This window comes from Nafulsella turpanensis ZLM-10 (genome assembly GCF_000346615.1).
Classification (GTDB): Bacteria; Bacteroidota; Bacteroidia; order Cytophagales; family Cyclobacteriaceae; genus Nafulsella; species Nafulsella turpanensis.
Genome location: NZ_ANNU01000005.1, coordinates 55,825 through 113,495 on the forward strand (window position 1 = coordinate 55,825; position 57,671 = coordinate 113,495).

53 protein-coding genes (2 of these 53 only partly in view) are annotated in these 57,671 nt (G+C 44.6%); 24 read left to right on the forward strand and 29 right to left on the reverse strand.

Annotation, left to right across the window (positions count from 1 at the left end; all coding sequences use genetic code 11):
• Positions 1-174: the 3' end of a hypothetical protein gene (locus F752_RS0101880; protein WP_017730026.1), read on the forward strand. 657 nt of this gene lie to the left of the window's left edge; 174 of the gene's 831 nt are visible here — the last part of the coding sequence; its start codon lies beyond the left edge, outside the window; the stop codon is at positions 172-174.
• Between the two features lie 373 nt (positions 175-547).
• Here F752_RS0101880 and F752_RS0101885 read toward each other — a convergent pair whose 3' ends face one another.
• From F752_RS0101885 to F752_RS0101905, 5 genes are all read right to left on the reverse strand, one after another.
• Positions 548-1,570, reverse strand: a complete 1,023-nt coding sequence (locus tag F752_RS0101885) for a hypothetical protein (protein WP_026135447.1) — start codon at positions 1,568-1,570, stop codon at positions 548-550.
• 694 nt (positions 1,571-2,264) lie between these two features.
• On the reverse strand, positions 2,265-2,954 hold the full coding sequence (recO, locus tag F752_RS0101890) for a DNA repair protein RecO (RefSeq protein ID WP_017730028.1): 690 nt from the start codon (positions 2,952-2,954) through the stop codon (positions 2,265-2,267).
• A gap of 76 nt (positions 2,955-3,030) precedes the next feature.
• Positions 3,031-5,292, reverse strand: a complete 2,262-nt coding sequence (gene porZ / locus F752_RS0101895) for a type IX secretion system anionic LPS delivery protein PorZ (protein WP_017730029.1) — start codon at positions 5,290-5,292, stop codon at positions 3,031-3,033.
• 48 nt (positions 5,293-5,340) lie between these two features.
• Entirely contained in the window at positions 5,341-5,946 is a 606-nt protein-coding gene (locus F752_RS0101900; protein WP_017730030.1) for a thymidine kinase, read from the reverse strand.
• 11 nt (positions 5,947-5,957) lie between these two features.
• Positions 5,958-6,281 (reverse strand): 2Fe-2S iron-sulfur cluster-binding protein, encoded by a 324-nt coding sequence (locus F752_RS0101905; protein ID WP_017730031.1) that lies wholly within the window; start codon positions 6,279-6,281, stop codon positions 5,958-5,960.
• Between the two features lie 34 nt (positions 6,282-6,315).
• Between F752_RS0101905 and F752_RS0101910 the strand changes: the two genes are divergently transcribed.
• Together F752_RS0101910 and F752_RS0101915 are read left to right on the forward strand one after the other, a co-directional pair.
• Complete coding sequence (locus tag F752_RS0101910; protein WP_017730032.1) at positions 6,316-7,554, forward strand: hypothetical protein; 1,239 nt, start codon at positions 6,316-6,318, stop codon at positions 7,552-7,554.
• A gap of 14 nt (positions 7,555-7,568) precedes the next feature.
• Positions 7,569-8,720: a glycoside hydrolase family 3 N-terminal domain-containing protein gene (locus F752_RS0101915; RefSeq protein ID WP_017730033.1), complete on the forward strand. Its 1,152-nt coding sequence runs from the start codon at positions 7,569-7,571 to the stop codon at positions 8,718-8,720.
• 167 nt (positions 8,721-8,887) lie between these two features.
• On the opposite strand, the gene rodA is transcribed toward F752_RS0101915, so the two are convergent.
• The 15 genes from rodA to F752_RS0101995 all read right to left on the reverse strand — a co-directional run bounded on the left by rodA (position 8,888) and on the right by F752_RS0101995 (position 24,729).
• Positions 8,888-10,156, reverse strand: coding sequence for a rod shape-determining protein RodA (gene rodA, locus F752_RS0101920; protein WP_017730034.1), 1,269 nt, complete (start codon positions 10,154-10,156; stop codon positions 8,888-8,890).
• Positions 10,153-11,955, reverse strand: a complete 1,803-nt coding sequence (gene mrdA / locus F752_RS0101925; protein ID WP_017730035.1) for a penicillin-binding protein 2 — start codon at positions 11,953-11,955, stop codon at positions 10,153-10,155. Before mrdA ends, rodA begins: the two co-directional genes overlap by 4 nt.
• Positions 11,952-12,473, reverse strand: coding sequence for a hypothetical protein (locus F752_RS0101930; RefSeq protein WP_017730036.1), 522 nt, complete (start codon positions 12,471-12,473; stop codon positions 11,952-11,954). Before F752_RS0101930 ends, mrdA begins: the two co-directional genes overlap by 4 nt.
• A 3-nt stretch (positions 12,474-12,476) precedes the next feature.
• A complete protein-coding gene (mreC, locus tag F752_RS0101935; RefSeq protein WP_017730037.1) occupies positions 12,477-13,304 on the reverse strand; it encodes a rod shape-determining protein MreC in 828 nt (275 codons plus the stop codon).
• Between the two features lie 9 nt (positions 13,305-13,313).
• Positions 13,314-14,345 carry a rod shape-determining protein gene (locus tag F752_RS0101940; protein WP_017730038.1) on the reverse strand — a complete coding sequence of 344 codons (1,032 nt, stop codon included), beginning with the start codon at positions 14,343-14,345 and terminating at the stop codon, positions 13,314-13,316.
• Between the two features lie 86 nt (positions 14,346-14,431).
• Positions 14,432-15,958 carry a bifunctional phosphoribosylaminoimidazolecarboxamide formyltransferase/IMP cyclohydrolase gene (gene purH / locus F752_RS0101945; protein ID WP_017730039.1) on the reverse strand — a complete coding sequence of 509 codons (1,527 nt, stop codon included), beginning with the start codon at positions 15,956-15,958 and terminating at the stop codon, positions 14,432-14,434.
• 73 nt (positions 15,959-16,031) lie between these two features.
• Complete coding sequence (gene purN / locus F752_RS0101950; RefSeq protein ID WP_017730040.1) at positions 16,032-16,631, reverse strand: phosphoribosylglycinamide formyltransferase; 600 nt, start codon at positions 16,629-16,631, stop codon at positions 16,032-16,034.
• Positions 16,632-16,651: 20 nt separating this feature from the next.
• The gene (locus F752_RS0101955; RefSeq protein WP_017730041.1) at positions 16,652-17,533 is read right to left on the reverse strand and encodes a geranylgeranylglycerol-phosphate geranylgeranyltransferase; all 882 of its coding nucleotides are present in this window, start codon (positions 17,531-17,533) and stop codon (positions 16,652-16,654) included.
• 98 nt (positions 17,534-17,631) lie between these two features.
• The gene (locus F752_RS0101960; RefSeq protein WP_017730042.1) at positions 17,632-18,411 is read right to left on the reverse strand and encodes a Rossmann-like and DUF2520 domain-containing protein; all 780 of its coding nucleotides are present in this window, start codon (positions 18,409-18,411) and stop codon (positions 17,632-17,634) included.
• 169 nt (positions 18,412-18,580) lie between these two features.
• A complete protein-coding gene (ccsA, locus tag F752_RS0101965; protein WP_017730043.1) occupies positions 18,581-21,124 on the reverse strand; it encodes a cytochrome c biogenesis protein CcsA in 2,544 nt (847 codons plus the stop codon).
• 105 nt (positions 21,125-21,229) lie between these two features.
• Positions 21,230-21,634, reverse strand: coding sequence for a cytochrome c maturation protein CcmE domain-containing protein (locus F752_RS0101970; protein ID WP_017730044.1), 405 nt, complete (start codon positions 21,632-21,634; stop codon positions 21,230-21,232).
• 74 nt (positions 21,635-21,708) lie between these two features.
• Positions 21,709-21,978 carry a CcmD family protein gene (locus F752_RS0101975; RefSeq protein WP_040664012.1) on the reverse strand — a complete coding sequence of 90 codons (270 nt, stop codon included), beginning with the start codon at positions 21,976-21,978 and terminating at the stop codon, positions 21,709-21,711.
• A 182-nt stretch (positions 21,979-22,160) separates the two neighbouring features.
• Complete coding sequence (gene ccsA, locus F752_RS0101985) at positions 22,161-22,844, reverse strand: cytochrome c biogenesis protein CcsA (protein ID WP_040663986.1); 684 nt, start codon at positions 22,842-22,844, stop codon at positions 22,161-22,163.
• Positions 22,832-23,509 (reverse strand): heme exporter protein CcmB, encoded by a 678-nt coding sequence (locus tag F752_RS0101990; RefSeq protein ID WP_017730048.1) that lies wholly within the window; start codon positions 23,507-23,509, stop codon positions 22,832-22,834. Before F752_RS0101990 ends, ccsA (F752_RS0101985) begins: the two co-directional genes overlap by 13 nt.
• Positions 23,510-23,673: 164 nt before the next feature.
• Positions 23,674-24,729 (reverse strand): hypothetical protein, encoded by a 1,056-nt coding sequence (locus F752_RS0101995; protein WP_017730049.1) that lies wholly within the window; start codon positions 24,727-24,729, stop codon positions 23,674-23,676.
• A 188-nt stretch (positions 24,730-24,917) separates the two neighbouring features.
• Here F752_RS0101995 and F752_RS0102000 point away from each other — a divergent pair, with 188 nt between their 5' ends.
• The 18 genes from F752_RS0102000 to F752_RS0102085 all read left to right on the forward strand — a co-directional run bounded on the left by F752_RS0102000 (position 24,918) and on the right by F752_RS0102085 (position 44,407).
• Positions 24,918-25,952 carry an SDR family oxidoreductase gene (locus F752_RS0102000; protein ID WP_017730050.1) on the forward strand — a complete coding sequence of 345 codons (1,035 nt, stop codon included), beginning with the start codon at positions 24,918-24,920 and terminating at the stop codon, positions 25,950-25,952.
• A gap of 119 nt (positions 25,953-26,071) precedes the next feature.
• Entirely contained in the window at positions 26,072-27,199 is a 1,128-nt protein-coding gene (locus F752_RS0102005) for a DegT/DnrJ/EryC1/StrS family aminotransferase (RefSeq protein ID WP_152424995.1), read from the forward strand.
• A 1-nt stretch (position 27,200) separates the two neighbouring features.
• On the forward strand, positions 27,201-27,788 hold the full coding sequence (locus F752_RS0102010; RefSeq protein WP_017730052.1) for an acyltransferase: 588 nt from the start codon (positions 27,201-27,203) through the stop codon (positions 27,786-27,788).
• A gap of 129 nt (positions 27,789-27,917) precedes the next feature.
• The gene (locus F752_RS0102015; RefSeq protein ID WP_017730053.1) at positions 27,918-28,856 is read left to right on the forward strand and encodes a Gfo/Idh/MocA family protein; all 939 of its coding nucleotides are present in this window, start codon (positions 27,918-27,920) and stop codon (positions 28,854-28,856) included.
• A 103-nt stretch (positions 28,857-28,959) separates the two neighbouring features.
• On the forward strand, positions 28,960-30,198 hold the full coding sequence (locus tag F752_RS0102020) for an oligosaccharide flippase family protein (protein ID WP_026135451.1): 1,239 nt from the start codon (positions 28,960-28,962) through the stop codon (positions 30,196-30,198).
• Positions 30,185-31,252 (forward strand): D-glucuronyl C5-epimerase family protein, encoded by a 1,068-nt coding sequence (locus F752_RS0102025; protein WP_017730055.1) that lies wholly within the window; start codon positions 30,185-30,187, stop codon positions 31,250-31,252. Before F752_RS0102020 ends, F752_RS0102025 begins: the two co-directional genes overlap by 14 nt.
• Positions 31,249-32,541, forward strand: coding sequence for a hypothetical protein (locus F752_RS0102030; RefSeq protein WP_017730056.1), 1,293 nt, complete (start codon positions 31,249-31,251; stop codon positions 32,539-32,541). Before F752_RS0102025 ends, F752_RS0102030 begins: the two co-directional genes overlap by 4 nt.
• A gap of 10 nt (positions 32,542-32,551) precedes the next feature.
• A complete protein-coding gene (locus F752_RS0102035; protein WP_017730057.1) occupies positions 32,552-33,862 on the forward strand; it encodes an O-antigen ligase family protein in 1,311 nt (436 codons plus the stop codon).
• Positions 33,819-34,904: a non-hydrolyzing UDP-N-acetylglucosamine 2-epimerase gene (gene wecB / locus F752_RS0102040; protein WP_017730058.1), complete on the forward strand. Its 1,086-nt coding sequence runs from the start codon at positions 33,819-33,821 to the stop codon at positions 34,902-34,904. Before F752_RS0102035 ends, wecB begins: the two co-directional genes overlap by 44 nt.
• Positions 34,905-34,915: 11 nt before the next feature.
• Complete coding sequence (locus F752_RS0102045; RefSeq protein ID WP_017730059.1) at positions 34,916-36,085, forward strand: glycosyltransferase; 1,170 nt, start codon at positions 34,916-34,918, stop codon at positions 36,083-36,085.
• 61 nt (positions 36,086-36,146) lie between these two features.
• Positions 36,147-37,337, forward strand: coding sequence for a glycosyltransferase family 4 protein (locus tag F752_RS0102050; protein ID WP_201766045.1), 1,191 nt, complete (start codon positions 36,147-36,149; stop codon positions 37,335-37,337).
• On the forward strand, positions 37,334-38,542 hold the full coding sequence (locus tag F752_RS0102055; protein ID WP_017730061.1) for a DegT/DnrJ/EryC1/StrS family aminotransferase: 1,209 nt from the start codon (positions 37,334-37,336) through the stop codon (positions 38,540-38,542). The genes F752_RS0102050 and F752_RS0102055 overlap by 4 nt, the downstream gene beginning before the upstream one ends.
• Position 38,543: 1 nt before the next feature.
• A complete protein-coding gene (locus F752_RS0102060; RefSeq protein ID WP_026135452.1) occupies positions 38,544-39,134 on the forward strand; it encodes a sugar transferase in 591 nt (196 codons plus the stop codon).
• 363 nt (positions 39,135-39,497) lie between these two features.
• The gene (locus tag F752_RS0102065; protein ID WP_017730063.1) at positions 39,498-41,384 is read left to right on the forward strand and encodes a polysaccharide biosynthesis protein; all 1,887 of its coding nucleotides are present in this window, start codon (positions 39,498-39,500) and stop codon (positions 41,382-41,384) included.
• A gap of 252 nt (positions 41,385-41,636) precedes the next feature.
• Entirely contained in the window at positions 41,637-42,662 is a 1,026-nt protein-coding gene (gene pheS, locus F752_RS0102070) for a phenylalanine--tRNA ligase subunit alpha (RefSeq protein ID WP_017730064.1), read from the forward strand.
• Positions 42,663-42,794: 132 nt separating this feature from the next.
• Positions 42,795-43,652 carry a 3-hydroxyacyl-CoA dehydrogenase NAD-binding domain-containing protein gene (locus tag F752_RS0102075; RefSeq protein WP_017730065.1) on the forward strand — a complete coding sequence of 286 codons (858 nt, stop codon included), beginning with the start codon at positions 42,795-42,797 and terminating at the stop codon, positions 43,650-43,652.
• The gene (locus tag F752_RS0102080; RefSeq protein WP_017730066.1) at positions 43,645-44,082 is read left to right on the forward strand and encodes a Rieske (2Fe-2S) protein; all 438 of its coding nucleotides are present in this window, start codon (positions 43,645-43,647) and stop codon (positions 44,080-44,082) included. Before F752_RS0102075 ends, F752_RS0102080 begins: the two co-directional genes overlap by 8 nt.
• Positions 44,083-44,152: 70 nt before the next feature.
• Positions 44,153-44,407, forward strand: coding sequence for a DUF7218 family protein (locus F752_RS0102085; RefSeq protein WP_017730067.1), 255 nt, complete (start codon positions 44,153-44,155; stop codon positions 44,405-44,407).
• 219 nt (positions 44,408-44,626) lie between these two features.
• Here F752_RS0102085 and F752_RS0102090 read toward each other — a convergent pair whose 3' ends face one another.
• From F752_RS0102090 to F752_RS0102130, 9 genes are all read right to left on the reverse strand, one after another.
• Positions 44,627-45,592, reverse strand: a complete 966-nt coding sequence (locus F752_RS0102090; protein WP_026135454.1) for an AAA family ATPase — start codon at positions 45,590-45,592, stop codon at positions 44,627-44,629.
• 123 nt (positions 45,593-45,715) lie between these two features.
• The gene (locus F752_RS0102095) at positions 45,716-47,068 is read right to left on the reverse strand and encodes a peptidylprolyl isomerase (protein WP_017730069.1); all 1,353 of its coding nucleotides are present in this window, start codon (positions 47,066-47,068) and stop codon (positions 45,716-45,718) included.
• On the reverse strand, positions 47,043-47,939 hold the full coding sequence (locus F752_RS0102100) for a peptidylprolyl isomerase (protein WP_236613964.1): 897 nt from the start codon (positions 47,937-47,939) through the stop codon (positions 47,043-47,045). Before F752_RS0102100 ends, F752_RS0102095 begins: the two co-directional genes overlap by 26 nt.
• Complete coding sequence (locus F752_RS0102105) at positions 47,926-50,181, reverse strand: peptidylprolyl isomerase (protein ID WP_017730071.1); 2,256 nt, start codon at positions 50,179-50,181, stop codon at positions 47,926-47,928. Before F752_RS0102105 ends, F752_RS0102100 begins: the two co-directional genes overlap by 14 nt.
• 171 nt (positions 50,182-50,352) lie before the next feature.
• A complete protein-coding gene (locus tag F752_RS0102110) occupies positions 50,353-50,787 on the reverse strand; it encodes an ATP-binding protein (protein WP_236613965.1) in 435 nt (144 codons plus the stop codon).
• Entirely contained in the window at positions 50,774-51,121 is a 348-nt protein-coding gene (locus F752_RS0102115) for an STAS domain-containing protein (protein WP_017730073.1), read from the reverse strand. The genes F752_RS0102110 and F752_RS0102115 overlap by 14 nt, the downstream gene beginning before the upstream one ends.
• A 95-nt stretch (positions 51,122-51,216) precedes the next feature.
• Entirely contained in the window at positions 51,217-53,286 is a 2,070-nt protein-coding gene (locus tag F752_RS0102120) for a SpoIIE family protein phosphatase (RefSeq protein WP_017730074.1), read from the reverse strand.
• A 115-nt stretch (positions 53,287-53,401) separates the two neighbouring features.
• Positions 53,402-54,871 carry an IMP dehydrogenase gene (gene guaB, locus F752_RS0102125; RefSeq protein ID WP_017730075.1) on the reverse strand — a complete coding sequence of 490 codons (1,470 nt, stop codon included), beginning with the start codon at positions 54,869-54,871 and terminating at the stop codon, positions 53,402-53,404.
• Positions 54,872-55,068: 197 nt separating this feature from the next.
• Complete coding sequence (locus F752_RS0102130; RefSeq protein ID WP_026135457.1) at positions 55,069-55,395, reverse strand: rhodanese-like domain-containing protein; 327 nt, start codon at positions 55,393-55,395, stop codon at positions 55,069-55,071.
• 253 nt (positions 55,396-55,648) lie between these two features.
• Between F752_RS0102130 and pnuC the strand changes: the two genes are divergently transcribed.
• From pnuC to F752_RS0102145, 3 genes are all read left to right on the forward strand, one after another.
• Complete coding sequence (gene pnuC / locus F752_RS0102135) at positions 55,649-56,278, forward strand: nicotinamide riboside transporter PnuC (protein ID WP_017730077.1); 630 nt, start codon at positions 55,649-55,651, stop codon at positions 56,276-56,278.
• Positions 56,242-56,802 carry an AAA family ATPase gene (locus F752_RS0102140; RefSeq protein ID WP_236613966.1) on the forward strand — a complete coding sequence of 187 codons (561 nt, stop codon included), beginning with the start codon at positions 56,242-56,244 and terminating at the stop codon, positions 56,800-56,802. The genes pnuC and F752_RS0102140 overlap by 37 nt, the downstream gene beginning before the upstream one ends.
• Before the next feature lie 277 nt (positions 56,803-57,079).
• Positions 57,080-57,671: the 5' portion of a TonB-dependent receptor gene (locus F752_RS0102145; protein ID WP_017730079.1), read on the forward strand. Its footprint extends 1,805 nt past the window's final position; the window shows 592 of its 2,397 coding nt (coding positions 1-592); its start codon is at positions 57,080-57,082; its stop codon lies off the right edge, out of view.

Consider the following 57,671-nt stretch of genomic DNA (forward strand, 5'->3'; position numbering starts at 1 on the left):
CAGGAGTTTATGATTACAGAGTGGCAGCCTTACTTCCTCGAGGGCTTACCCATGGGCGAAAATACTATTAAACTGGAGTTGCTCGATGCAGAGGGCAACCTGGTCGAAAGCCCCTTTAACCCTGTTACCCGAACCATTACACTGGAAGAGGGTGAAGAAGTACCCGCTTCCTAAAAAGTTTAACCTGATCAACTTGCCAATTTCAAAGGCTGCCTGAACCGGCAGCCTTTTTTTATCCTGAGAGTTGGCTAAAGCATTTATACTTCCTATTTGTACAGCCCTCCTAATCTACAACCTACTTTTTTCCTCCTGCTTCACCTGATGAATGGAGCCTGCCTTTAGAAGCAAACCATTCATACTCTTTCCGTAAACCGGAGCCAGGTTTTTCCCTACAATCTTTTAAATTTCATTTCAACTCTTCCCATCTGGTGCTACCTCTTCGATTCCATGTTGCCTTACCTACTGCATTAAACACAGAAAAGGCTGCCCAAAAGGGCAGCCTTAATCTTTTAGGACAGACGATCGCTTTGTCTGTTACAGGTAATAATTAGTACTGAATTACAGCAGCCATGTTGCCTGTACCAGTCTGGATAATGTGAGCATTATCGCCGGAACCCAGCTGCAGAACACCTGCTACGTTTGCATCTCCATACTGCTCAATCAGGGCTAAATTATCTTCGCCCCATTGCGCAACACCTGCAATGTTATTATCACCCTCCTGATGAATGGTAGCACCATTGGACTCACCGCCCTGTAAAATACCGGCAAGATTATCTGTACCATCCTGGGTGATGAAAGCTCCGTTGTACGCACCAAACTGCAGCGTAGCCGCCAGGTTACCTACCCCATACTGCGTAACTTCAGAGTTGGCATAATCCGCATACTGGTACTGGTAAGACTCATTGTAGTCACCTTTCTGATCATACACATATGCTCTGTTCTGGAAGCCCGTCTGCTCTTGCAGAACATCTCCCTGAAAGCCTCTTTGTCTTACAAAGGCGGTGTTATCATCCCCATCCTGAGTTTGTCGGGTACGGTTACCATCGCCAAACTGGATAACGGTAGCAGCATGGGACTCTCCACTAATCTGCTTCTGGTAAACAATACCATTATCTCCGGATTGCGTTGACATCAATCGATTAAACCGTCCTGCCTGCTGCTGGTCAATGAAATTACCATCACCACCACCTACTTGTTTGGCTGTAGCGTTGTTCCGGTCATCGAGTTGGTACTGAAACACCTTATTATTCGTACCTTCCTGCACGACGGTAGCATTTTGTCCATTACCAAACTGCTTTGTAAAAGAGGTGTTGCTGGTTCCTTCCTGATAAGTGTTAGCTACATGTTTGGTACCATTCTGCTTGATTTCACCGTAATTCCAGTCACCTGACTGGATAACAGTGGCATCAGAACCGCTGCCAAGCTGCTCGATAAGTACTTCATTGGAAGTGCCTGTCTGTACAGCGAAAGCTACATGGACTGTGCCAGTCTGATAAACTTCTGATGAGGACTGTGCCATCATCATACCTGGAATTAAGAGTGCTGAGAAAAAGAGATTAAATTTTTTCACGATAAAAATGTTAATGGGTTGATAAAAAATAATTGTAATGATGATTACTGATACAATCAGTCAGGCATTGCTAAAAGCAGACCCTCGGGCACACGTTTACATAGCATTATTCCCTCTACTGAGGAAATACATTTGGACTCAATTCTGAAACGCCTGTTTTTATTGCAGGAGAAGAAGGGCTTATTGCCCTATATTTATTACACAATAATAAGCAAAATTGTTTTAAAATAATTTAACTATATCTATATATTTTATTATAATAGCCCTTAAGCCAGTATGATACCCTTGCTGCCAACATTTATATTTTATCTACATTTTAGCAATAAAAGCCATTTCAAAGCTGGTAAATATGACAACTGAAAATATTACCCGCTCATTAGCAAAAATGAATTCAACAGACTTTGTGTCTTTTCACAAAGGGACGCAAGGATAATAGCTCGCTGCGCTACCCTGGCAATAAAGTTTTGTACACTACTATTAGTCTACATAATCAGCTTACTCTCAGGACACAAGTTATGGTTATCAGGATAAAATGAATTTGCTCCTTCTTCGCTTTTACTGACAAAAAGGCTTACCACCTTCTTACCTTCAAAAAGTTTTCCTGTAGTAATGGAAAAGTCAAAAACTTGCCACCAGAGCAGGGGCCTGGCAGGAAATAATAGAAACTGAAAGAAACTGAAACTACGGGAAAATTCTAACTCATTACCTCCTGCAAAACCGAAAGCGATTTAAGCTCACCGAAATTATCGACATGGAGGCGATAGAACTGCAGGATATTTCGGAGGATGTGCTTACGTTGTTCAGCGCCCAGGCGGATGCTGGTATTAAAGCCCTGCTGCAATATAGCCTCAAGAGCCTCTTTCTCATCTGCCGCAAAACCAGAAATGTTCCCGCCAGGATGCACCTGTTCATACAACTCCTCGGCTGTACCCGGTGCAAAGCCTAAAAAACTACTAAGCTGCAGCAGAAACTGTAAATGAAAATTGCTGTAGTTTTCCTGGAGGCGATCCAGTAGCAACACCGACTCCTGCAGAAATTCAAATAATGGCAGGCTCTGCTCTTCGCCCTTCACTGTTTTAAGTAGTACCTCGGTCATAAACAAAGCAATGCCTGACTTTCTGAACTCGAAGGGAATGGAGGTAAAGGGCACTATGCATTTCATTTCCTTTATCCGGTGGAGGCTCGTCTGTTCCCGGTAATAAACCACCATGTCGAGCAGTGTGAGGGGCTGGAAAAGAGCAATCCTGCTTTTTGCCTTGGACGAACGGACACTGTTAACAATATAGGACTGCATGCCGAACTCTTCAGTAAACACCTTTACAATAATGGAGCTCTCCCCATATTTCAGGTAATTTAAAACTATACCCTTGGTTTTGTGCAGCATATTTCCTGTAACGTTCTCTCCGGAGGTTTAGTTAACTATCCTGGTTGGGAAGTTAGGACAAAGAGTAAGATGATTGCTAATTTATGATAGCCAGCTTGCCTACAAGGGCTTCCTCTCCATCTTCCGAGGCGGTGAAAATCATATAAATACCGGAGCCGGGTCGCCTCCCCCGCCAGTCGGTCATATTCCAGCTGGCAGTGCCTCCTTCGGCCTGCAGTTCTTTTACCAGTCTTCCGGAAGCATCGGTGATTTTTACAATGGCATCGCGAGGCAGACCGGTAATCCCCACCATGCCTTCGTAAGATGGGTATACAGGATTCGGAAATACCTTTACACTGGCTGCAGGTGCAACTTCCGCAACAGTGGCAGCACTTCGGTAGGAGACAATTCCCTGTTGTGTGGCAATAAAGGCCTCACCATTTTGTGGCCGCACACTAATGTCAACAATATAATTACCGGGCAGGGGGCTATTAGCTGAAGTAAAATGGTGGTAGAGGGTATCGCCGTAATCGCCGAATACCCAAAGGCCGTTAGGGGTTCCTATCCACTTCCGGTTACCTCCGTCTACAGCCAGGGCCGTAATCCTTTCTGCACTTAGTAATGCTCTTCTGTCATATACCGGCAGGGCAGCATTTACATTTGCATCCGTTAAAACGGTGTAGGGGTTGGGAATATAGTTAATGCCCTCTGCCAGCCCGAGCCATATTTGCCCTTCCAGGTCTTCGGCCAGTGTAGTAACAGAGGCTTCCGAGAGATCACCTTCATTATTTTCTTCTCCTAAAATCCGGTACACATCCTTTTCTTCGTTGAAAACCAGCACACCTCCCTCTCCTGGAAGGCGCAGCCATTTATCGTTGTTGGGCAGCGCCAACAGCTGAAGTGCTGCTCCGGCCCTGCCTGTATTCCGGAGGTACCCCAGCCACCTTCCATCCGCAGGCTTATAGCTCACCAGGGGAACATCTACCTGAGGCTGCACCATCCACACCACACCTGCCGCATCAACGGCCAGGGCAGTTACCGGTGTTTTACCATCAGCCGTAGCAGCTAAAGCCATCCCGGGTAAACCGGCTGCAAACTGCACAAATTCACCCGTTGCCGGGCTCCACTCCAGCAGTCCATCGCTTGCCGAGCTAAAATAGTAACGTTTATTAACCGGGTTGTATACTACATCAGTAAAGTCAACAAAAGCAGGCATGCCGGCCTGCCCGGCAATATAGTTTTGCCAGCTACCTTCTGAGAAGACAGAAAAACCACTCAATCCATTTCCTTCTGCTCCGGCAGCATTAAAAAGGGCTATTACCTGCTCGTTGGCAGTATAAAGTTTTACCGGCACATCGGCCAGGGGCCCGGAAGGAACAAAGGCATTAAAGGAACCACCGGGCTTACCGCCCAGCAACCCATTGGAGCCATCGGCAATCCAGAGGGTACCGCTTCGGTCGAGTAAAGCTTCATGCGGAGCATCAACAAGACGGCTTTCCACTTCCATGCTCTCCGCCTGTTCCGGCTGAAAAATATGCACCTCCTCCTCTAGGGTAATCAGCAGGCCAGTCTCAGAAGCTTCGAGTGCGCGAAATTCCTGATCTGTCTGGAAAGTGGTGGGACTCCACTGCCCGCTCTCATATACAAATAAGCCTTCTCCATCGACACCGGCATAGAGTTTTCCTTCTGCCACCGCCAGAGTATTTCCTCTTCCTGCCACCTGTCCTACTACAGGGTAGCGCCGCCAGTTGTTAAAGTCGGCAAGGTTAGCCCCCTGCAGGGCATTTGCAAGGAGGCCGGCTTCAGTAGCGGCGAAAAGGCTGTCGTTCCAGATGGCCAGCTGATACACTTCCGTAGTTTCTCCTGCCGAACCAAGATTTAAATAAGACTCCTCTATTTCGTGAAGCGCCAGGTCGAGCTTGCTAATGCCATAGTCCATGGCGAGGTAAGCATACCTCCCTTCAAAAACAGCATCATTGCTGCTTCTTTCACCAGGTATCGCCGCCTCATGAATGGTTTTTATACTAAAGATCTCTCCCTCCTGCACCACATCTACATTACCATTCCGGTACACTAGCAGCAAGCTCTGTGTCGGTTCATCGTAAGCCAGTATGCCTACACCCGCATCGCTGAGCCCGTCGCTGGTTGTAAGCCGGGTAAGGCTGTTATCCTCTGTATCGAAATAAAACAGGCCATTGTCGCTGGCCGCATATATCCGCTCCTCTGCCACTGCCAGTTCCTGCACTTCCAGATAAGAAAAGTGGGTACGCCAGGTATCGAGCGGTATATTGGCCTGCGCCAGCACCACAGAGGGGAAGAGCACTGCTAGCAGGAGTGAAAAAGAAAGTATTTTCTTCATGTACAGAGAGCATCGGGCTACACTAATAACCGCTTTTTGAAGAAGTTATTATATTTTTTGTGGTGCCTCCGCCCCTTTAATAAAGCAGCGGCGACAACGGGCTTCGTAGGTTTCCTTCTCGCCCAGCATCACCTTACTTTGAGCAGCAGATTTGCGGTAGGAGTAATGGGCAATATCTCCGCATTTTACGCAAATTGCATGGACTTTGGTTACATATTCGGCAATGGCCATGAGCTGCGGCATAGGACCAAAAGGTTTACCGCTAAAATCCATATCCAGTCCGGCCGCCAATACCCGCTTACCGGAGTTCGCCAGCGTTTGGCACACCTCCACCAGCTGCTCATCGAAAAACTGGGCTTCGTCTATGCCTACCACATCGCAATCGCCGGCCAGCAGAATAATATCGTTGGCAAACTGCACTGGTGTAGAGCGGATAGAATTTGCATTATGCGATACAACATTTTGCTCGTGATAGCGTGTATCTATAGCGGGTTTAAAAATCTCGACATTCTGGCGGGCAATAAAAGCCCGGTTGAGGCGGCGCAGCAGTTCTTCGGTTTTTCCGCTGAACATAGAGCCACATATCACCTCAATCCAGCCGGCCTTTTGCTCCTGGCCAGCCCGGCTTTTTCCCATTTTTGGTTCAATAAACATAACAACAGCACTTAATCCGTATAGGTAATATGAGGCAGTTTATTTTGGTCTGGCACCCGTACCAACAGCGGGCCCGCAGGTTTACACTGGCAGGCAAGCCTTTCTCCCTCCTGCAGGCGACCGGCTTTTTGCATTTTCTGCTCGAAGGCAGAAGGAGCACTTAGCTGCTCGGCGCCAGACAGCACCTGCATTTTACAACTGGTGCAACGCCCTTTCCCCCCGCAGGCATGCATCCAGTCAATAAAATTTTCCTGAAAAATTTTCAGGACCGATTTTGAGGAATCCTTAAATTCAACTGTTTTATTACTAATATTTTGTATCGTGATGCGGGGCATATAATTTTAGCTTACAAAAAAACGAAATATAAGCATGGAGAGCAAATTAAATACACTGGCTATAGAAACATATACCAAGGCCTTTGCCGACCGCGTGGCCAACGATTTCTTTGCCCGGCATGATAAAATAAACGGAGAACAGATTTTAAAGCTGTCGCCTGTCCAGCAAATTAACCTGTTTATTATCAGGAATTTATTTGAAACCTGGCAGCAGGAGGCTTCCCGTTTGCGAAGCCCTTACTTTAACTATAGCCATCCGAAGGTAGAGGAGGCCCAGCGGCTTTATATGAACACCCTCTCCCGCCACATAGCCATAGACGAAAGCCACCTCAAGCCCCTGCTCCACAAGGCTATTCAGGATACGCTTGTCCTGCTCTTTTTGCCACGCCTTTACCTAAAAAATACACTGGAAGGCAGTAGCGGAAGCGCCCAGGAAATAGAGGATATCCTGAAGTACACAAAAATTAACCAGGCTTATGCCAGGCAGGCAAGAAATATCCTTAACCAGCAGGAAGTAAACGATCCGCAATGGCTGCAAAATCTTTTACAGGCCCTGCGCGAGCAGGAGGTATCAGGTCAGTTGCAGCCCGAAAATCCCGGTCCTTATCTGCAACAGCTGGCGCAGGTACTTCCGCTCCATCCTTCTGAAATTTTTCAGGAAGATGAGTGGGAAAAAGAAGAGGATGACACCGACTTTTTCAGCAGCATTGCAGGGAGCCTGAATTCCGAACCGGAAGAAGAAAAGAAAGCTGCACCTGCGAGAAAAGAAACTCCCCCTGACCGGCCACAGGAAACTCCGGAACCCGATATACCACAGGCTAGTGAAGCCGCACACCGGCATGCTCAATTCAAAAGAACAGAGCCTCAATCATCGCTACCATCCGGCCCGGAAATAAGTATTTCCCGCCCTGCGCCTGATAACCGGGAGGTAAAGGTGCTGAATGATGCTTTTGGCAGAGAGCGGGCGCCCTTGAACAGCCGCCTCTCCTCCACGCCGGAAAAGCCCTCAGTGCAGTCTGGCCTCAATGCCCGAAGGAAGCCGGGAAGTATGCGCTCAGGCATCAATCTTAACCAGCGCTTTATGTTTACCAATGAACTATTCGGTGGCGACAATAATGCCTTTAACCAGGCACTGGATGCACTCGACCGCTTTGATAATTACGAGGCAGCCCGCCAGCATGCCCTTCAGCAGTATGCCAGCCGCTACGACTGGGATGAAGAATCGGAGGCTTACCTTGAATTCTTCGATGTTCTGCAAGCCCGTTACAGCTAAAAAATTAACCCTTTATGATGAATAGAAAATTCCTGTTTACCGCTCTTGCCAGTTGCTCGCTTTTTGCCTGTAGCGCCCAAACCCCCGAAAATATTAAAGAAGTTGTTAAGAGCCCGGCTTCCGATGCTGTAAACCAGTATACCCTCAGCGACTATTATCGCGATAATCAGACACTGGAGGTGCGCGTTAATGAAATTTTCAATAACATGCGCGATGAGCAAAGGGTAGGACAAATGATTGTTCCTGCTGTCGGCCGCCTCGGAAAGCCCGATGCCGAAGTAGAAGAATTAATTAAAAAGAACTGGATAGGCGGTGTATTGCTATTGAATGGCTCTAAAGAATCATTCAAAAACTATATTGCCCGCTTCGACAGCCTCAGCAAGTCCAATGGCGGACTTCCACTCATTTACAGCGCAGATGCCGAGCCTAGCCTGATAAACCGTAAAATTGAAGGTACTCCGACTATTGTTAAAACCAGCCAGATTCAGGATTCGGCCTCAGCTGCCCAGGTGGCCCGCCAAATTAATCAGGAGCTAAAGGATATTGGCATTCTTTACAATTATGCACCTGTAGTAGACCTCAGCCTGCAAAACCAGGCCATTGGAAATCGTAGCTTTGGCAGCGATCCGGAAAAAGTAACAGCGCTGGCAAACGCCTTTATTCAGGCTACGCAGGAAGAAGGCATTGTGGCGACGGCCAAGCACTTTCCCGGCCACGGCTTAGTAAAGGGCGACTCGCACCACAAGCTGGTATTTATAGACGGAGAAATGAAAGAAGCCCCGCTTTACCAGGATTTGATTGAGCAGGGGGTACTCAGCATTATGGTAGGCCATATTGCCGTGGAAAATAACCCTGCCTACAACACCAATGGACAGCCCGCCACCCTTAGCCGCAAAATTGTTACGGAGCTCCTGAAGGAACAGATGGGCTTTGAAGGGATTATTACCACTGACGCTATGAATATGGGTGCCGTGGCCAGTATTCCTAATGCAGGACTGGAGGCAGTAAAGGCAGGTAATGACATGATTTTAATGCCACTTGATGAGAAGAAACTGGTCTATGGTATTCTCGAAGAAATGAATAATAATGAAGCCTTTAGAGAGCAGGTATACGACTCCGTAAAAAAGATTATTCGAATGAAGCTTACTGCCGGGGTGATGGAATAATAGCCACCTACCAACCGAGGTGGAACGACAGAGCTTAAGCAACATTAGTGATTGTCCAGCAGGCAGTGCTACAGGAAAATAAGCACTGCTGAAACTTAAAAAGAAGAGCCCGCACCAAAATGCGGGCTCTTCTCTTATATCATATTATTTACTTTCTCCTCCGGCTACTATCCTCTGGTGAGGATTTGCATTCGGTGGGCATCGAGCTTAATAAAAATAAAGAGCAGGATGGTAAAGGAAAGCAGCGAAGATCCGCCATAGCTAAAGAATGGCAGCGGTATACCAATTACCGGGAACAGACCGATGGTCATACCGACATTAATCATAAAGTGGAAGAACAGGATGCCAGCCACACAATAGCCATATATCCTTGCCAGGCGATACTTCTGCCGCTCGGCTACATAAATAATGCGGAGGAGCAGAACCATAAAGAGAACAATAAGCAGCAGACTTCCCAGCCAGCCATGCTCTTCGCCTATGGTGCAAAAGATAAAGTCGGTACTTTGCTCCGGCACGAAGTCGAATTTGGTTTGGGTTCCTTCCAGAAAGCCCTTACCGAACAAGCCTCCTGAGCCAATGGCAATTTTCGACTGGGTAACATTCCACCCATCGCCCAGTGGGTCGATATTAGGGTTGATAAGGACCTGAATACGCTTTTGCTGGTGAGGCATCAGCACATTATTAATAATCAGGTCTACGCTATAGATAACACCCACAATAAGTCCCATGCCAGCCACTACCGTAAGGGCTTTTTTGAGCGTTCGGGCAGCAATACCAATAATGAGCAAACCACATACTACTGTACCAATAATTAAGTAAAGCTGGTTGATAAGAAGCGTAAGCACGAAAATGGCAATGGCAATGAGCCCTAATACAATGATGGTAGGGTTCATACCCTCGCGGTAAAAAGCAATGAAGAAGGAGCAGAACACGAGGAAAGTACCTGCATCGGGCTGCAGCATAATCACGGCCATCGGGAGCAGAATGATACCAAATACAACGGCATAATCTTTAAGGCTGGTGAATTTTATGTTGTAGTCATTCATGTATTTGGCTACCACCAGGGCTGTCGTAAACTTGGCAAACTCAGCGGGCTGTATCTTTACCGCCCCTATCTGGAACCATGCCTTCGCACCATTTACCTCCGGCATAAACAATACTCCTATCAGCATAAGAAAGGTTATCCCATAAAAGATATAGGAGAAGGTGGTAAAGAAGTTAAGATCAAGCAAAAAGATCAGGAGAATGACCACCATTGTGATGCCAATCCACATCAGCTGTTTACCGGAGTTAAGCTCCATATTAAAGATGCTCAAACCTAGTCCCGCATCATACACCGAGGCGTAGATATTAAGCCAGCCCAGTATTACCAGTACAGCATATAAGATAACCAGTAACCAGTCGACCCGGATTGTAAAGTTGTTTAGCCTTTTCAATATACAAATTTGCCTTTAAGTACGTAATCTTCAATATTCTTCCGCTCAATCTCCCCTTTCAGGTACTTCTCTATTACCAGGCTGGCAATAGCCGCTGCTGCCCGGGCGCCCTGCCCTGCATTTTCCACATACACTGCCACGGCAATCTGCGGATTATCCTTTGGCGCAAAAGCGATAAAGCCGGAGTGGTCTTCGCCATGCGGGTTCTGTACCGTACTGGTTTTCCCGCAAACAGCAATATCTTTTATTTTTGCGCGGTACTGGCCCGTACCATTTTGCACCACCTCTTCCATGGCATCCACTACAATTGAATAGTGCTCCGGGGCTACACCTGTTTCATGCTTTACCTGGTACTCTTTCAGCTTTTCTCCATCGCCAATCTTCTTAACAAGGTGAGGCGTATAGAAATGTCCCCTGTTAGCGATTATTGCTGCCAGATTAGCCATTTGCAGTGGGGTAACTCCCAGCTCCCCCTGGCCGATAGCCAGAGAGAAGATATTGGAAAACTTCCAGCGCCCTTCACCATACACCCTGTCGTAATACGATGCCTTGGGTACATTGCCTGCTTTCTCACCTGGTAAATCTATTTTCAGCTGATGACCCAGCCCAAAGCGCTCAATATAGTCGGCCCATAACTGCATCCCTGCTTTAGAATCGGCAAAGGTATTGCTGCTTACTTCCTGGTTAATAATCCGCCTGAAGGTGTTATAAAAATAAGGGTTGCAGGACACTTTAATAGCTCCTTTTAAATCTTCGTTCGAGTGAGGGCCGTGGCAGGCAATAAGGGCGCGGTTACACTGGAAGCGTGAATGAGGCTCAATGACCCCTTCCTGCAAACCTACCAGCCCCTGCACCAGCTTAAACATGGAACCGGGAGGGTACTGCGCCATAATCGGGCGGTTAAAGAGCGGAATAAGCGTATCGGCCTGCAGAGCAGCAAAGTTTTTGCCCAGCTCCCTCCCGCTCAAAAGGTTGGGGTCATAAGTAGGACCTGAAATGATGGAAAGCACCTCTCCGGTAGCCGGCTGTATGGCCACTATACTACCAGATTTGCCTTTCATCAGGTATTCGCCATACTCCTGCAGCCGTATATCTACAGTAGATACCAGGTTTTTACCGGGCACCGAAAGTGTATCGTACTCCCCGTCCTTATAATCTCCTTTTACTATTCCTCTTACGTTTACTGTTTTCAGGCGTACCCCACGTTTTCCCTGTAAATAAGGTTCATACATTGCCTCTATGCCGCTGATACCAATATAGTCTCCGGCCTTATAGTAGCGGGTTGTGTCGCGTGCCAGTTTCTGATCGTTAATTTCAGCCACATAGCCTAAGGCACTGGCCATAACAGGGCTTGGGTAAGCCCTCACTGTTCGGGGAGTAATAAAGAAGCCTGGAAAGTCGACAAGGTGATCCTGTACAGAGGCAAATTCCTCGGCCGACATTTGTTTTAAAAAGGCAGATGGCTTAGCGTAAGAATAACTGCGGGCCTTCTGCATTTTAGCAGCAAACTCTTCTTCGGTTATTTTAAATAGCTGCACAAACCGGCTTGTATCGGTATTCTGCGCCTCTTTAGGCACCACCATCAGGTCGTAGACCGGCTTATTATATACAATAAGATTACCGTTACGGTCGTAAATGAGACCGCGATAAGGATATTCCTCAATCTTCTTGGTGATATTACTTTCTGCCGCCGACTTATAATTCCCATCCAGTACCTGAATGGCAAATAATTTCGCCAGGAAAATTCCGCCGACCAGCAAAAACACTATCCCTATTACAAACTTTCTGCTATCATTCATAAACTTCTTTTAGAAGAATAGAATAAGTATTGAATTATTAAAATAACCACAAAGGTAAATACGGTACTTGCCGCCACTTTAAGCAGCGTAAATCCAAACATTTCAAACCCACCAGCCTCAACAAAAAAAAGTACCAAATGATGCAGAAAAATAAGTATTAAAGCATAAACTGAGAACCACTCCAGTCCCATTACCTTCAACTTGGGTGTCATGCCGGTTTCATAACCGCCACGGGGAGCCAGCACACTTACAATGTGCGGCCGCAGGTACATGATGAACACAGAGGCCGCCGCATGAATTCCAAAGCTGTTGTAAAAGATGTCCACACACAAGCCAATGGCCAGCCCCATGAACATAAGCCTTACCGGCCCTGACTCAAAAGGCAAAAGGAGCAGAAAGCCAATGTACAGGAAACAGAAAGCCACATCAAATAACACCACATTCTGCATGAGTACCACCTGCAGTACCAGGTAAATAACAAAGTAAAATACCTGCGCGATAATGCTTGTTCCTTGCATGAATCAGTAGCTAACTTGCTCCAGAGAGTCTTTCTCGTTTAATAATTTATTCTTGATGACATACACATAGGGCAGGCTGGAGAAATCAGTCGCCAGATCCATCTTTATGTCGTAGTAGGTCGCATTATCCGGCAGCTGCACCTCTGTTATCCTGCCAACAGGTATTCCGTAAGGAAATACTGCATTATAGCTGGAGGTAACTACTGTATCGCCCACCTCTATTTTGTGGTGCCTTGCAATAAATTCCAGGTTTGCCTGCTGGGCATCGCCGCCATTCCAGTGTGCCGAGCCAAAAGCATTGGAACCTTCGATAATGGCCGAAACATACAGGTTCGTATGCAGGAGTGAAGTAACCACGGAATAATGATCGGAAACTGACTTCACCTTTCCTACCACTCCATTATTACCAATTACCCCCATACCTGGCAGCACACCATCTGCCCGCCCCTTATTGAGGGTAAGGTAGTTTTTAAAGCGGTTGGTGCTATTGTTTATAACCCGGGCAGGTTCGTAATTATACTGCTGGGCCACTTCGCGTGCCACACTTGCTCTATTGTAAGGGATGGCCATTCTCTGCTCCATTTCCTGCACCCGCTGGCGGAGCATGGCATTTTCGGAAGCAAGGCTTGCATTATTTTCTCTCAGGAACAGGTAGCTCTCCACCTCATTTGTCCACTCTATAATAGAAGCGGCCAAATAATTGGCGGAGTTAAAGAAAGCTGCGCTCTGGTAGCGGTTATTCTGAATAACCAGCCAGGTGCACAGCAATTCCAGGGCTAAGAACAAGGCAAATGCTCTGTACTTGTAAAGAAACAGAAAAAGGGTTTGCATCGATTAGGCTCAGGTCATTAAGACTGTTTTGAACGAATCGAGGTTTTTCATGGCAATACCGGTACCCCGCACCACCGCCCTAAGCGGATCGTCCGCCACATGGATAGGCAGCTTTGTTTTAAGCGCCAGGCGCTTGTCGAGCCCGCGAAGCAAAGCCCCTCCGCCTGTCAGGTGGATACCATTGTCGTAAATATCGGCTGAAAGTTCTGGCGGCGAAATCTCCAGAGCCTTCAGTACGGCTTCTTCGATTTTCGATACCGACTTGTCAAGGGCAAAAGCAATTTCGGAATAGGACACCTTAATAATTTTAGGAATCCCCGTCATCAGGTCACGGCCGCGGATTTCATAATCTTCCGGTGCGTCGTCGAGCTCGGTAAGTGCGGAGCCAACCGCAATTTTTACTTTCTCGGCCGAGCGCTCACCAATCAGCAGGTTGTGCTGGCGGCGCATATAATCAAGAATATCTTTGTTGAAGGTATCGCCCGCCACTCTCAGGGACTGGTCGGCCACAATACCGGAAAGTGCAATAACGGCAATTTCGGTAGTACCCCCGCCAATATCCACAATCATGGAACCCACCGGCTGTTCAATATCAATTCCAATACCAATGGCGGCAGCTAAAGGCTCATGAATCATGTATACCTCCTTGGCATGTGCATGCTCACAGGAGTCGCGTACGGCGCGTTTCTCTACTTCAGTAATGCCCGAAGGAATACACACCACCATGCGGTGCGATGAAGGAAAGAATTTCCCTCCCTTTCCACCGTCAATCATCCGGATCATCCCGCGAATCATCTCTTCAGCTGCGTGAAAATCGGCAATAACCCCGTCCTTTAGCGGACGTATGGTTTTGATGTTTTCGTGCGTCTTTTCGTGCATCTGCATGGCCTGTCGACCAATGGCAAGTACTTTATTAGTATTCCGATCAATGGCAATGATCGATGGCTCGTCAACTACTATCTTATCCTTATGAATAATAAGGGTATTCGCTGTACCGAGGTCTATGGCAATATCGCTTGAAAATAGGTCAAAAATTCCCATACAATGTTTTTATACAATACCTGTCTAACTGTTTAAATTCACGGAAATTTACAAATTTAAACAGAATTCTAAATCCTTAAGTAATATTAATGTTTAAAATGTCTGACACCCGTCAATACCATGCTTATCCCGTGCTCATTACAATAGCCAACAGAGTCCTTATCTCTAATAGAACCACCGGGTTGCACCACTGCTTTGATGCCTGCCTTACCGGCTATTTCCACACAATCGGCAAAGGGGAAGAAGGCATCTGAGGCCATAACAGCCCCTTCCAGCGAAAGTGCAAAACTCTCGGCTTTATGAATGGCCTGCTTCAGCGCATCTACTCTTGAGGTTTGCCCCACGCCGCTGGCAATTAGCTGGCCATCTTTGGCAAGCACAATAGTGTTTGATTTGGTATGCTTCGCTAGCAGGCTGGCAAACTCCAGTGCACGCATTTCGGCCGCGTCAGGCGCTTTTTCAGTTACTACCTGAAAGTCGGCTGCTTGGTCTGTTATTAAATCTTTATCCTGCTCGATAAAGCCATTCAGGAGGGTTTTAATCTGCTTCTGCTGCGGGAGACTTTGACGCTGCTTTAAGAGGATACGATTTTTCTTTTCCTTTAAAAGCGCCAGGGCCTTATCTTCGTAATCGGGTGCTACCAGTATTTCAAAGAATAATTTATTCAGCTCTTCTGCCGCAGCCATATCAACTTTGGCATTTGTTACCAGCACTCCACCAAAGGCCGAAACAGGGTCCGCTTCCAGCGCTTTTTGGTAAGCTTCCAGTACAGTTTCGCCGGTGGCGCAACCGCAGGCATTGGTATGTTTGATAATGGCAAAGGCGGTGCGTCCTTTCAGATCTTCTACCAGCGAAACGGCAGCGTCTATATCAACGAGGTTGTTGTAAGAAAGTTCCTTCCCGTTTAGCTGGGCAAACAGCTCCGGAAGGTTACCATAGTAAGTCCCCTGCTGATGCGGGTTTTCGCCATAGCGTAACACCTGCGCACTTCTTTCGCTCAGCTTCAGCCGCCGAATTTCGCCCTCCTTATTAAAGTAGTTAAAGATGGCGGTATCGTAATGCGAAGAGATGTCGAAAGCATAGGCCGCAAATAACTTACGGTCGGTAAGAGTCGTTTCACCTCCATTCTCACGTAAAATAAACTCCAGCTGGCTGTACTGCTCGCGCGAAGAAACAATCAGCACATCCTTATAATTTTTGGCCGCCGCCCTTATGAGCGAAATGCCACCTATATCAATCTTCTCAATAATTTCCGCCTCTTCCGCACCCGATGCGACTGTTTCTTCAAAAGGATACAGGTCCACAATTACCAGGTCAATGGAAGGGATATCATAATTCCCTATCTCCTGCTGGTCCTGCCTGTGTTCCCGCCTGTGCAAAATGCCACCAAAAATTTTGGGGTGAAGCGTTTTTACTCTGCCGCCTAAAATAGCCGGATACTGGGTAAGCTCTTCGACCGGCACCACAGAAGCCCCCTGCTTCTCAATAAACTGCTGGGTACCACCTGTAGAATAAATGGTAACGCCCTGTTCTTTCAGCAGCCGGATGATTGGCTCCAGCTGGTCTTTATAATAGACAGAAATTAAAGCTGATTGGATTTTACGCGGATTCATGAGTCGGTTTTGGTTTGCGTAAAACTAAGAATATATACACAAGTATAAAAGCCTCAGGCAGGGGCAATTTCATCTAAATTTCATCTTTATCAGCCAGTTGCCTCAACAGTTTCTCTACCACCCGGGGGTAGTGAGCATATTCGAGCCGGTGCACTTTTTGGGCTATCTCTGCAGGACCATCCTCCGGCTCCACCGGGCAGCTGGCCTGGAAAATAATGTCGCCCTCATCGTACGCTTCATTTACATAATGAATGGAAATGCCTGCCTCCTTTTCGCCTGCTGCTCTTACCGCCTCATGCACCCGCATGCCATACATCCCCTTTCCTCCCCACTTCGGGAGCAGAGCCGGATGGATGTTAACGATGCGCTGAGGATATTCGGCCACCAGTTCCGCAGGAATCAGGCGCAGGAAACCCGCCAGCACAATAAAGTCAATCCTGGCCTCCTTGAGTTTCTGCACAACCGGCTCCCCTGCCTTTATTTCCTGATTGCTAAACAACTGCACAGGCACCTGGTGCCGCTTTGCCCGCTCCAGCACATAGGCTTCCTTGTTGTTACAGGCCAGCAGCGCTACTTCGGCCAGTGAGGAATCTTTAAAATACTCGAAAAAGCGTTCGGCATTGGTTCCGCTGCCCGAGGCAAAAATGGCAATCTTAATTGGAGAATTTTTCAAGTGAATAATAGGATTGGCTATTAAAAAAACATCATACTTAATACCCCTGCCAGCATTAGCAGCTTACAGTAAAGACTCAGAAAGGCAAAATCTTTCCGGTTGTCGGCACGTGCTAAGCGGATAATAAAATAGATAACAGGAAAGATCATGAATAAGAAAAAGTTTTCGAGCACCTCGCGGTCAATTTCGATAGCCATCATTACCAGCAGCCCAACAAACATTATCAGCAGTACATACTCCAGCATTTTAGTGCGGGCAATACCAAACAGAATGGGCAGGGTTTTACAGCCAAAGGTAGCATCGCCCTTCAGGTCTTCCATATCCTTTATAATTTCGCGTATAAGGGTAATGGCGAAGGCAAAAACAGCATAGGTATAAATAAGCAGCTCATGTTCCTGATAGTACAGGGCCACCACCGCTATTGAAAGGCCGGTAAGAAGCGCAACACTAAAATTACCGATAAAAGGCAGGCGCTTAAGCTGGTTGGAATACAGCCACAGCCAGAGGGCAGCCAGAAAGTTAACAAGCCCCAGCCTGGGCATCAGCCAAAAACCCATGGCAATACCCACTACATTAAAAATGGTGTGGGCGGCCATCACAATTCTTCTTTTCAGGACCTTCCCCACAATTACCCGTTCCGGCTTGTTTATATAATCGATTTTTACATCGTAGTAGTCATTTATAATGTAGCCTGCCGCTGCAATAAGAATAGTGGAGGAAGAAAGCATCAGGAGCTCCAGGCTACTCATATACTTCCACCAGAGGGTTTTAGGCCCAACCAGAAAAATAGCCGTCAGGTACTGCGTGAGCCCGATAATCAGGAGGTTCTGAATACGCGTAAGCTTCAAAAAAGCTTTGATGCTAAAGTTGACTGGCTTACGGATACCTACGTTGGCGGCCATGCGCTTATTGCGTTAAAGTAGAGCAGCAAAAATACAAAACAAGGTACACAGTTCTTAGCAGAACAGCTCTTTGCTTCTAACATTTCCATTACAGCTGACTACTCCTGCCTGTGCCGCCGGATAATATCCCGGGAAAGGAGATAATAAAGCTCTGCCCATTCAGGCTCCTCCTCCAGCTGTTGTAAATGGGCATCCATTACCTGATGATCGTCGCGCACTGCGGGACCGGTTTGTGCCTGCGTCGGCCCCAGTTCCATGCTTTTATGGATGGTTTCCATTACCAGCGGGTACAGCAGCTGCGTATCCAGTCCCCCATCCTCCAGTATTTCTTCTGAAATATGCAGCAGGTGATTGGTAAAATTACAGGCAAAAACAGCGGCTACATGCAGCACTTTTCTTTTGGCAGCATCCAGCTCATATACCTGCCGGCTCAGGCTCCCCGCCAGCTTCTTCAGCACGGACAAAGCCTGTTTGTCGTTTGCCTCCAGACAGAAGGGCACTTCCGATAAATCGACTACTCTTTCCTTGCTAAAGGTTTGGAGGGGGTAAAAAACACCATATTGATTTGCCGCCTGGGCGAGGATTTCCATTGAAAGGCTCCCGGAAGTATGAGCCAGTAAAGCTCCTGCAGGAAGCATCAGCGAAGCTGCTACGTCCGGTGCCGCGGTATCTGTAACAGCCAACAGAAATATCTCTGCACGACTACTGCTAAAGTCGAGGCTTTCCTGAGCCCTTGCATTGTACAGATGATCTACCAGCCGGGCCGCATTATCCGGCTTCCGGCTCCAGATTTCTTCAATGTAGTGGCCGGCATTTTCCAGCGCCTGCGCCAGACGCCAGCCTACTTTTCCGGCCCCAATAACTGAAACTCTATACATAAACTTAATGTGCTGGTGTGCAAATGAGTTGATGTGCTAATAAAGTTACTATAAGGCCCATTTGCTCGCTCAGTTTCTTCGCCCTTAAACAATTAAACCCAAAGACTTAACTGGCGAAGCAGCACCACCCCCCCTTACCCATTAGCACATTGTCTCATCATCACATTAATTACTCCACTTCCTTATCGCGCATTTTCCTGAACTCGCTGTAGCGGCGGCTAATAGCAATACCGAAGCCAATCATGAGCATCAGTGTGCCTGTCCAGAGAATATTGATGAGTGGCTTCTCCATTGCCTTCAGGATGATGTAATCCTTCTGTGTAGTGCTTACTGTAAAGGTAAAAGTACCGGTATCCGGGTCAACCTGCTGAAAGCCTACTTTCGCGGCAAGGCTATTAACGGTAGCTGGCACTGTTCCGGCCGTTCCGTCGGTCGTGCGGATAATATAGACCGGCTCAGCAGTATACTCGATATCACGAGCCATAATACGAATGTTCGCCTTTACCGCCACATCGTTCGGCTGCAGCACCATTCCCTCCACTTCGCCTACCTGCTGTACCCCATCGAGATAGGCCACATAATCATTAATAAAGAACTGCTCCCCTATTTTAACTTCCATCGTTTCAGGCTCGCTCCATTCGGGCTCTACCTGAGGGTCGGGAATGGAGGATACGTGGGTGTAAAGGTCGCGGTCAAATTCTCTCTTAATATCCGGCGATGCCAGCAGTCCACCCATATCTTTGTTTACCTGGGCTCGCGGAAAGAGCGTAAACTTTTCTCCGTTTTCATCGGTATACTCCACCCGGTAGTAGGTATTTTCCGCATATACTTTTAAGGTGTCCCCTTCCCCAAATTGTTTCTTTCCTTTATAATAGTAATCGCCGCGTGCTATTACCTTATTCGGGTCCGGTGTTACCTTCAGCAGGTCTTTGGTTACATAGTCAGGTACTCCTTCCACTTCCTGGTACTGCCCTTTATACACCAGCTCGTACTGCTTCATCCTTTCTGGCTCATTCAGCCACAGGAGTATATTTTCGCGATTCATTTCATCAGAAAAGCTCTTGCTGTACAGCAGGCCCGAATTATTAAGAGAAACGATCTCTGAATAGCCACTTGAGAACATGATGCCCAGCAGTATCATTGCCACTCCAATGTGGGCTACCGAACCACCCGCCAGCTTAAAGTTCTGGCGACTCAGCCGGAAGAGCACAGTGAAATTGGACACAATGGTATAAATAGCCGCCACCATTAAAATAATGTATTGAGGCTCTTTTACACCTGAGAAAAGCAGGGCCAGGGTGCCAACAACCAGGGTAATAATAAGTGGCGTAACCATAGCTGCTTTTAGCTTTTCCGGATCCATTTTCTGCCACCAGAAAAACTGTCCTGTGCCTGAAAGCAAGGCCACCACTACGGCAAACCACAGCTGAAAGTTAGTATAAAACGCAACAGGATCAGTTGGAGGCGCCACATTTGAGATACCGCCAAACGCTTCTACAATGGCATTATACACCGGAATGGAAGTCGGCAGCAATACCTGGAAGCCCATGAGACATAAAGTAGTTGCGCCGATAAAGATCCAGAATTCGCGCGAGTAGGCAGAGGCCTCCTTTTCGGAGCTGGGAATATGCTTCCACGCCCTAACCGCCAGCACTACAGATAAGAGCAGGAAGAACAGGAGGTAAATGAGCAGCTGACCGGAAAGTCCCAGGTCTGTAAAAGAGTGCACAGACGATTCTCCCAGAATACCACTACGGGTGAGGAAGGTAGAGTAGAGAATCAGGATAAATGAACTAATGACGAGTACAATCGCCGATTTTAACGCTGTATTGTTCTTCTTAAAGGCAATCATTACGTGCAGGGCTGCCACCATAATAAGCCAGGGAACATATACGGCATTTTCTACCGGGTCCCAGTTCCAGTAACCACCAAAGTTTAGTGTTTCATAAGCCCAGTAAGCACCCATTAAAATGCCAAGTCCGAGCACCAGGGTAGCAGCCGACATCCAGGGAAGAGCGGGGCGAATCCAGTCACGGTAGCTTCCTTCCCATAAACCAGCCATACAGTAGGCAAAAGGCACCAGCACCATAGCAAAGCCAAGGAAAAGGGTTGGCGGGTGAATCACCATCCAGTAGTTCTGCAGCAGTGGGTTCAGGCCTGTTCCATCTTCCGGCACATATTCAGGGTTCATCTGGAAAACAGGCGCATCCATGGCATCGCGCATCAGGATAAAAGGTGAACTACCGATTTTCAGCTCCAGCCCGGGAATTACCACACCCAGAATCATCGAAACAAGGAAGGCCTGCACCAGGGCAAAAACTACCATTACCGGGGCTTCCCAGCGTTTATTGGTAGCAATGAGTACCAGGCCGAGGAGTGCCTGCCAGAAAATCCACAGCAGAAAGCTTCCCTCCTGCCCTTCCCAGAAGCAGGAAATCATATAATGTACCGGAAGACTGCGGCTGGAATGGCTCCAGGCATAATGGTACTCAAAGTAATGATTATAAATAATGTGGAAGAGGCAGTAAACCACCGCCAGCACAGCAAAGCTATGGAGGTAAAAGGTCCAGCGCCCTAACTTTTGCCATGATTGTTTTTTCAGGGGGTTTTCTTCGCGGCCTACCTGGAAGTAAGCCCAGCCAGCCAGCAGAGAAGTAACAAACGACAGAATTATAAAGAAATGTCCGGCGTCGCCAATAAAGGTATGTATCATCTAACTTAAGGTGCTATTGCGTTTAGGTGCTTTACAAGGAGGTTCAGGTTCCCTTACCCTCAATGGAGGATATATCAGGAAAATACCGGAACTCCTGCCGCTTATTTAAATTTTAACTTCTTCTTCCTGGTACTTGGAAGGGCACTTCATCAGTATTTTATCGGCTACGAAGGTACCTTCCTTAAACCCGCCGATTACCACTACCTGCTCCGAGCGCAAAAAGTCCATCGGCATCGGCTCATTATAGTACACATGCTGTTCCTGCCCGTTCTGGTCAATCATCAGAAAAGAAAAAGAAAGCTTGTCCGGCGAAGGATACACCCCGACAATCTCTCCGGAGGTTGTTTTCTTTAGCGTCCCCACCACATGTATGCTTGTTTCCTTTCCTTCGGACGACATGGTATATGCTTCTTTAAAGGTAACATAAGAGCTGGCATCGCCGGCAGTCGACATAATCAGGAATATGGCTATGGCAATGACAACAATTCCGAAAATGTGTGATTTTTTCATAATATTTCGCCCATTATAGGGAAGTGTATGGATGAACTAAATGGCCAACATTCGCGGCCTTTATTTAATTTCCTTCAGACAGTAGTTTTTGATTCTCTCTTTTGAGAAGAAACCTCTTTCTCTAATCGCCCTACTTTCTGGTCTATTCGAACAGCGTAGGCAACAAGCCCGGCAAAGATAACCACCAGTACGGCAACTACGATATAAATTTTTCCATTTGCCCGCATGGCATCTGCCATTTCAATCTCGTTATTCGGGTACTCCTGGTCGGCAAGCTCTGCGTTTTCCTGTGCAGCAAGGCTCAGCGAACAAAAGAGCAGGAAGAGCATCAACATTCTTTTCATTTTTTTCATATCCATTTGCTGCCAACACTTGGCTGCAACAGCTTTTCAGTTACAAATATCGGACACAAAGAGCGAAAATAAAATGACCTTTATCAGTTATCTGCCTGATTGTTAGCGAATCCGCAGGCACAGCGATATCCTTCTTTTTTTCTCCCTTCAGCCTGACGCTTATTTTCATTTTTTCAATACTCCAGCTCTTCCAGCCTTAGCTTTATGGCCCGGATGCGAATTCGCAGGCTGGCGAACCACACCCCCAGTAAGGTCCAGCCGATGATGGCCGGATAAAAGACCATCCGCAGGTTACTATCCAGGTCGTAGGCATTAAACCCGGGGTTCCCGCCATTACCAGGATGGAGAGAATCAGTTAACCTTGGAAGAATAAACAGCAACGGAATAAGGGCCGCGAAAGCAAAGATATTATACACTGCGCTGATTCTGGCTTTTTGCTGCTCATCTTCCAGCGAATTTCGGAGCACGATATAAGCAAAATAAATCAGCAGACCGATGGCGGCCGCATTTTGCTTTGGATCGCTACTCCAGTAAGCTCCCCAAGTAAATTTGGCCCACACCATTCCGGTAAGAATACCCAGCACCCCAAAGAGGATACCCGCATAGGCAAATTCTACCGCAATAGTATCGTGCTGTATTTTTCCGCTGCCCAGGTACTTTACAGAATAAGTTACCGACACTACCAGCAACAGAATCATGCCGAACCACATAGGAACGTGGAAATACATGGCCCGGATAGTTTCATTCAGAATAGCCAGGCGAGGCACCTCCATCAGCAATCCACCGATTATGGTATAAGTCAGCAGCACCACTGCCAGCATTTTCCACCAGCTTTTCTTTAAAATCAGCTTCGCCATAAGTAAGGAAATAACATAAATGACACCACAACAATAATCGCATTAATGGCCAGAAGGGTAACAATTTCATCCTGACTGGCACTCCAGTCGAGCCCGTCTATCGCATTTTTCGCCATACGAATTACCATTAGCAGTGTAGGGATAATGACCGGAAACCCAAGGATGGCCATTAGTACGCTGCTGTTACCTGCTTTGGCTGCAATACCCGAGATAAGGGTAAAGGTAGTGGAAAAGCTAAAAGCAGCCAGTAGTATCGATAAAGCAAAAAGACTGATATCCTCCAGCGGGTTCCCCAGCACAATAGCATAGAACAGCAAGCCGATGGAGGTAAGCAGGACCATAAGCAGAATATTATACAAGATTTTAGCAAGGATAATTCCCTGCGGCGAGGCAAGGGTATAGAGATAGAGCTGCCGGCCTTCCCGCTCCTGCATAAAGCTTTTTGCCACTGCATTTACCGCTGTAAACAACATAATTATCCAGAAGAGCGCATTCCAGGTAATGGGTTGCAGGGCACCGGAGCGAACGCCAAAGCTCATATAACACACCACGATGCTGCTACCCACATAGAGAAGCATGCCATTAAAGGCATAGCGCTGCCGCCATTCGAGCAGCAGCTCTTTTTTTAGCAGCACCTGTACTTCCTGTAACAACCCCTTTTTCATTCAAAACAGCTTTAATCAGTGCCGCAGGCACGGTGGCCGCTTCACTGTTGCAATTCGCGCAGCAAAGATACAATCCGGGCTCCGGAATTAACAAGGTATAGGACAAAAAGAAGCCTGTATTCTTGCAGGAATACAGGCTCTATCTTTATTCAATCGTTTCATGACTAAACTAACTGCTTTTTTGCTTCCCGCTCCCGCTCGTAGCGGTTGAGGGCGTTATTAATTTCAAGCAAAATTACCAGTATATAGGCCGCTGCCAATCCAACCAATCCACTTAACAGGATTACCTTAATTAAGGAAAGGTTAGCCGGTTGTTTAAAAGCGGTAAAGCTTTTAATAACCTCCACGTTCTCGATTAGTGCCAGCTTTTTATTAATCTCCAGCTCCTCATTATACATTTTTATATCTTCGCGGTAGACATTCAGCGGGTCCGTCGCACCCTCAGCAGCTCCTAAAATTACATTATTCGAACCGCGGCGACCATTTTCATTCATTTGCTGAAAGCTTTCTGCCAGCAGAGTCTTCAGGCCATCCAGCTTCTGCCGCTCTTCCCGAAGCTTGCCCCGAAGAGCCTCCAGGTTCGCCACCTCTATTTCAGTACGCCGCTCCACATAATCATTATTTTCGAGATAGTGAAGAAGGCCATTTTCCACGTTCTGCAAAAGGTCGTTGGAGAATACCTCTACCGTAATCCGGTACTTATAATTCTCCTCCAGCAACTCCTCCCGCAACACCAGCAACTCCTCCATGGGTATTTCACTAGCCTCTATGGATTTGAAAAGCGCATCTGCCAGCATCTGGTCATCCTGCGATAAAATAGTTTCAACCTTTAAACCTCTTATATTCTCCGCCTCTTCCTGGCTAATATCCAGGTTTCTTGCTAAGGATCCATATGCCTCCTGCTCGGCCAGGGCATGCAGCTCCCCAATGGCTCCATCCATCAGGTCCCGGTCATAATATTCCGATTCAATTACCATACTGGAAGAAAAGTATTCCTTGCCGGTACTGTGCCAGTACAGCCCCAAACCTATAAAGATGACTACAGAGGTCAGGATAAGGATTCGGTAAGCTCTGCTGGCACGTTTTACCGCCAGCACAGCATGGATAATGCCCCGGCCTATCCGGCTGAAGAAGTTACCAATTGCTTTAAAAACTTCCCGCAGGTCTATTTCATCTGAAGAGGGCTGATTTCCATACCCCTGGTTATTGTACTGACTCATAAGATGTTAATAATGATTAAGAAGCACAAAAGTATAAAATATTAATAGTAAGAAAATAATGTATCCTAATTATTATCTTTGCAGCCTCAACAGCCGGAGGCAAAAAAAACGTTCGGACGTGTAAGGTTTTAACACTGTTTATTCTTAATTAAAGAACTGCCCGTTGCAACTTTACTGTTGAGACCTCAATGCAATATAACAAATTACAGAAGTCAGAAAAACAAGCCCTAGCTGATTTGCAACAACTTCCCCAAATACAAAACCAGAAAGTACTTGTTACCGGCGGAGCAGGCTTTATCGGCTCCCATCTGGTTGACAGGTTTCTGGAATTGGGTAATGAGGTGGTGTGCCTGGATAATTTCTCTACCGGCTTCAGAAGAAATATAGAACAGGCCCTGCAAAATTCCCTTTTTTCGCTGGTGGAAGGCGATATCCGTCATCTTGATACCTGCAGAGAATTGATGACTGGAGTCGATTTCGTTTTTCATCAGGCGGCCTTGGGGTCCATTCCCCGCTCCTTAAAAGACCCTGTTACGACCAATGAAGTAAATGTAAATGGCTTCATCAATGTACTAATGGCAGCTAAGGAGGCAGGGGTTAAGCGCTTTATTTATGCCGCCAGCTCCTCTGCTTATGGGAATCATCAGGGATTACCAAAAGTGGAGGACCAGATTGGCCAGCAGCTCTCTCCTTATGCGGTAAGCAAATATGTAAATGAATTGTATGCAAAGGTGTTTGGAAGTGCCTACGGCATGGAAACTATCGGATTACGGTATTTTAACCTCTTTGGAGAACGACAGGATCCTAATGGGGCTTACGCTGCGGTAATTCCGCTCTTTATCAAATGCATTCTTCGCGGCGAATCTCCCCTTATCAATGGCGACGGCACCCATTCGCGTGACTTCACCTATGTAGAGAATGCAGTTGAAGCTAATATATTGGCAGCGACTACCAATAATCCGGCAGCCATTAATGAGGTTTTTAATATTGCCTGCGGGGAATCTACTACCCTGGTTCAACTTATCGACTATATTCTTCAATTTCTACAAGCTCACTTACCTGATAAGGAAATTTCTATTACCTTCGGCCCTGAAAGACCAGGCGATATCAAACATTCCCTGGCGGATATTAGTAAAGCCCGCACTATTTTAGGATATGAGCCAGCTTACAATGTTGAAAAAGGATTGGGAAAGGCCTTGTCCTGGTACATGGCCCATATTTAATAGAATTACAGGAATGTAAGTTTAATCCACAAATTACCTCATTATGAGGCTGTTAAATCATGGTATTAATTGTAAAAGAGTTTGAAGCAAATGTATATTTGCATTCTGTTAAATAATTTATGCAACAAATAGAGATGGTTGACCTTAAAGGTCAGTACCAGCATATTAAAGAAGAGATAAACGCAGCTATTATTGCGGCAGTGGAGGAAGCTGCTTTTATTAATGGCCCTGCCGTAAAAGCTTTCGCGAAAGAGCTTGCTGAGTATAATGCAGTCAAACACGTAATCCCCTGCGCCAATGGAACAGATGCGCTGCAGATAGCTATGATGGCTCTTGGCCTGCAGCCAGGCGATGAGGTGATTGTGCCTGCCTTTACGTATGTAGCAACTGCCGAAGTAATTGCTCTGCTGGGCCTGAAGCCTCTTTTTACAGAAGTAGATCCGGCTACCTTTAATATTGATGTTAAACAGCTAAAAGAAATGCTCAGTCCCCGCACCAAAGCCATAGTACCGGTGCATCTTTATGGGCAATGTGCCGATATGGAGCCTCTGCTTGCCTTTGCAAAAGAACACCAGCTTTTTATCATCGAAGATACCGCACAGGCCATAGGAGCAGAATACAACTTCAGCAACGGAAAAGCGCAGAAAGCTGGCACCATGGGAGAGATAGGGGCTACTTCCTTTTTCCCCAGCAAAAACCTTGGCTGCTATGGCGACGGAGGAGCGCTCTTTACCAATGATGATGCCATGGCAGAAAAGCTGCAGATGATCGCCAATCACGGTCAGAGGGTGAAATATTATCATGAAGTGGTGGGGGTGAACTCCCGCCTCGATACCATTCAGGCTGCTGTACTGCGGGTTAAGCTCCGGCAGCTCAACAGCTATATTAACAGCAGGCAAAAAGCAGCGGCCTATTATGATAAAGCCCTTGCGGCTGTAGAAGAGCTGGAACTTCCCTTCCGCAGCCCTTCCTCTTCTCATGTTTTTCACCAGTACACGCTAAAGATCAAAAACGGGAAGAGAGATGCGCTTAAGGAATATTTAGCCGGTAAAGGAATTCCTTCAATGGTATATTATCCTGTACCTCTTCACCTGCAGCAGGCTTACCAGAGCAGGGATTACGGCAAAGGAGCTTTCCCAGTTTCCGAGCAACTGAGTCAGGAAGTTATTTCACTTCCCATGCATACTGAACTTACAGAAGAGCAGTTAAATTATATCACCACCTCTGTTCAATCTTTCTTTACCTGATATGTCAACCGAAAAGAACTTCTTTAGCCACGAGACGGCCGTCATAGATGCTGGCTGTGAAATAGGAGAGGGCACTAAGATATGGCACTTCTCTCATATTATGAGCGGCTGCATTATTGGCAGGGGCTGTAATATAGGGCAGAACGTGGTAGTATCGCCGGAGGTAGTGCTGGGAAATAATGTAAAGGTGCAGAACAATGTCTCCATCTATACTGGCGTCACCTGCGAAGATGATGTGTTTCTGGGCCCATCGATGGTCTTTACCAATGTTATTAATCCTCGTAGTGCAGTAAACAGAAGAGGAGAGTATGCCCGCACCCGTGTAGGCAAAGGAGCCAGTATAGGCGCCAATGCTACCATCGTCTGCGGCCACGACATCGGCGAATATGCCTTCATTGGAGCAGGTGCCGTGGTTACAAAAACCGTACCCCCTTATGCCCTGGTGGTGGGAAATCCCGCCCGCCAAACAGGATGGATGAGCAGGTACGGACATAAACTGGAATTCAATCATGAACATATCGCCACCTGTCCGGAGAGTGGCGAAAAATACCGCCTGCAGAACGGAAAAGTAAGTGCTGTAGATGCGTAATAGAAATGAACCTAAACCAGCCATCTGGTAAACCATAATAATATCTTTCTGTAAGGAAGCCGGTAAATAGGATAAGGCAGATAAATAATCCCCCTGCAATAGCAGGAATAAAGCAAAGAATAAAAGCAGATGAAGAATTTTGCAATCATTGGAGCAGCAGGCTACATTGCTCCCCGCCACCTGAAAGCCATCAAAGACACAGGCAATAATTTAGTGGCAGCCCTTGATAAGTTCGATAGTGTAGGCATTATGGATAGTTATTTTCCGAATGCTGATTTCTTTGTTGAATTCGAGCGTTTCGACCGCCACCTCGAGAAGTTAAAGTATGAGAAGGACATGGTGCTGGATTATGTAAGCATCTGCACGCCCAACTATCTGCACGACTCCCACATCAGGATGGCCCTCAGAAGAGGAGCTGATGCCATCTGCGAAAAACCCCTGGTACTGAACCCCTGGAATATCGATGCCCTTGCACATATAGAAAAAGAGACGGGAAAAAGGATCAATAACATTCTGCAGCTAAGGGTGCACCCGAGCATTATTGCTTTAAAGGAGAAAATAGAAAAAGGGCCAAAGGATAAAAAGTACGAGGTTGACCTGACCTACTTAACCTCCAGAGGACACTGGTACTTTACCTCCTGGAAGGGAGATGTATCTAAATCAGGAGGTATTGCCACCAATATTGGGGTTCACTTCTACGACATGCTGGGCTGGATATTTGGGAAGGTCCAGGAAAATGTGGTACATGTACATACACATGACCGTGCTGCCGGTTACCTGGAATTCGAGCGGGCAAGAGTAAGATGGTTTTTAAGTATTAATTACGATCTACTTCCCGCAGCCGCCAGGGAAAAAGGAATGACCACCTATCGCTCTATTACAGTGGAAGGGGAGGAAATTGAGTTCAGCGGGGGCTTCGGCGATTTGCACACCAAGAGCTATGAAGAAATCCTGAAGGGCAATGGCTTCGGCCTTGATGCTGCCAGACAGTCCATAGAAATAGTGCATGAAATAAGGAATGCAGTCCCAAAAGGACTTGCAGGGGAGTACCATCCTCTGGCAGAATAGTAAACTCATAAGCTTCTCCTACTTAAATTGTAAGGAAATCCACAGGATGTATTTAAGGATTCAGGGATTCATTAATGGAAGGTCAATATATTTTAGAAATATATTGACCTTAATTACCGGAACAACTTTATCCCAGCTTATACCTTTACTTATTACTCCCCTGCTCACGCGGCTTTATTCGCCAGAAGATTTTGGTCTGGTAACAATGGTTTTGGGAGCTGCTAACCTTTTAACTATTGTGTTTACCTGTAAATACGAAGCTGCTTTGATTCTTCCGAAAAAAGAAGAATTAGCTAGGACGCTTTTTCAGGCAAGTATTTTATTATGCTTGGCTTCTTTCTGTGTTTCTGAGTTTTTATTGTTCCTATTTAGCGATTTAATTTCAGGAACATTCAACCTTCAACAAGCCCCTTACTGGTTACTATTTCTCATTCCTGCTCTAGCCCTTGTTCAGGCTGTTAATCTGGTCCTTCAGAACTGGGTTGTTAGGAACGAAAAATTTAAACTACTATCTTTTAATAAAGTAATAGAAAGTGGTTCCTATTCTGGCAGCTCTGTTGTATTGGGCATATTAAACAATAGCCTTGGACTTATTATTGGCAGGCTAACCGGACAAATTTGTGCCATCTTCTTCCTTGGTTTAACGTTTATTAAGAGCGCCAATAGCTTTAAATTCGCTTCCTTCCAAAAAATCTTTTTATCACTAAAAGAATACAAAAAGTTTGTGTTTTACTTTATGCCAGGAAGCCTTTTAAATAAAGCCTCAGTTGATTTAAACTTCTTGCTGTTTGGAATATATTTTGACAATGCTACTGTTGGGTTCATTGGATTAATCAACAGAATTGCCTCAGCACCTGCTTTTCTTATTGCAAATTCGATAGGAAACGTTTATAGGAAGCAGGCTATTAATGAAGTTCATGAAACTGGTAGCTGCTATCAAACATATAAAAAAACATTTATCGTTTTAGTTTCCTTAGCAATTATTCCTTTTGGTGCAGTTTTCTTTCTTGCCCCCTATTTCTTTGATTTGTTCTTTGGAAGTGGCTGGAGTGAGGCAGGAAAATTTATGCAGGTCCTAACTCCTCTGTACTTTCTCCAATTTGTAGCCAGTCCTCTTTCTACAACTTTTATTGTCCTTGAAAAACAAGAATTGAACTTTGGCTGGCAGTCTGGCCTGGCTGTAAGTACTATGATTGCGGTAGTAATTGGAGGAATCAATCAAAGTGTTTATATGGCTTTAACAAGTTACTCAGTTACTTACAGCCTTTTCTATGTTGTTAACCTGTACATCTCTTATTATTTATCGAGACAGACAATAGTTATAAATAATGTACAAAATTAAACTGCACATAACTTTAATAACAATATCTTTAATTATTGCTATTTTAATATCAGATCTTGCTGAGCCATATGTAGCAAAACCTGCTATCAGCTTAATGTCCTTAGTACAACATGGAAAATGGAGCCAGCAAGAGGTTGACCAAAAATATGTTCCAGCTGTTTTATATAATAGGTTGGACAAAGAATACTTTTACAACCCTGTCTACATAGGAGTATATGGCCTTTACTACTACAACAGATGGCTCGAAAATGGGAGGGACAGCTATTTTCTTGATTATTATACCATTTACCCACCAAAAGACATTAACCATCAACAAGCTTTTATTAATATTGCTGATTGGTATTGCAGAAACGTGGAGGTTCAAGATTTTGATTCAATCCCTTATGGTATTTGGACCTATCCTTTTAAATGGCCAATATACAATTTAAAACCTGGGTGGGTTTCAGGTATGGCACAAGGTCTAGCCATTCAAGTTCTTATTAGGGCCTATGAAGCTACACATGAAAAGAAATACTTAGATGTCGCTTCCCTAGCTTTAAACTCCTTTCTTGTTCCAATTGAAGAAGGAGGTGTTACAATAAAAGATTCCCCAACTGAATGGTGGTATGAGGAGTATGCAAGTAAAGGGGCTATAGAATCACGTGTGTTAAATGGAATGGCACATACCCTTATAGGAATTAGAGAATACCATAGTTCACAAAATGATAGTCTTTCAGAAGCTTTATTTCAGAAAGGATTAAATTCTTTAGTAAAACAGGTTAAAAAATATGACACCGGTTGGTATACTTACTATGATCAACAGGAAACGATCGCCAAGTACAAATATCATAATATTAACATTAATCTGGTAAGGTACTTATATGCGATTACTGGCCATGAGGAATTGAAAGTTTATCAAAATTGGGAGAATTATAACAATCACTTTATTGTGAGAGAATTTATTAAGCAACCACCCAATTATTTTGATGTTGCAATAATTCTTATTTGCTTTTTCCTTTGCTTAGTTCTAAGCTATTTTATTTTAATGCTTTACATTTTAATAAAAGCGAAATGATAGCCGTAAGTAAACAAAGGGTGTGGCTTATTTTTTTTACTGCCACTTATGCATTACTACTCTATTTTCAATTAGGTGTAATAATTGCTCCTGAAGTAGGAGAGGCTTATCCTGCCTACACCATTAAGGATAATTCCTGGATTAATGTACTCAGCTTCGTAACTGTAATAGGTTCAACTTTCCTTGTTAGACTTCAAGAAAGGATTGATAATATAATTGTTAACATATTATACACCATAGTTTTTATACCTTCTCTCGTCTATATCCCACTTGTAACTTCACTGCCATTAACAGAAAAAATATTTGCACTTCTAGTCCTGATACTTTCAATGATAATTTTAATGTATGGGATTCGGTTAAAAAGTACTCCGGTAAACCTAAAACTTATCCAGTTGCGGTTTCCTAAGCTTTTTATTGCTTTACTTTTTTTCTTTTTTATAGCTTACTTGATAATTAGGTTAGGGCCTCCAACACAGCTTGTTAATCCATTTGATGTTTATGGCAAACGCGCTGAGTTTAAGGAGTCATTAAAAGAGGTTAATGACCTTATTGTTAGTTATTCCTTTACCTGGATTTCTTATGCCTTAGCCCCAATTCTTATAACTATTGGATTAAATAAAGAAAAGCAGTTAGCCAAAGTCCTCTTCATTTCATCTGGCTTTATTGGATTACTTATTGTTTATTTATATTCCGGCTTAAAGAGCAGTCTCTTTTCTACGTTTTTTATTTTAGCAATATACTACCTAACAAAAAGGAAACTGAATTTTACGCTAGCTTGGCTTCAGTTCGTTGTTATTTTCTTTTCAGCTGCTAATATCCTCTATTTTGTTGGTGCTAAGTACATTGCTTTACATGTAGTAAGACGCTTTTTTGTGATACCTGGAATGAATTTCAGTTTTTTTTACGAATACTTCAGTCAAAGCCCTAAGGTAAAACTCAGCCATAGTATTTTTTCAAGTTTTGTAGACTATCCCTATCATGCCGATCCGCCACATTTGATTGGGGAAAAATATTATGGATCAATAGAGACCTCTGCCAATGCAAATTATTTAGCAGATGCTTTCAGTAATTTTGGGATCATAGGATGTGTTTTATATTCCTTCTTATTGGTTATTGTTATTAAAGTTTTACAATCATCAACAAATAACCTTTCTCACTCTCTTGTGCTCCCTTCTATTTTTATTATTATTTACTCATTGGCAAACTCCGGTTTATTAACTGCGCTCCTAACATATGGTTTAATCCTTTATATATTAATAGTTAGACAGTTAAATAAAACAAGCATCTGAGATAGGCCGAATGAACAAAACTTCTGAAAATTTAATATACTATTCCTTTTTAGTGTTATCATTCTCTATTTCTTTTCCGAGAGAAGTATCTCAGGTATTCCTGATAATATTTTTGATAGCAGCTTTAGGAAATGGGATATACTGTAATGCTCTTTCAGAAACCGTAGGAAAAATTATCAGAAATCCTCCTGCAATTCTTGGCATAGTCTTTTTTGCATATAATGTACTTTCTCTATATTGGACCGACGAGATAAGTAAAGGTTTTTTTGCGCTTGAAAAAAGACTGAGTTTACTCCTCTTCCCCATTGTTTTTACTCTACTTTCTACACAATCTATTACTTTTAAAAATAAGGATTTTAAAATTAAAATGGCGTTTGTGTATGGAACTTTCCTATCATCTTTACTCTGCTTAGCTTTGGCTCTTTACCAGGCGTATTCGCAGGAAGGCACCGCAATTTTTAGTATTGCTTATCTTGAACATATATCAAGAACGGTAAATCAAGGAGGAAACTTTTTTTTTGGGAGCTCTTTTTCAAAATTCCACCACCCTTCCTATTTCTCCATGTACATTGTTTTTGCTATTTCAATTGTTCTGGAAAACCTTGAAGGTAAAAAAGGCATTAACTTCGCTTCCCTTTTTATAATTCTCATATTTTTAATTATGCTCTTCCTTTTATCTTCAAAAGCTGGAATAATAAGTCTTCTTCTTTTAATACTTTATATTATATATAGATTTAGAGAGACGATTTTTGCAAGATCTATTTTTAAATATAGCATTGCTGTAACTGTACCGCTATTATTACTTTTCTTAATTTTAAGTCCCAGATTCCACTCTTTTATAAATGAGTTTAAAAATGGAAATAGATTAACGAATAGCACGGCAATAGATGTTTCGAGCTCAACTTTAAGGTTAATGACCTGGAAATCATCTATTATTGTGATAGAAGATAACTTTTTTACCGGAGTTGGTATAGGCGATAGTCAAAAGGCGCTACTTGAGGTGTATAAAGAGAATAATTTTATTGAAGCCTTCAATAACCATTTGAACTCTCACAACCAGTATCTTGATACTTTTATTAAAACAGGAGTCGTTGGTTTTATAATTCTTATTTTATGGTTGGTAGTAGGTATTAAACGGGTTATCCCAAATAATCAAATCTCTAACTTTTTCTTTTTCATACTAATTCCATTTAATTTTCTATTCGAAACAATGCTTGCTAGATATTCAGGCATAATATTCATCTGCTTCTTTTATTATTACATTACAACCATTCTAAATGAAAATAGCAACTATCGTAGGGGCAAGACCTCAGTTTATTAAAGCTGCCGCTGTAAGCAGAGAGTTAAGCAACCATTCTGAACTGAAGGAAATCATCATTCATACCGGTCAGCATTTTGACCAGAACATGAGTGATATCTTTTTTAATGAAATGCAAATTCCCCAGCCTCATTACCAGTTAGCGGTTTCAGGGGGCTCCCACGGTAAGAGCACAGGCAGAATGCTAGAAAAGATTGAGGAAGTGCTTCTTTTAGAAAAACCAGATGCAGTTTTAGTTTATGGAGATACTAATTCAACCTTAGCAGGCGCTTTAGCTGCCAAAAAGATTCATATTCCTTTGGTTCATGTTGAAGCTGGTCTCAGAAGTTTCAATATGAGGATGCCAGAAGAATTAAATCGTATTTTAACTGACAGAATATCTGACTTATTATGTTGTCCAACAGATGAGGCTGTAAAAAATCTTGAAAAAGAAGGCTTTAATAATTTTGCCTCTCACATACGTAAGACAGGCGATGTAATGTATGATGTAGCTTTATTTTACCAAAGCAACTCTACTCCATCTACACAAATTCAGGAATTATGTGAGGAGTCTTCTCCATTTATTCTTGCCACCATTCACCGGGCTGAGAATACTGATAACATTGAAAACTTACAATCAATTTTTGAAGCCTTCAATGAAATTAACACTCAAACATCTGTCATTTTACCCTTACACCCAAGAACTAGAAAGATTGTTGAGCAAAATGATATTCCTGTTAGCTTTAAGCTTATTGATCCTGTCGGATATTTTGACATGATTCACCTGATACAGAAAGCTGCCCTAGTGATGACAGATAGTGGAGGATTACAAAAAGAAGCATTTTTCTTCAAGAAGAACTGTGTAACTTTAAGAGAACAAACAGAATGGACTGAATTAGTAGAAAATGGTTTGAATGTGCTGACTGGTGCTGATAAATCCAAAATTTTAAGTGCCTATAAACACATGCTGCACAAATCGTCAAACTTTGACATTAACCTGTATGGAAAAGGCAATGCCTCTGCACAAATAGTAAAAGCCATACAACAAACTATTTTATCATATTAGAAAATTAAGTTTTGGATATTTATAATCTCCATATTGTTGCCGGTCCTGCAGATATTCGAACATCAAGCAGAATTTTGAAAGAAACTAAAAGCTTGATGGATTTAGGCCTTTGCACAAAAATCGACATTCTGGCTCGCTGGGAACCGGGTTATGAAGCTGTTGAAATTATTGATGAAAACAGGAAAATCATTAGAATAAAGTCAACTTCCACCAAGAGAAATAAGACCTCCTATAATGAGTTATTAAAATATACCTCTTTTTTAAAGAGCGCGCAAAAATTTATAAGGTCTCGGAAATACCAATTCATTAACGTTCATTCTCTTCATGTTTTACCAATTGGCGTTGCCTTAAAGTTAAAGAATGGTGGCGCGCTTATTTATGATGCACATGAATTGGAAACTGAGGTAGCCGGCTCAAGCGGTATGAAAAGAATCCTGGCAAAAATGGCAGAACGCCTTCTAATAAAGTTTGTTGATGAGCTAATTGTCGTATCGCCATTAATTGCTGAGTGGTACAAAAAAGAATATGGCATACAGAAGGTAACGGTTATCAGAAATATCCCTTATAATGAAGCTCTTCCTGCACAACATGACAACATTCTAAAGAAAGAATTTAACATTCCTGAGGGTGATATCCTCTTTCTTTACCAAGGGGTAATTTCAGAAGTCAGGGGCTGCCATAAGGTTCTTTCTGTATTTAAAAAACTCCCTGAAAATTACCATATATTATTTATGGGATTTGGTCCGATGGAACATGAAATCAAATCCGCCTCAGAAATAAACTTGAATATTCATTATAAGTCAGCAGTACCCTCATCAGAGGTTAAAAACTATACCCGTACTGCAGATATAGGGATTCACTTTATCAATGTGGATGGTATACTAAATCATCAGTATTGTTTACCAAATAAGTTTTTCGAATACCTGTTAAATGGCCTGCCAGTTCTAGTGAATAGTAAAGCAGAAGAAATGGCCGCTATAGTAAATGAACATAAAGTAGGATTCCTAATTGATACAGATGAGTTTAATGAGGAAAAGATAGTTGAATACATTAAAAGTATCTCGAAAAAAGCAATAAAAGAGGCTAAAGAAAACCTCCATAGTTACATAAATTCTTTGGGATGGGAAATTGAGGCCGTACAGTATAAGAAAATTTACGAAAAATATCTGAAGGAATTGTAGCGCCCGTGTTCTTATGAATATTCTACTTATAAATCATTATGCCGGCTCACCCAACTATGGTATGGAATACAGACCCTACTATTTAGCCTATGAGTGGTCGAAAAAAGGCCATAATGTAAGGATTATTGGCTCTACATTCTCTCACCTAAGATCAAGCCAGCCAGACAGTAAAGGAAAAGTAACGCACGAAGAAATAGATGGAATTGACTATTACTGGCTTAAAACACCTCCTTATAAAGGAAACAGCCTAAGCAGAATTAGGAATATTTTTTCTTTTGTACAGAAACTCTTTTCCCAAAAAAAAGATTTTCTGACAGATTTTGCCCCAGATTTAGTTATTGCTTCATCAACTTATCCTTTAGATATTTTTCCAGCAAGAAAAATCGCAAATGATTATAAGGCTTTATTATGTTTTGAAGTGCATGACTTGTGGCCTCTCTCTCCAATGGAGATAGGGGGCTATCCAAAGCTTCATCCATATATTATGTTTTTGCAGTTAGCCGAAGATTTTGCATATAAAAACTCAGACTTCGTTGTTTCTCTTCTACCGAAAGCGAAAGATCATATGATAAGCCGAGGCATGTCTGGCAATAAGTTTTACTACTTACCAAATGGGTTTTCTCTGGAGGAATGGATGAAAAATCAGAAGCCCCCACAGAGCCACTTAGAAGTTTTAGAGGGGTTAAAAGAAAAAAGGAAATTCATAATAGGATATGCAGGAGGCCACGCTTTATCTAATGCACTTGGAACTCTTCTTAAAGCGGCAAAACTATTAAGTAAAAAAGCCTCTATTGCTTTTGTTCTAATTGGAAAAGGGGTTGAGAAGGAAAATCTAATTAAAATGGCCACTTCTTTGGGATTAGAGAATATTATATTTCTACCTCCCGTTCCGAAAAAAAGTATTCCGGGTGTTCTACCCTATATGGATGTGCTATATATTGGATGGGCAAGAAATCCACTTTACCGTTTTGGTATCTCTCCCAATAAACTAATTGATTATATGATGGCAGCGAAACCCATAATACATGCGGTAGATGCTGGAAATGATATAGTGAAAGAAGCATCCTGTGGTTTTTCTATCTCGCCTGAGGATCCTCAACAACTTGTAAAAGCCATTCTTAAAATGGAGGAGTTATCAGAAGAGGAAAGAAAAGAGATGGGCGAAAAGGGGAAGGCATTTGTCTTAAAAAACCACAACTACGAATTATTGGCTGAACAGTTTATAGAAATTGCATCAAGTTTAAACAAATGATACCATTCTCACCCCCCCATATTGGAGAAAGTACGCTTTCCCTTATTAAAGAAACCCTTGAATCTGGCTGGATAACCACCGGACCTAAAACTAAACTGCTGGAGCAGAAAGTGGCAGCTTACTGTGGCAGTAAGACAACCTACTGTGTTAATTCTGCAACTGCCGGACTTGAATTAGTCCTCCGGTGGTTCGGAGTAGGGCCCGGTGATGAGGTTATTCTGCCAGCCTATACCTATTGTGCCACAGCAAACGTAGTGGAACATTGTGGGGCAACACCGGTCTTAGTGGATATTGATCCTAAAACTTTTAACATCTCTGTTTCTGAAGTAGAAAAAGCCATTAATTCCCGTACAAAGGTAATTATGCCGGTAGACTTTGCTGGTTTTCCCTGCGACTACAATGCCTTAAATAGCCTTGTCAAGAGAGCAGAAGTAAAATCACAATTTTCTGCAGCTACTGAAATACAGGAAAAACTCGGACGTATTCTTATTCTTTCAGATGCCGCTCATTCTTTCGGTGGAAAGCTAGGTGGTAAACTTTGCGGCTCCCTTACAGATATTTCAGTTTTTTCCTTTCATGCTGTAAAAAACTTTACTACTGCTGAAGGAGGGGCCATTGCCTTTAACCTCCCAGAAGAGTTTAACCCTCAGGAGGTATACCAATACTTCAATACATTTGCATTACATGGCCAGAACAAAGATGCTCTCGCCAAAACGCAGAAGGGGAACTGGCGATATGATGTACTTATGCCAGGTTATAAGTGCAATATGACAGACCTTCTTGCCTGCATTGGTTTAGCCCAGATTGACCATTATGAATCTGAAGACCTTGCAAAAAGAAAAGAAATCTTCTCTTATTACACCCAATCTCTTGTGGGATGTTCGTGGGCTGAAATTCCAACTTTTAAAGAACAGGAAAGAGAATCATCCTACCACCTGTACCCTCTGAGGCTGAAAGGAGTTTCTGAGGAAACAAGGGATAGGATTATACAAAGCATCTTCGATAAAGATGTTGCTGTTAATGTGCATTTCATACCCCTCCCCATGCTCTCGTACTACAAAAAGGCTTTCGACATAATAGATTTTCCTGTTGCCTACGATAGCTATTCAAGAGAAATCTCCCTGCCCGTTTATTACAATTTAACTCCTGACCAACAGTCTAAAGTCATTCAGGCGGTGATTGATAGTGTTGAAGAAAATATTTAAGATGAAAAGGGTATTCGATCTGTTCCTGGCATCCATTGGAGTAGTAGCTTTATCGCCAGTCTTTGTTGTTTTATTCATATTAATCAGGAAAGACTCAAAAGGCGGTGCTTTTTACTTACAAAAAAGAGTAGGCCGTGGAGGTAAAGAGTTCAACCTCATTAAATTCCGTACCATGCATGTGAATGCAGATAAAAAGGGACTGCTAACGGTAGGAAACAGAGATAGTAGAATAACAAGAATAGGCTTCTATCTTAGAAAATATAAGGTTGATGAACTGCCTCAGCTTTTTAATGTATTACTTGGTAATATGAGCTTGGTAGGACCAAGGCCAGAAGTTAAGAAGTACACTGACCTGTACACTGAAGATCAAAAAAGAGTGCTTACAGTGAAACCTGGCATCACTGACTACGCCTCACTATTTTTCATAAATGAGAATGAAATTCTTGAGAAGGAGGCTTTTCCAGAAGATGCCTATCTGAAAAAGGTTCTTCCTGAAAAGTTAACATTAAGCCTAAGATATGTTGATTCTCAAAGTCTTTGGGTAGACTTAAAAATTATTTGCCTAACATTAAAGAAAATCATCTTTCCTTAGTCTGGGAATAGCAAACAGGACTAGAAAGCAGCTCCACCGCTAGGAGTTTATTTCTTTAGAAACAAAGTTAACTTCCAACCATTCTTTAACAATTGGTGTCTTCATTGTAGCTATGCTCCTTCTTGCTACTGGCTGATCTGCTAAATGTATGAAAATGAGCTAACTTTTAGTAGAGATGTCAGCTACAGGAGCCCTAGTCCACATGATATCTATCTGACTACTAATGATTTTTAAAAACAGAAGAAATCCTTCGGGTAAGATTCATGCTGAATTTTGTTTTTAAAATACAAAAACAGCCCATACCTTTGGCTTAATCATTTACCTTTATATCTAGACAATACATTTATGTCATTCTTGAGAAGCATGTGGGGAGTGTATACGCATAAATATGTGTCACGCTGGCTTATTCTACTTATTGATCTGGCTATAATAGCTGTAGCATATTTATTTACGGCTATTGTAAGCTCCAACCTTAGTCCTGAAAGTTTTAACTGGGCTGAGGCCATGGAAGGTCTTTTCTTTATTACGGGAATTAAATTAATATGTTTCTTAATTTTTAAAACTTATAAAGGGGCCGTTAGATATACGGCTTTTACAGATTTAATTGGCTTTTTTAAGGCACTCTCTGTAAGCACCTTTCTGCTTGTTCTACTAAGATATTCCACAGACATATTTAATGTCAGTACTACCAGTTTGGTGCTTAACACATTATGCAGCTTCTTTCTCTTGATTGCCTTCAGGATTACTGTTAAAAATATTTTCAGGAAGTTCAGTCGTAATCATGAAACTAAAAATGTTTTGATTTATGGAGCTGGAGATCACGGCATTTTAACGTTTAACGCCCTTAATAATGACAACCAGTTTCGGTATAACGTTTTGGGCTTTATCGATGATAATCCATCTAAAAGGGGTAAGAACTTATTGGGAAAGAAAATATTCAACTTAAAAGGAGCCCTTCGCTTAATTGCTAAGCACCATAGTGTGGATGAAGTTATTTTAGCTATACAAAACATTGACTCTAACCGAAAGAAGAGAATCATTAATGTTTTTCTTCAGAAGAAAATTAGCATTAAGAATGTACCCTCTTCTTATAACTGGATTAATGGTAGGTTAAGCAGTGAGCAGATTACAAAGATTAGAATAGAAGATCTCTTAGAAAGAGAGCCTATTCAACTCGACAATTGCAACATTAAAGCAGATGTAAAAGGCAAGGTTATTTTAGTAACCGGGGCAGCAGGCTCCATTGGAAGTGAAATTGTTCGGCAGCTACTACATTACAATCCTAAAAAAATAGTCCTACTTGATCAGGCTGAATCTGCTCTTTACGACCTGAAAAATGATGTAGTAAGATTAAATCCAGAATTTGAAAGTAAAATTCAGCTTAAAATCTGCGATGTAAGTAATAAAGTGGCCATTGAAAGGGTTTTTAAAAATCAGAAGTTTGATATTGTTTATCATGCCGCTGCTTATAAGCATGTTCCAATGATGGAGGATAATCCGTTCGAGGCTATTTTAGTTAATGTTTTTGGGACAAAAAACCTGGCTGATCTTGCCATGGAAAGCTACGTTGAAAAATTTGTTTTTGTGTCCACTGATAAAGCTGTTAATCCTACAAATGTAATGGGTGCTACAAAGAGAGTTGCAGAAATTTACATTCAGTCATTAAATGAGCGAAAGAGCACTAAATTTATTACAACCCGCTTCGGGAATGTTTTAGGTTCAAATGGTTCTGTTGTTCCTCTTTTTAGAAAACAAATTGAAGCAGGCGGTCCTCTTACTGTTACTGATGCCAGAATTACCCGTTATTTTATGACCATACCTGAAGCTTGCCAACTGGTTCTTGAAGCTGGAGCAATGGGGAAGGGTGGGGAGATTTATGTCTTTGATATGGGAGAATCAGTTAAAATTATTGAGATAGCAAAGAAAATGATTGAGCTGTATGGCTATGAAGTAGATACTGATATAAAGATTAAAATTACTGGCCTACGCCCTGGAGAGAAGCTTTATGAGGAATTACTTACGAAAGAGGAAAATACACTTCCTACTCACCATCCAAAAATTATGATTGGCAGAGTTCGTCAGTATGCCATAGAAAAGGTAGCTCGGGATTTTGAAGAATTAGAATATCTACTTTTAAATGGAGGAAATGAAGATGTTGTTTATAAACTTAAAAATATCGTCCCAGAATTTAAAAGTAATAATTCCCAATACGAGAGCCTCGACAATAATGCACTCATGAAAGTAGGATAAAAAAGTCAAAATAGATTAAGTGTTTCATAGCTGCTCCTCCAACTCTCTGGCGGAGCAGCTTTTTTTGTGCCTTCTGCAGAGAAAAACTTCTCTTCTCTTCACTTCATTCAATCATTTTGTAACTTAGTCGTTTAATTATAAGAGGTGCTATGGGTATGCATCAGCAGGGAGGGAGGCCGGCTTGTCCGGGACAGGCTTTACCTGTTGCATCATCGCACCTAAGCTATTAACTCATCAGCATATAAAGGAAGTATGTCAGCGAATATTAATTCCATAAAAGAAGAAATTGAAAGTTACCTTGTAAGTAACCAGGAGGAGCTTGAGCAGTACCGCCAGCGCTTTATCGGGCGCAAGAATATCCTGGCGAGCCTGTTTGCGGAAATGAAGAATATTCCGGCCGAACAGCGGAAAGAATATGGACAGCAGATCAACGAGTTAAAAGAGGCTGCAACGGTAAAGTTTCAGGAGCTCATCCAGTCGCTGGAAGATGAGCAGAGTGTAGGACAGGAAAAACATCCTGACCTTACCCTCCCTCCTCAGCCGGACACCCTCGGCGGTATTCACCCCCTGAGCGCCACCCGCAGCGAAATTATCCGCATCTTCGAACGGATTGGCTTTAATGTTTCTGAAGGACCGGAGATTGAAGATGACTGGCACAATTTTACCGCACTCAACTTCCCGGAGAACCACCCTGCCCGTGAAATGCAGGACACCTTCTTCATCCGCAAGAAACCTGATATCGCGCTGCGCACCCACACCTCCTCCGTGCAGGTTCGGGTAATGGAGAGTGAACGTCCTCCCATTCGCACCCTGTCCCCAGGGCGGGTATACCGGAATGAAGCGATTTCGGCCCGCGCTCATTGTGTGTTTCACCAGGTGGAAGGCCTCTTTATTGATGAGGGTGTGAGCTTTGCCGACCTGAAGCAAACGCTCTATTATTTTGTGAAGGAATTATTCGGCAAGCAGACGAAGGTTCGCTTCCGCCCCTCTTACTTCCCCTTTACCGAGCCAAGTGCCGAAATGGATATTACCTGCATCATCTGTGGAGGTGAAGGCTGTAACATTTGTAAACACACCGGTTGGGTTGAAATTGGCGGTGCCGGCATGGTCGATCCGCAGGTGCTGGAAAACAGTGGCATCGATTCGAAAAAGTACAGCGGCTTTGCCTTTGGCATGGGAATTGAACGAATTACTATGCTGAAGTACCAGATTCGCGACCTTCGCCTGTTTACCGAAAACGATGTACGCTTTCTCCGGCAGTTTAGCTCGCTTACTTAACCAGAGAAAGTAATTTCTTAACACATGCTAAGCCGTGGAGGTAAAAAGGAGGGCTAGAAAGAAGAATGTTAGAATAATGACTACTCAAGCCCCTAAACCTGGAGGAAGCTAAAAGTCATTAAATCAATTTTTATGAAGTTAGAGAATATAAAAACTGTCGGTGTAGTAGGTGCCGGTGTTATGGGACTGGGTATTGCGCAGGTTTGTGCCATGGCTGGCTATAAAACACTTCTTTTCGACTTAAATGGCGAAGCCGTTACACAGGCTTTTGGTCAGATTAAAAAGAACCTCGAAAAAGGCATTGAGAAAGGAAAGGTAACAGAAGCACAAAAGGAAAAAGCGCTTGGAAACCTGCAGAAGGTAGAGGAGCTCCGGAATTTACAGGCCGATTTGATTATTGAGGCAGTGGTGGAAAAGCTGGAGGTTAAGCATCAGCTATTTCAGCAACTGGAAGAAAATAATAGTCCTGATACAATTCTGGCCTCTAACACCTCCTCTATCCCCATTACCCGTATTGGGGCAAAATTAAATCGCCCCGGGCAGTTAGTCGGTGTCCATTTTTTTAACCCGGCTCACATCATGAAACTGGTGGAAATAGTTGCCGGAGCGGCCACTACAACAGATGTTCTAACTACCGCAAAAGCCTTTGCAGAAAAGCTCGGGAAAACAGCGATTGTTGCCCGGGACGCTCCAGGATTTATCGTAAACCGGGTCGCCCGCCACTTTTATGTGGAAAGTCTGCTGCTGGCTGAAGAAGGCGTTGCTGATGTCGAAACAACGGATAAACTGCTGGAAGTATCCGGCTTTAAGATGGGACCATTCCGCCTGATGGACCTGATTGGCGTAGAAACGAATTTCTCTGTTACCACCTCTATGTATGAAGCTTTCTGGCAGGCCCAAAAATTCAGGCCCAGCCGTATTCAGCAGCAAAAAGTAGATGCAGGCTTCTGGGGCAGAAAAAGCGGGAAAGGCTTCTATAATTATGAGTAAGGCAGGAAAACTTCTTTTTAAGCTCCTCCCGCTCTACCTGCTGCTTTTATTTAGCAGCTGTGAGTCGGAGCTACCCGATAGCCCGATTCCTTACGCATATGTAAATGTAGAGATAAACCTGAATGATATCCGCTACCAGATCCTGCAGCAGCCTAACGGCTATATTTACCTGCCAGGTGGTGTGCGGGGCATTATTGTGATTGCTGATGGATTTGGGAACTATACTGCGTTTGACAGGGCCTGTCCCTTTCACCCGGCAGAAGATTGCGCCCTTATAGAGATGCACGAGAGCGGCTTTTATCTCTTCGACGACTGCTGTGGCTCTACCTTCAGTTTATCCGGCCAACCCACCGCCGGCCCTGCCCGTTCGCCCCTACGGCAGTACAATACCTTCCTGAATGGTGATTACCTGATTATTAGCAGCGAATAGCCTCCTTCTTCCTGCAAAACTCCTTTTGTGCTGTTGCGTACATACAAACAGAACCAAACAATAACGTAACATGACTAAGAATCACGGAAGCCATATTAAAAATGATGAACAGTATGAAGCGCTACGCGATCAGGGCTATAGTAAAGAAAAATCGGCCCGTATCGCTAACAGCGATTCTCATAAAACAGGAAAGAAAGGCGGTAAGAGTGCCCAATACGAAGACCGCTCTAAAGAAGAATTGTATAACAAAGCCAAAGAAGTAGGGATTGAAGGCCGCTCTAAAATGAATAAGAAAGAGCTGATTGATGCATTGAGGCATCATTAACCTAAGAGGTGCCACCACGTCGTTAGGCCACCACGATTGGCCATAACTTTCGTTTCCTTTTGGAAAAATGAGGAGAGCTTTTTCATGGAGAGCCTTTTCGCTTCAGGAGGAGAGCCGGGAGAAGTATGTTCTTTTCAACCCAAAGCCGCAGACCGTAAACCACGTTTTCTTTGAACTCCTAAAGGCTACTCCTTTTAAAATTCACTCAATGAGCATCTCCTATAACAGCTCTTCAATGATACGATCTACAGAGTAGCCTTCTGCATCTGCTTTAAAGTTCCGGACCACCCGGTGCCGTAAAATAGGTTTGGCAACGGCCTGTACATCTTCTATATCGGGCGAATATTTGCCATTTAACAGGGCATTACATTTCGCACCCAACACCAGGTACTGCGAGGCTCTCGGGCCTGCTCCCCACTCCAGGTAATTATTAGCCAAGGGGTGAGCTCCTTTTCGGTTTGCGCGGGTTTTGTGTACCAGTGCCACCGCATATTCCACCACATTATCGGCTACCGGCACCCGTCGTACCAGGTGTTGATAGGCGATAATCTCTTCAGAGGTAAGCACCTGCTTCAGCTCCGGGCTTTCATCCGTGGTAGTGCTCTTGATAATATCCACCTCCTCCGCATACTCAGGGTAATCAAGCATAATGTTGAACATAAAGCGGTCGAGCTGGGCTTCGGGAAGTGGATAGGTTCCTTCCTGTTCGATAGGGTTTTGTGTGGCCAGCACAAAGAAGGGGCGCTGCAGCTGAAAAACCTGCCCTGCAATGGTAACAGAATATTCCTGCATGGACTCCAGCAAAGCTGCCTGTGTTTTAGGTGGGGTTCGGTTGATTTCGTCGGCCAGTACAATGTTGGCAAAGACAGGTCCTTTTATAAACTTAAAATTCCTATCCTTATCTAAGGTTTCGGAACCTAATATATCAGAGGGCATCAGGTCTGGCGTAAACTGAATTCGGTTATAGCTAAGATGAAGGGTAGCTGCCAGCGTTTGGATTAGCTTGGTTTTGGCAAGGCCGGGCACCCCTACCAGCAGGCTGTGTCCCTGACAGAAAATGGAAGTCAGCAGCAGTCGTACTACCTCCTGCTGACCAACAATTACTTTTCCTACCTCTTTGGTCAGGGTGGTATAGGATTCTTTCAGCCTGTCTGCCGCTTCTACATCCGAATCAAAAGTCTTCATACGCATAGTTAAAAAATGGTCGCTTGGGGCTGGTCACCCTTGATTGCAGTGATGAAAGATCAGTACCTGTTATTGGTTAGTTAATCTAATAACCAACTACTAAATACTGACTACCAGCCTCCGCTATTCTAAAATATTACAATGATTGTATTCCTCGTCAATATCGATATATACCTCATCCACAGCATCTTCAAACCATTTGGCAACAATCTTGTTCTTTTTCTCCATTAATGCTGCGGCCTGAATCTTCTGGTAATCATCTTTTAAATTGGCACGATGAGGCCTTACTTTATTTTCATAGTAAATGATCCGGACAGCGTCCTTTCCGTCGGCGGTGCGGTAAGGCAATGGTTTTGAAATAGTGCCCACCTCCATGGTATCAATTACAAAGAAAATAGAAGGGTCCAGTTCTTCTACCGAAATTCGGTTGCCCCCTTCCTGATTCAGGAAATAGCCACCACTTGAATTGGTCTGAGCATCGTCGGAATATTCCTTTGCCGCAATGGAAAAATCGATGCTTCCTTCGACAATCTCGGTGCGAAGGCTGTCGAGGTACTGCTCGGCTTCGGAAATATCGAGATTAGAAGAATTTGGCTTAATTAGAATGTGGCGGCTGTTAAAGGTGTTTCCTCTACGCTCTATAAGCTGGATTAGGTGAAAGCCGAATTGCGACTCCACCGGCTTTGAAATATCGCCGGGATTCATTCTTAAAGCAGTTGCTTCATACTCAGGCACCAGTTCTCCTCTTTTACGGAAACCAAGCTCTCCTCCTGTTGCGGCAGACCCCGGATCTTCGGAATATTTTTTTGCCATTTCGGCAAAAGTAGCTTCGCCGCTTATTATTTTCTGCCGAACTTCATTCAGGCGCTCACGCACCCTATTTTTCTGCTCCTCGCTTACCTCCGGCAGCTTCACAATATGTCCTACCGTTACTTCTGTCGAAAAGAAAGGAAGACTGTCGGCTGGCAGCTGGTGGAAGAAGCGCTTTACTTCTGCAGGTGTGATTTCCACATCGCTGGTAATACTTCTGCTTACTTCCTTTATCAGAAGCTGTTCGCGCATTTTATCCTGCAGCTCGGCTTTAAACTGACTCAGCGGCTTTTTATAATAGCGCTCGATTTCTTCCTCTGAGCCCAGTTGCGCCACCATATATTGCATACGCGCATCCAGCTCTGCCGATACCTGCTCGTCCGAAACCGAAATAGAATCTATTTCCGCTTTTGCCAGCATCAGTTTATTCTGCACAATCTGGCGCAGTACATCACATCGGTCAATGTTTCCACTAAACTGGCCCCGCGATACCATATCGAGATAGGAGAGATCCAGCTCCGACTTAAGGGCAATATAGTCATCGACCTTCACGATTATTTCATCGACCACCTGCTTCCTGCTCTGTGCATACAGGCTTTGGCTGCCACACAGAAAGAGAAACAAAAAAGCTAGGGCTGTTTTATTCGGTATAAATTTCAAAGACATCACTCTTTTGGGCTTTTTCATAAATTTCTTTTTCAAGCCGGGCGGCCAACTCTGTTTTTCGTTTATTGATAATAATAGTCTTTATCTGATCGCTCACAAACTCCAGGGGCGAAAGCTCATTGGAGATTTTATGGTCGCTGATCTTTAAAAAGTAAAGGTAATGATCGCCGGAGGTTTCTACATAATTATTTTCCTTTAACCACTGCACCTTATTAGGAATACTCATGAGCGGTGTATTCACTACCAGCTCTTCGAAGTTTACCCAGGCGGCCTCATCCAGCATAAAATCAGTAGCAAAGCGGTAACAGTAGGATTTTAGCAGCTCTCTGTCCTTCTCCTCATCGAGCTTTAAATAGTCGCGCAGCTTGTTAAGGCGGGGTGCTTCTTTGGGTACCTTTATAAAAATACCCCTGATAATATTCTGCTTTAGTTCAAAATTATCCTTATTCGCCTCGTAGTACTCCTTTATTTCTTCTTCAGAAACTTCCCTGTTGAGGGTCGAGTTTACATAGTACTTCTCATACTCGTACACCATAAGTGCATAGCGGTAATCGAGAATTTTACGATCCAGCTCCTGTTGATCGAACTCAATATTGCTGGCCGCTTCTTTAATGAGAAGCTGTTTACGAATCCAGTTATCAATGTAGCGCTTTACCAGCCGGGCACTATCGTCCGGAGCGGCATCCACTGGAACAATATCAGCAAGATCGGTCTGATACAGGAATTCGTCATTTACCCGTGCCACTTTTACCGGAACATCTTCTCCCGGCTCCACTGTTTCATTGCGCAGGCTCAGGTAGTCGCAGGAAGCCAGCATCCCCACCCATATACCCACACAGGCAGTCCGTAATAAGTAATTACTTCGTTTCAATGTTTTCCAGCGTTTGTTCCAACACTTCCTCATTCACTTCTACCGCATACTTTGCGCGCAAAGTATGTACCCATTGCTTCTCCAGGTATTCCTGGTAGTCCGATATTACCTGGCCCCGCACCTCGTCCAGCTTTTTAGGCGCAGGCGGAAGGATACTCCTGATTTCTACAAGATACACCCGGCCTCCTTTTTCCAGCTGATGGGTTCCCGGCTCCCAACTCACGGCATCAACCACCGGATGGTCTCCTTTTTCAAAGGGACCCTGGGTTACCTGCAGGGCAAGAGCCGACTCAGTATTGAACTGCTCCTCCAGTGCTGCAGGCGACTGGGTTAGTAAGCTGGCCGTTGCTTCATTCCCGGAAACAGTACGGAAAGTGTATCGTTCTTTTCCGAGATCAAGAGCCTGCAGGTGCTTGCCTATGTGTTGAACAGCGGCGGCCCGGGCTTTTGGAATCTCAATTTCCAGCAATGCAGTGGAATCCTGCCTCAGCTCATTTACCAGCTGATCGAGCACCTGTACCACTTTTCCCGCCAGCGCATTTTTTGTGCCGGCCTCCCATGCCAGGGGCACTTTTTTTACGAGATAAGGCGATTGCCCCATCATTTTCTCCACCTTCCGGAGCACCTCTTTATCGGAAGCACTGTATACGGTTCCTTCCACACGCTCTCCCCACTGGTACTGGTCGCGGCGAGCCTGGAAAAAGGCTTTAAGACCAGCAGTATCTTCCAGCGCTTTGGTCCACACTTTTTCGTCCATTAGCTGAAAGAGGAGTATACCATCATGATATTCCTGCACCAGCAGGCGGTAATCGTCGTACTTTTCAGCCAGGTGTGCTTCTTCATAAGCCAGTAACTCTTCCTTTTGCCATTGCTCGTACAATTTTTGTAAGTACGATTGTGGAGAGGGGTTACTGCCCTCACGTCCATGCTTTTTAAGCCATGCAGTAAAATCGGCCACAGTATAGGCTTTGTCCTGAAGACTAAAAAGAACCTTTGCGGCCTCTGTGCTATCAGGGGCATAATTGCCTGCCATCAGTTCAGTACCTGCCTTTTCCAGAAGAGCCTTCAGGTTTTGATTGTTTTCCTGCAGTTTATTTTCTTTGCTCAAACGGGCCAGCAGGGCAGCTTCCTGCAGCTGTGCCCGCGAATCGCGGCTAATACGAGCCTGCAGCTCGCCCTTCATTTCTTCAAAGGGAGGAATTTGCTCTGTATCGATCAGGCGAATGATGTGCCATCCATAGGGGGTCCGTACCGGTTCGGATATTTCCCCTTTCTCCTCTAAAGCAAAAGCAGCCTCTTCGAAAGAAGGCACCATATTACCGGTGCTGAACCATTCCAGCTCTCCTCCATTGCTCTTTGTGGAGCGGTCTTCCGAAAACTGGGCAGCCAGCTGCGCCCAGTCGCCGCCTTTCTGGAGTTTCTTATAAATCTCCTCAGCCTTTTCTTTGGCACGATTTACCTCTTCAGGAGAGGCTGTTTCGGGCGTGCGGATCATAATATGGGCAACCTTTACCTTTCCCTGTGAGGGCCGCTTGTCATGCACCTTTACCAGGTGGTATCCGAAGTTTGTTCGCACCGGCATAGAAACTTTTCCTTCGGCGGTATTGTATGCTGCATTTTCGAAGGGGTACACCATTTGTAGCGCAGTAAAGTAGCCAAGATTTCCACCGTTTATGCTGGCGGAGGGGTCCTCGGAGTGTTTCCGTGCAAGAGTGGCAAAATCCTCACCGTTCATAATCTGCTCGCGCAGCTTCATTATTTTTTTATAAGCCGCCAGGGTATCGGCCGGGACGGCGTTGGGTTTTACGCCCAGGAGAATGTGCGATGCATTTACTTCTGTTCCCAGGCGCTCGTAAGCCTCCCGCACCAGCTTCTCGGTTACGGCACTTTCGGTTAGGTAAGGTTTTGCCAGCTGCTTCTTATAGCCTTCCAGTTCATCAATAAAAGCCTGCTCGGTATGCATACCTGCTTCCTTTGCTTCCTGCACTTTTAACTTAAAGTTGATGTACAGGTCCAGGTATTCGCGCAGGTCGTCGGCAGGATTGGCCACCGTATCGCGGCTAAAATTGTTTTTATTGTAAACATACAGGAACTCCTGAAGGGTGGTGGGTTCGCTCTGAACGCTAAAAAGGACCGGCTCTGGGGTTGAAAGGGCTCCGGCTGGAGAAGATTGCTCGGTACTTTTACAGGACAGGCTTAATAGGCTTAAACCTGCAAACCAAAGCAAATATTTTTTTCTCATGAAAACTTGTCTGATAATGAGGGCTCCGTTTTTTAACCAATTGCAATTTTAACGAAATTTTACAACAGAACCATATAAAGAGCAGGCTGAAAATAAATAAGTTAGTCCGGGAATGGGGCAGGTAGGAAAGAAAAAAGCAGGAAGAAAAAGGGAGAGGGAAAGAATTTGCAATCAGGCTTCAGCTAAAGGCATGCGCTTAAACAGACGGCAGATATTACTGTCGCCATTACTTCTAAACTGCACATCGTCCATAATTCTTTTCACGAGCATCAGGCCCAGGCCTCCTTTACGGCGGGCTTTTACAAGCTCCTTCAGCATTGGCTCCTTATAGTTAATAATATTGAAGCCTTCATTATTCCTGTCAACAATTTCGAAGGTAACGCCTTCATTTTCCTCCACTTTAATATGGAGTTCGATGCAGTCAGCAGTACTGGAGGTATTGTAAGAATGAACAATCAGGTTCGCACAAATCTCATCCACAGCAAGCACCAACATATTCAGGTCTATCTCGGAGATGGAGTACTGCCCCAAAGTCTCGTCGACAAAAGACCTGATGGTCTTTAGCTTACTTTTATTACATGGAACCTTTAAACTATATTTCATCATTTATAAGCGATTTCGCCTGGCCCTTGGTTTCAACTATGGTTAATAGCTGATCCAGACCAAGAATTTCAAAAACATTTGCGACCTTCGCATTCAGGCCAAACAGCACAAACTTAGAGCCACTATCTTCGAAATCCTGTATATACGACATAAAAACCCCTAAACCGGCAGAAGAGATATACTGTAAACCTGTGCAGTCAATTACAATATTCTTCTGTCCTTTTTCAATGGCATCACGAATTGCCTTGTCAAGGTGAATAGAGGAGCTTGCATCTACATCTCCCTCTACCTTGATTATAAATATGTCGTGTTCGGACTCTTTTGTGATGTTTATCATCTTAATTTACGCTTAAGAGTTTTTTTAGTTACAGTACAAAAGTACAACTTTAGCAATTTCCTTACAACTAACCGTTATAGCCGGGGGTTTTTCCTTTAACTGAATTTTACAATCATAGTTGTAAAATCATCGTTTATTCCTGTTTTCTTCGTGTGCTCTCTCAGCGCTTCCATCACCTTATTTTGAAGGTCTACAGCATCTTCAGTAACATTTTTCACAACAATCTCCTGCAGGCGCTCCTGACCAAATTCTTCCTGCTGTTCATTTTTGCTTTCCACCACCCCATCGGTATAGAGCACAAGCACATCGCCGGGAGTATACTGCAGGTAATTTTCCTGCAAATGCCCGGCAAACTGTTCATTCCGCAAAATACCAATCCCCATACTTTTATCATTCAGCACCTTTAACTCCCCTGCCTCCTGCTGCCAGAATAAGGCCGGGCAATGGCCGGCCCTGAGAAGCTCAATTTTTTTGCTGCTCACATCTACCATTACATAAGTAAGGGTAATAAAGGTGGCTTTATCGAGGCATTTACTCAGCGCCTGGTTTACCCGCACCACCAGTTCCTTACCCGAGTACCCGAGGTGCACCAGGCTGTGGAGCACTCCCTTAAGCTGCGACATGGCAAAAGCAGCCGCCGTACCATGCCCTGCCACATCGGCGATCACCAGGGCATACTGCTGTTCATTGAGCTTAAAAGTATCGTAATAATCTCCGCCCACCACGTCGGACGACTCGGAATGGACAGCAAGATTAAAATCTTCGTGATGCTCCAGCTTTTCCGGCAGGAGACTCCGCTGTACACGACGGGCAATAGTCAGCTCTTCCTTATATCGCTCATTTTGCAGCGCCTCTTTTAGCAGCCGGCCATTCTCGATAGCGGTACAGCTGTGGTCGGCATAAGTTTTTACCAGGTCCACGGCATCTTTATTAAAGCCTCCCTCCACATCTTTCAGCAACACCAGTAAACCGCTGTGCTCCTCCTGAAGGGTAAGCGGCACGACCATAATCGTTCGGTACACAGAATGAGCCAGACCACCAAGATAGTGACTCTTTTGCTTCTTATTGGTAAAATCCGCCTTAAATACCTTTTGAATACCAGCCTTCCGGATTCCATCAATCACTTCGTTTAACTCTTCTTCCTCAATTTGTCCAAGGAGGTGCACCTCCCCCCCCTCCTTTTTAATCTCCAACCAACCTGCATCCGCATCTACAGCCGACAGGGAGTTTTCAAGCAGCGACTGCCATATATTCTCTTCGGTCTCCTCTTTCTGGTTACTTCGGTTCAGCTTATGAAAGCCCTTAATCTCCTGCAGCTTCTTTTCATATACTGATGAGGTGGGCAGATTGAAAAAAATAACCAGGCAGGACAACAGGCTGTAGAAGACGCAAAACGCCAGCAGGGCCAGCAAAAAGACATCGTCGACCATATTTAGCAGGATGGCCTTATCGCCCTGGTAAACAGTGGCAAAAAAGAAGAAGTAGGACAGGCAGGCGACAATGCCCATCAAAATAAGCAGACTCTTCCATTTCTGGTTAAAATCGAGGTATCCTACCCACTTCAGGTTTACAGATAAGAGAACGCCCATCCCTATCAGCCCCAGCAGTATGGCATTAAAAACAATGGTATGCACCTCAATATTAAACACGCCCAGCACCATGCTGGAGATAAGGGAGTACTCGAAAATCTTCCAGCTAATCTGCAACAGGCGTGATTTCTCGTACAGAACCAGCCGCTTGAATGCTACCAGCAACAACACCAGATAGGTTGAAATAATAGTAAGACTCAGCAGGTAAACAACATTAACAGCAATACCACTCTGAAAAAAGGCCTGCCCATGAAAAATATAGTAAACCGCTTCGATAAAAAAGGAAAAGCTAACGGCTAACACCCCAAAAAGCAGCATCTGCCAGATTAACTGCATAAAATCGAAGCGCTCCACCGGCTTTATTCTGAGCTGCCCGTAAATGTAAACAACCAGCAGATAAAGGTTAAGAGCCAGCTGAGGCACCCAGCCGCTAATTTTAGGACTAATAAGCTCAGCCCTCAAGCTAAGTACGATGAGGAGGTTTACCAGGAGCAGGGCTATCCAGCCCGCATGAGAGCGGAGCGCTCCTGAAGCCTGCACAACAATGGATTTATGATACCTGAAAAAGTCCGACATTCGGGCCACCTGAAAAAAATAAAAAAGGCTAATTAAACTGAATATACGTTAATTAGCCTTTAAAGGTAGTAATTTTTTAAAAAACCTGAAGCATTTTCAGGTGCTTTTGCCCAGATTAGCGGCTGTAATTAGGTGCTTCGCGTGTAATCATTACGTCGTGCGGATGACTCTCGCGCACTCCTGCAGCCGTAATTTTTACAAATTTTGCTTTTTGCAAATCGGGTATAGTAGCCGCTCCGCAATAGCCCATTCCGGCCTTAAGGCCACCGGTCATCTGGTAGAGCACTTCTTCCACTTTACCTTTATAGGGTACACGGCCTACAATTCCTTCCGGCACCAGCTTTTTAATATCATCTTCGGCATCCTGGAAATAGCGGTCTTTCGATCCATCTTCCATGGCTTCCAGCGAGCCCATACCGCGGTACGATTTAAACTTCCTGCCTTCATAAATAATTACCTCACCCGGAGCTTCTTCCGTGCCTGCCAGCAGGGAACCAATCATTACACAGTCGCCGCCACCTGCAAGGGCTTTAACCACATCGCCCGAGAAACGGATACCACCGTCGGCAATAATAGAAACGCCACTGCCTTTTGCCGCCTTGGACGCCTCGTAAACAGCCGAAAGCTGCGGCATTCCTACGCCGGCAATTACACGGGTGGTACAGATACTTCCAGGACCTACCCCTACTTTCACAGCATCGGCCCCGGCCTCAATAAGTGCCTTGGTGGCTTCGCCGGTAGCGACATTGCCAACAATCAACTCCAGCTCAGGGTAAGTTTGTTTTACTTTTCTGGTGGCATCAATTACTCCTTTGGAGTGGCCATGGGCGGTATCGATACTAATTACATCCACACCCGCTTCTTTCAGCAGCTTTATTCTTTCCAGCATATCCGGCGTTACCCCCACGGCAGCTCCTACACGCAGGCGGCCAAACTCATCTTTACAGGCATTGGGCCGGTCTCTGTTCTTCAGAATGTCTTTATAGGTGATGAGGCCGCTGAGCTTACCGCTTTTATCGACAATAGGAAGCTTTTCTATTTTATACTCCTGCAGGATATCTTCTGCTTTATGCAGGTCGATACTGGTATCAGCTGTAATGAGGTTTTCCTTCGTCATAATGTCGCTCACGGGCACCTTCATGTTCTTCTGGAAACGAAGGTCGCGGTTGGTGATAATGCCGAGCAGTTTCCGGTCAGCATCTACCACGGGTATACCGCCAATCTTGTATTCGCGCATAATACGGACGGCATCGGCCACAGTAGAGTCGACCAGCAGGGTAACCGGGTCGAGAATCATGCCACTCTGCGAGCGTTTTACGCGGCGCACCTGCTCTGCCTGCTTATCGGCACGCATATTTTTATGGATAAAGCCAAGGCCGCCTTCCAGGGCCATCGCAATTGCCAGGTCCGCTTCAGTAACCGTATCCATGGCGGCTGACACCAGGGGTATATTCAGTCGGATGTTTTTGGTAAGCTGGGTAGTGGTATCTGTGTCGCGCGGGAGAATCTCGGAATAGCCGGGAAGCAGGAGCACATCGTCGTAGGTCAGGGCCTCGAACAGGAATTTAGAAGAATCGGGAGTCATGGCAAATAAAATTATGGTGGTTTTATTTGCCGGTCAAAAGTACAGATAAACAATGAGCTTTAAAAGTAATTTAAAGCAGCACGATAAAATATTTTCCCCTACAGGCCAGGTACTTTTGCCTGTACCGGCCGAAGAAGGTAGGGCAGCTTCATTATCGCCCTCAACCCCTCCGCCTCAGCACTTTAGACTCCGGCAGATTAATATACCGGCATCTGGTCATTTACCTCCGTAGCCCAGGCGTGGATGCCGCCCTCCAGGTTATACAGCTTGGTAAAACCTAAGCTCTCCAGGTACTCTATGGCATACCTGCTGCGCACTCCATGGTGGCAGGTCACTACTATGGGGCGGTCCTGCGGCAACTCCAGTTCCTTGCTGTGGAGCCTGTTTAACGGCATCAGCACTGTTTCAGCCACTCCCTCAAAATTACAGATGGCATATTCCTCGGGCTGACGAACATCCAGTATCAGCCATTTTTCACCATACTGCAGTCGCTGCTTTAACTCATGCACTTGTAGAGATTTCATTTCTTTTATCTTATCATTTAAGCGCCTGACCGAACATCCATTCTCTCTTCCTTCCTCCAATGGCGGCTATGGGAAAGTCTGCAATTAAGACAAATTAAGTAATTTTACCGAAGATAAAAAGAAAGCATTTATAAGCGACTGATTATCAGGATCGCCCCCTCACCTACAAAATAAAAGAGCCTGCTTTTCTTTAAAACTGGCGTGCTTGTCCAGACTTTTATAGCTTTGCAGCGCGTAACCATTCATCAGGCTTATGAACCTGCAGGAATTTCAGCTTATTATTCGCGAAGCACTCGTGGCCATGACATGGCTGGAAGGCCTGGCGGTTCTCCTTGGCCTGACTTATGTGCTGCTGGCGGCCAGGGAAAGCATCTGGTGCTGGCCGGCTGCCTTCCTGAGCGTCTGTATTTACGTTTACCTTTGCCTGGAGGCCCGGCTGTATGCCGAAACCGGTCTGCAGATTTTCTATTTAATAATGGCAGTAGTAGGCTGGTGGTCGTGGTCGGGCAGAAGTAAAGGTCCGGCTTCGGCAGAAAATTCCCTGCCTATTATCCGCTGGTCCCTCAAAACCCATCTGCTCATTATTTTGGCAAATACAGCGGCTACGCTCCTGCTGGGCTGGACACTGGAGGTGTATACCGATGCGGCCAATCCTCTTCTCGATTCCTTTACCACCGTTTTCAGTCTTTTTACTACCTGGATGGTGACTCAAAAAGTGCTGGAAAACTGGCTGTACTGGGTGGTGATTGATGCCGCCTCCGTTTACCTCTATGCCAGCAGGGATCTTTACCTTACCGCTTTACTCTTCCTGCTATATACTGTTATTGCCATTGCCGGCTACCTGAGGTGGCAGAAGCAATATCAACACCAGCTCAGCGCCTGATGGTTAAGCGCATCATGATCACCGGCCCTGAATCGACCGGCAAGAGTATGCTTGCCCAGGCTCTTGCCGCCCATTACCAAACAGAGTGGGTGCCTGAGGTGGCCCGGACTTACTTAAAAGAAATTGGCCGTCCCTATCAGGAAAGGGACCTGCTGGAAATCGCAAAAGCCCAAATGGCTCTTGAGGAACAGAAAGCCAGGAAGGCCAATCGCCTGCTATTCTGCGACACCGGCATGCTGGTGCTTAAAATATGGAGCGAGCACTCCTATGGCCGCTGCCATCCCTGGATTCTCCGCCAGTGGCAGGAGCATTCCTACACCCAATACCTCCTGCCCGACATTGATATGCCCTGGCAACCGGACCCGCAGCGTGAGCATCCTCACCTTCGCGAATATTTCTTTAAACTGTATAAAGAACATCTGCAGTTGCAACAGCTTCCCTTCCAGGTTATCAGCGGATTGGGAGAAACCCGCTTAAAGCGAGCCATACAGCTTATTGACTCTCTTTTATCGGGTAGTACATAATTTTTCGCCTTTTCGTTTTCATGGCCGCATTTTATCTCTACCTTTGCCGGCAAGAATCCATTAACAAGGGGTGCCCTAATACTTCGGGCTGAGATTATACCCTTTGCTCCTGACTGCAGCAGGAGCAAGCACCTGATCCGGGTAATGCCGGCGTAGGGAAACCAAATACGAACCTTCGGCTCGTATTGCACTATCTCACTATCCCCTTCTTTATGTGTTCGCGCACAACAGCTTTGCCTGATGTGCAGCGCATGTTTTATTTTAATTAAACAAAACCATGAAGAAGATCTTTTTTTTATTGTTTAACTTCCTTTTGCTGCCATTTAGCCTCCTGGCGCAATACCAGCTTACAGGTACTGTAAGAGACCTTGCTTCGGGCGAGGCACTGGTCGGCGCAACGGTTCGCCTGCTGGAGAGCCCTTATGCTACCGCTACCGACCTTACCGGCCATTTTAAGCTGGAAGAAGTGGATGCCGGCCCTTATGTACTGCTGGTAACGTATGTAGGCTATGAGCCTTACCGGCAAAATATCGTGATACAAAGTAATCAGCAGCTGGATATTCGCCTTTCGGAAGGCAGCCTATATACCGAAGAGGTAATTGTGGCCGCCACCCGCGCTACCGAAAACACCCCCACCACTTTTACGGAGGTGGATCGGGAGCAAATTGAAAAGCAAAACTTCGGCCAGGACATACCCTACCTGCTCAACCTGACTCCCTCGGTGGTAACTACTTCCGATGCCGGGGCCGGTGTAGGTTATACCGGCATGCGTATTCGGGGCTCTGATGCTACACGGATTAATGTAACTGTTAATGGCATTCCTATGAATGATGCCGAATCGCATGGCGTCTTCTGGGTAAATATGCCCG

Bases quoted from the DNA above. Each gene is read 5' to 3' on its own strand.
- mrdA (WP_017730035.1), bottom strand. From the start codon at position 11,955: ATGAATGATAGCAGAAAGTTTGTAATAGGGATAGTGTTTTTGCTGGTC.
- pnuC (WP_017730077.1), top strand. From the start codon at position 55,649: ATGAACCTGCAGGAATTTCAGCTTATTATTCGCGAAGCACTCGTGGCC.
- F752_RS0102090 (WP_026135454.1), bottom strand. From the start codon at position 45,592: ATGAAGACTTTTGATTCGGATGTAGAAGCGGCAGACAGGCTGAAAGAA.
- F752_RS0102025 (WP_017730055.1), top strand. From the start codon at position 30,185: ATGTACAAAATTAAACTGCACATAACTTTAATAACAATATCTTTAATT.
- F752_RS0101900 (WP_017730030.1), bottom strand. From the start codon at position 5,946: ATGTTTATTGAACCAAAAATGGGAAAAAGCCGGGCTGGCCAGGAGCAA.
- ccsA (WP_017730043.1), bottom strand. From the start codon at position 21,124: ATGATACATACCTTTATTGGCGACGCCGGACATTTCTTTATAATTCTG.
- recO (WP_017730028.1), bottom strand. From the start codon at position 2,954: ATGCTGCACAAAACCAAGGGTATAGTTTTAAATTACCTGAAATATGGG.
- F752_RS0101970 (WP_017730044.1), bottom strand. From the start codon at position 21,634: ATGAAAAAATCACACATTTTCGGAATTGTTGTCATTGCCATAGCCATA.
- F752_RS0102005 (WP_152424995.1), top strand. From the start codon at position 26,072: ATGCAACAAATAGAGATGGTTGACCTTAAAGGTCAGTACCAGCATATT.
- F752_RS0101960 (WP_017730042.1), bottom strand. From the start codon at position 18,411: ATGTATAGAGTTTCAGTTATTGGGGCCGGAAAAGTAGGCTGGCGTCTG.
- F752_RS0101915 (WP_017730033.1), top strand. From the start codon at position 7,569: ATGATGAATAGAAAATTCCTGTTTACCGCTCTTGCCAGTTGCTCGCTT.
- F752_RS0102055 (WP_017730061.1), top strand. From the start codon at position 37,334: ATGATACCATTCTCACCCCCCCATATTGGAGAAAGTACGCTTTCCCTT.
- F752_RS0102120 (WP_017730074.1), bottom strand. From the start codon at position 53,286: ATGTCGGACTTTTTCAGGTATCATAAATCCATTGTTGTGCAGGCTTCA.
- F752_RS0102010 (WP_017730052.1), top strand. From the start codon at position 27,201: ATGTCAACCGAAAAGAACTTCTTTAGCCACGAGACGGCCGTCATAGAT.
- F752_RS0102035 (WP_017730057.1), top strand. From the start codon at position 32,552: ATGAACAAAACTTCTGAAAATTTAATATACTATTCCTTTTTAGTGTTA.
- F752_RS0101910 (WP_017730032.1), top strand. From the start codon at position 6,316: ATGGAGAGCAAATTAAATACACTGGCTATAGAAACATATACCAAGGCC.
- F752_RS0101930 (WP_017730036.1), bottom strand. From the start codon at position 12,473: ATGCAAGGAACAAGCATTATCGCGCAGGTATTTTACTTTGTTATTTAC.
- F752_RS0102015 (WP_017730053.1), top strand. From the start codon at position 27,918: ATGAAGAATTTTGCAATCATTGGAGCAGCAGGCTACATTGCTCCCCGC.
- ccsA (WP_040663986.1), bottom strand. From the start codon at position 22,844: ATGGCGAAGCTGATTTTAAAGAAAAGCTGGTGGAAAATGCTGGCAGTG.
- F752_RS0102105 (WP_017730071.1), bottom strand. From the start codon at position 50,181: ATGAGAAAAAAATATTTGCTTTGGTTTGCAGGTTTAAGCCTATTAAGC.
- wecB (WP_017730058.1), top strand. From the start codon at position 33,819: ATGAAAATAGCAACTATCGTAGGGGCAAGACCTCAGTTTATTAAAGCT.
- F752_RS0102130 (WP_026135457.1), bottom strand. From the start codon at position 55,395: ATGAAATCTCTACAAGTGCATGAGTTAAAGCAGCGACTGCAGTATGGT.
- F752_RS0102110 (WP_236613965.1), bottom strand. From the start codon at position 50,787: ATGATGAAATATAGTTTAAAGGTTCCATGTAATAAAAGTAAGCTAAAG.
- F752_RS0101905 (WP_017730031.1), bottom strand. From the start codon at position 6,281: ATGCCCCGCATCACGATACAAAATATTAGTAATAAAACAGTTGAATTT.
- F752_RS0101975 (WP_040664012.1), bottom strand. From the start codon at position 21,978: ATGAAAAGAATGTTGATGCTCTTCCTGCTCTTTTGTTCGCTGAGCCTT.
- F752_RS0102115 (WP_017730073.1), bottom strand. From the start codon at position 51,121: ATGATAAACATCACAAAAGAGTCCGAACACGACATATTTATAATCAAG.
- pheS (WP_017730064.1), top strand. From the start codon at position 41,637: ATGTCAGCGAATATTAATTCCATAAAAGAAGAAATTGAAAGTTACCTT.
- F752_RS0101955 (WP_017730041.1), bottom strand. From the start codon at position 17,533: ATGGCCGCCAACGTAGGTATCCGTAAGCCAGTCAACTTTAGCATCAAA.
- F752_RS0101940 (WP_017730038.1), bottom strand. From the start codon at position 14,345: ATGGGAATTTTTGACCTATTTTCAAGCGATATTGCCATAGACCTCGGT.
- F752_RS0102075 (WP_017730065.1), top strand. From the start codon at position 42,795: ATGAAGTTAGAGAATATAAAAACTGTCGGTGTAGTAGGTGCCGGTGTT.
- guaB (WP_017730075.1), bottom strand. From the start codon at position 54,871: ATGACTCCCGATTCTTCTAAATTCCTGTTCGAGGCCCTGACCTACGAC.
- F752_RS0102060 (WP_026135452.1), top strand. From the start codon at position 38,544: ATGAAAAGGGTATTCGATCTGTTCCTGGCATCCATTGGAGTAGTAGCT.
- F752_RS0102065 (WP_017730063.1), top strand. From the start codon at position 39,498: ATGTGGGGAGTGTATACGCATAAATATGTGTCACGCTGGCTTATTCTA.
- porZ (WP_017730029.1), bottom strand. From the start codon at position 5,292: ATGAAGAAAATACTTTCTTTTTCACTCCTGCTAGCAGTGCTCTTCCCC.
- F752_RS0101990 (WP_017730048.1), bottom strand. From the start codon at position 23,509: ATGAAAAAGGGGTTGTTACAGGAAGTACAGGTGCTGCTAAAAAAAGAG.
- F752_RS0102050 (WP_201766045.1), top strand. From the start codon at position 36,147: ATGGAATACAGACCCTACTATTTAGCCTATGAGTGGTCGAAAAAAGGC.
- F752_RS0102000 (WP_017730050.1), top strand. From the start codon at position 24,918: ATGCAATATAACAAATTACAGAAGTCAGAAAAACAAGCCCTAGCTGAT.
- mreC (WP_017730037.1), bottom strand. From the start codon at position 13,304: ATGCAAACCCTTTTTCTGTTTCTTTACAAGTACAGAGCATTTGCCTTG.
- F752_RS0102085 (WP_017730067.1), top strand. From the start codon at position 44,153: ATGACTAAGAATCACGGAAGCCATATTAAAAATGATGAACAGTATGAA.
- F752_RS0101995 (WP_017730049.1), bottom strand. From the start codon at position 24,729: ATGAGTCAGTACAATAACCAGGGGTATGGAAATCAGCCCTCTTCAGAT.
- F752_RS0102095 (WP_017730069.1), bottom strand. From the start codon at position 47,068: ATGTCTTTGAAATTTATACCGAATAAAACAGCCCTAGCTTTTTTGTTT.
- purH (WP_017730039.1), bottom strand. From the start codon at position 15,958: ATGAATCCGCGTAAAATCCAATCAGCTTTAATTTCTGTCTATTATAAA.
- F752_RS0102080 (WP_017730066.1), top strand. From the start codon at position 43,645: ATGAGTAAGGCAGGAAAACTTCTTTTTAAGCTCCTCCCGCTCTACCTG.
- F752_RS0102030 (WP_017730056.1), top strand. From the start codon at position 31,249: ATGATAGCCGTAAGTAAACAAAGGGTGTGGCTTATTTTTTTTACTGCC.